The following is a 55,575-nucleotide window of genomic DNA, read 5'->3' on the forward strand; positions in this document are numbered from 1 at the left end:
AACCACCGTGGCGCCGCTTTCCAGCCCGCCCGAGGAAATCGTCGCCGTCGCGCCGGTGCTGAGGATCGTCGCCAACCCCGTGCCGCCGGAGCTGACGGTATAGATCCCGCCCGCGCTCACAATGGTGCCGATATCGACGCCACCGTTGAGGACAAGGTCCGTGCCCCCGGCAATGGTGAGGCCAAAATTCGTACCGGCGGAAGCGGATACCGTGAGGCCCGCGCCGACCCGCGCCGTAGACCCTGCTAGGGCGCTGGTGTTGACGAAATGTCCTTGAGCAAAATCAACAGAAGCTGCGCTGCTAACCACAGTATTGTTATAGTTAATCGGATTGAGCCCGGTGCCATCGCTGGTTTGAGTGCCACCCGATTCGAAGGTAACACCAATCGCCGTGCCGCCTTCGGCGCCGAAATGTCCAAAATTGCTAACGGCCCATATGGTTCCCCCAACGTCCAAAAAGGAGGATTTGGTGTTCACCGCACCGGAGACGGTTCCGCCGCTCAGGACTCCAAGATAGTCGACTGCGATTCCGTTGCCAACCGTAACGTTGAATACAGTCCCACCACTGGAGACCTGGACGCCATCACCAGGATAGTTGGTAAAGGAAACAAAAGCCCCTATTCCCGAATCTATCACGCCGCTGGCGAAGCCTAAGATATTGGCCCGACCGCTCGACGTGACCAGCATATTGAGCGCCGTCGCGCCGCTGCCGATGTTGTATGTCGCCCCGCCCTGCACGGTGCTTCCGCTCTGCAAGGCCCCCGACGACAGATAGACCGAGCCACCCGCGGATAAGTTCAGCCCCAGCGCCGTGCCGCCCGCCTGCACCGTCTCGGTGCCAGTCGCACTCACCGTGACCGACAGCGCCGTGCCGCCCGAGGCCACCAGCACCTGCCCACCGCTGCTCAGGACATCGCCGCTCTCGACCGCGCCGCTGCTCACCACCACCGTGCCACGGTCGATCACGCCAAAATCCGATCCACCGTGCAACACCACCAGCGACCCGCCGGATGCCACGGTCACGCCGCTCGCAACGACGCCCGAGGACACGATGAGGGTGGCGCCGGACATAACCGTGCCGCCGCTTTCCATCGCTCCAGCCGCCAGCAGCAGAGTCCCGCCCGACAACAGCACGGGAGCCAGCAAAGTGCCCGCGGAAGCGACCATCTCGGTACCGCCGGAGAGGATGGTGGCGCTCACATCGGTGCCCGTCGCCTGCACGAGATCGAGCACGCCAGCGGAGAGCGTTAATCCCTGATTGCTGCCGCTGACCGCGATGGCTGTGGCACCGCCCATCAAGGTGCTCGTGCCGCCACTGCTGATGATGGTGTCGATGGCAGTGCCGCCACTGTTGATTGTCAGCGTACCGCCGGACGTCTCGGTAAACTGCGGTGCCGCCTGAAGATACTAGAAGCTGCGCGCCACCGCTCAAGCTATCGCCGCTCTCGACCGCGCCGCTGCTCACCACCACGGTGCCGTGGTCAATCACCCCGAGATCGGACCCGCCGCTCAAAATCACCAGCGAGCCGCCGGCCAGGATTGTCATGCCGCTCACGCTGACGCCCGAGGACACGAATAGCGTCGCACCCGAACCCACCGTGCCGCCGCTTTCCACCACACCCGCCTGAAGGGCCAGACGCCCACCCGACGACAAGAGGGGGTTGAGCGACGTGCCGCCTGACACCACCATCTCGGTTCCGCCGTTGAAGATCGTGGCACTCCTGTCCGTCCCGCCGAACGACACAATTTCCACACCGCCGCTGCTCACAAGCGTCGCTGATGCTGTGCCGCCGGCGAGAACGGTCTCTGTGGCGCCGCTGGTGAGAATTAGCCCGCTGCTGACGATGCCGCTGCCGACTGAAGAGTTTGGCATAAACATAAACCTTAAAAATGGTAACGCGATTTGGAATTCGGAGGGTAAATTAAGATCGACATAAGCAAGTCATCTTACGCATTCATTACGATATGATATTAATGCGAGTTGACACCCTTGGGGTGACAGGGCTTTGCTGATAAGCTTCACTAGCCGTAGCAAAATCCTCCCATCATGGTCTCAGCCATGAATATTCGGTCTTCAGGGCGAAGCTTTCGGGGAGATGAGCGATGGCAGCGAATTGCTGGCGGATCGGCTGACGTCACCTCTCGGCCAGCATCGCGAAGTCAACTGGGGCCAGTATTGTGCAGATCGACGGGCGAGGTTGACGAAATAACAACCGAGGCCGCCCGCTATCTCGGCACCCGTTCCTGACCGGGCGTGGCATCGTGGCGCCCTACGACAGCAACCGGCGTTGGCATCTGAAGTTCGGTACGGAGTTCGCCGGGCCGTCCGCGACCGTATCCGTGAGGATACCGTCGGCAAGGGTAGCCGATCCGCCGCGCAACATCGTCGTGCTGGTCGAGGACTTGTTGGAGTTTATGACGCTGGAAACAGCGTTGTCCTAGCCGAACATCTGGTGCGCTCGGCTGGGGTCGCGTGGCTCGGCCAGCAAGCGATTGCGGCCGGGACAATCACAATGCCGGTTACCTTGCTGCCCCGGCGTCGGAGCTCGCCCTGATCCCCATGCGGACCGGGGGCTGCGATTTTCGGGCGCTGAACCGGACCCTCGATATGTGCCACCTCGCTAGCAAGCGACCCTGCCTGCTGCTGAACGTCATGAGGTCGGGGGGCGAGTCGCGCCGAAAAGGACGCCCGCGAGGCTTTGGCTGACTAGGCGCGGGATATCGCCCCGATGGTTATGCACAACCGCGCTGCCTATGCGACCGCCAGCATCACTGCCCGCTCCGTCCAGGAAACCGAGCCGGATAGCGCCGCTACCGAGGAGATCGCCGTCCTCTACAAATGGGGTTCGGGACAACTTGTGTTGGTACAATGAAGCAACATCACAAAACGACAGCTCCACAACGCAAGAGAAAGACCGCCGCATGAGCCGCGCCTCCCTAAAAGACCTTGCCTACCGGTCTGCGCCCGCGCCCGTTGCTGCCGCAATCGAACCGGCCAAAGTAGCAGAGTCTGGCGCCCCGGCTTACCGCACCGCCCAGACGAGGACCGATACGCGCCAAGTGCCCGGGCGTTCCAAGGCGGATGTCGCCCAACCCTCAAGCTGATCGCGGTCGAGCAGGACCGGGATATTCAGGAGATCCTGGCCGAAGCCCTAAACATGGTGTTCGAGCGCTGCGGCAAGCCGGTCCGCACCAGTTTTCGGACTTTGACCATGACGTGGGCCGGGCTCAGGCGAGAGGCTTGGCCATGTAGACCCGCCGCAACCCTTTCTTCTCCGCCCTATGCGTTTCGGAGTAGCCTAAGCGGGAGTAGAACTCGATGTTCTCGATCATGGTCTCGTTCGTGTAGAGCCTGATCGAACGAAAGCCTGCAGTAATCGCGGTGCGTTCGGCGAACTCCAGCATCCTGCGACCCAGGCCCGAACCTTGCGCGCCAGGACAAACAGCGATGTTGTCCAGGAGCACCGCATCATCTTGCGGGATGAGCACGAGAATGCCGCGCACGACGCTATCACGCTCCACGACGTGGACGCGGCCCTCTTCGATGAGAATGCGATAGTCATCAAGCATCGGTCCTGGCTCCCGACCGATACGGGAGACGTAATGAGAGTATGCGGTTTGGACGATCTCCTCGACGGCCAGGAGATCGCCGCAGGTGGCTAGCCGAGGTTCCTGCTTCATAGCGCCATGCTGCCGCAATCGGAGCTTCGAGTGAATGCCCGCTCCAGGTCCGTATTGGCGGTAGCTGGGCGGCTGGTCGCGGCCAGCGCGCAGGATGACCTGGCCGTTTAGTCCCGGATCGTGGTGCTTAATCATACGACAAATTGCGGAGGGAGGAGCTATGGGCCAAGTGCTCCACGGCTGCGCCAAGACGACGCACGTTGTCTGAGGACGACCGCCAGCAACCGAAGCCGGCGGCCGCTGTTAAGGGCATCCGACATGAAGTCGAGCGACCATCGTTGGTTTGGCGCCTTCGGCAAGACCATCGGCGATCGCGTGCCCAGCGCCCGCTTCCGGCCGCCGCGCTTGCGAACGACGAGCTTCTCCTGGCGGCGGAGCCGGAACAGCCGCTTGTGGTTCAGCGCGATGCCTTCCCGCGCCAACAGGATGCGCAGCCGCCGGTAGCCGATCCGCCGCCGCTCTGCCGCCAACGCCCGCAGCCGCTGCCGCTGCCGCTGCCGGACCTGCGTGTCGTCCGGTCGTCGGCTCGCATAGCGGAACGTCTTGGGTTCAATGCCAACAAGCGCGCACGCCCGCCGCCGCGAGTAGCCCCAAGCGCTGGATCAACCAGCGCCTCCTCTCCCGACGCTAGTCATGCCGAGACGCCCCCTGTTAACGTCTCTAACGACGCTGACGCACCCACCCCACATAGCGACGCCCTTCTCGCTGATTATCCAGCTCGCGCCGACTCGTTCATCAGCATGTCGAGGGCGATGAGAACCTTTATCTGAAGGCCATCGATCGTCTGGGGGCGAAGGGCCATAAACGCGCCGGCGCCCGTCCAGTAGCGAGCACTGATGTCCAGCCAGACGGGCCGGTTCCATCGATCCTGCAGCGCGGCCATTGCGGCGCATAGACGCAATAGACCGCTGTCAGGACCGGCCTCCCACCCGAAGCGATATCGGAAACCGGGGACGCCTATCCATGGGTGAATAAACCCTGACCGACAGCTGCCAGTCGTCTAGAACTCCCGCGACCGGAAGTTTGTCGATTGTTGCCCCAGATATTGGCCCGAGATTTCTCTAAGCATCGAGGAGCGTCGATGACGTGCTCTATTCCGTTGATAACCCTGGCTCCCGGAGTAGGACTCGAACCTACGACCGAGCGATTAACAGTCGCTTGCTCTACCAACTGAGCTATCCGGGACCATCGGGCGCGCGGTCTATAGCGGAGCAACTTCGGGCGCGCAACGCCGTCTAGACGCAGGCGCACCACAGACGGCAAAGACGCTTTCTCCCGAGGCCGGGCGCGTGCTAGAGCCGGCGCGGCGCGAGAGTGGCGGAACGGTAGACGCAGTCGGCTCAAAATCGACCGGCGCAAGCCATGGGGGTTCGAGTCCCCCCTCTCGCACCAATACCCTTCGCCGTGACCGCCGACGATGCCGCCCGCCCGTTCCAACCACGGCGGCTAAACGCCCCAATCCCGCCGCGCCAGCGCGATGATGCGATGCGCCTCGTGCCAGAGGGCGTAGGGTTCCAGGGCATCGAGCCTCGCCCAAACCACCGCCGCCGCGTCCGACAGGGCAACCGGCTCGCCGCCCGTCCAGAGCGTCGCGAAGTCGAGGATGGTGTAGTGGTAGCGGACCCGCCCCGCCTCATCGCGATGGATGCTGTCCACCGCGCCGGCGAGCCGCATCTCGCCCACGGTCAGGCCCGTCTCCTCAAGCAGCTCCCGCCTTGCCGCCTCCTCCGCCGTCTCGCCGAGTTCCTGGCCGCCGCCGGGAAGGCCCCAGGCGCCCATCATCGGGGCGCGGCCTCGGCGGATGAGGAGCACCTCGTCCGGCGGCTTCAGAACGACGATGCCGATGCCGACCAGCGGGCGGGCCGGGTATTCGCGGCCGCTCATCCGGCGTGCAGCCGTGCCAGGCCGTCCTCCTTGCCGAAGATCGCGAGCAGGCGGCCGGCGGCGAGGCCGCGCGCGCTGACCAGCCGGGAGTCGCGCTCCAGCAGCACGGCGGCATCCTTGTTGGCGATCTCGCGCAGATCATCCGCGCCCGGCACATCGGCCAGACGATAGCCGGGAAGGCCGGACTGCCGCGTGCCGGTCGCCTCGCCGGAGCCGCGCAGCCGGAAGTCGGCATCGGCGATGAGGAAGCCGTCCTGCGTGTCGCGCAGCAAGGTCAGGCGCTCACGGGCGATGGGGTTGAGCTCGTCCTCATGCAGCAGAAGACAGAAACTATCGGCGGTGCCGCGACCGACGCGGCCGCGCAGCTGATGGAGCTGGGCGAGGCCGAAGCGCTCGGCATGTTCGATGACCATGACGGTGGCCTCGGGCACATCCACGCCGACCTCGACCACGGTCGTCGCCACCAGCAGACGGATGCGTCCCGCCGCGAAATCGGCGAGCACCGCCTCGCGCACCCGCGTCTCCTGCCGGCCATGGGCGAGGCCGACCACATCGCCGAAACGGGAGCGCAGCAGGGCGAAGCGCTCCTCGGCGGCGGCGACATCGAGCACCTCGCTTTCGGAGACCAGCGGGCAGACCCAGTAGATGCGGGCGGTGCCGTCCAGCGCGCGGGCGAGGGCGCGGATCACCTCGGGCATGGCGGCGGTCGGGTGTATGGTGGTTCGGAGCGGACCACGGCCGCGCGGCTTCTCGGTGAGGCGGCTGACTTCCATCTCGGCCCATTGGGTCAGCAGCAAGGTGCGGGGTATGGGGGTCGCGGTCATCACCAGGACATCGGTGCCGTCGCCTTTGTCGCCGAGGCTGATGCGCTGCTTGACACCGAAACGGTGCTGCTCGTCGATCACCGCGAGGCCGAGATCCTGGAAGGTGACCGATGCCTGAAACAGCGCGTGGGTGCCGATGACGATGGGCAGGCTGCCATCCGCCAGCCCCGCCAGCACCTCTCGCCGCGCCGAGGGAGAGACGGAGCCGGTGAGCAAGCCGACCGGGACGGGGGATAGCGCCGAGAGGGTGCGGTAGTGTTGCTGTGCCAGAAGCTCGGTCGGGGCCATCATGGCGGATTGGGTTCCGGCCTCGGCGGCGCGCAGCATGGCGAGCAGGGCTACCAGCGTCTTGCCGGAGCCGACATCACCTTGGAGCAGGCGCAGCATCGGGCGGCGCTCCCCCATGTCGCGGTCGATTTCGGCGAGGGCCTGGTGCTGGGAGGGCGTGGGCTCGAAGCCGAAGCGGCGCAGCGCCTCCGCTCGCCAGTGACCGTCGCCGGTCAGCGAGCGGCCGGGCCGCGCCCGCATTGCCTGTCTGCCAAGGGCGAGCGAGAGCTGTTCGGCGAAAAGCTCGTCATAGGCGAGGCGGCGGCGGCCACTTTCCCGCTCGGGCGCCTTGTCCTCGGCGGACGGGCATTGCACCAGCCGGAGGGCGGTCGCGAAACCGGGCCAGCGCTCGCGGGCAACGAGGGGCGGGTCGATCCATTCGGGGAGTTGCGGGAGACGCCGCATGGCATCGTTCATGGCGCGGCCGATCACCCGGTTGGTGACGCCGGCGGTGAGCGGCCAGACCGGCTCGATCGCCGGCATTTCCCCCGCGCGCTCCTCGGGCAGCACATAATCGGGATGCGGCAGGGTCAGCTTGTTGCCGAAGGCTTCCAGCTTGCCGGAGACCACCAGCTTGGCGCCCACCGGCATCTGTGACAGACGCGCCTGGTGAAACAACACAATATCCGCGAAGGCGGTACCGTCGGTCACGATGACCCGCCAAGGCTGGTTGCGGCCCTGCGGCGCGTCGTGCCGCATGACCTGCACAGCCAGGGTCACCACCCTGCCCGGCCTCGCGGCCTTCAGGCTTGGCCGTTCGCGGCGGTCGATGTAGCTGTCGGGCATGTGGAGGAGCAGATCCAGCACCTCAGCGCCGCCCAGCAAACGCTTCAGCGGATCGGCCAGTCGCGGGCCTATGCCGGCGAGGCTGGTCAGCGGCGCGCGAATTTGTGCCAGCGTCTGGGCGGCAGGCGGCTGACACCGGCCGGGTCGGTCAGTATAGGACGCCTTATCCATGACCGAGCCTCAACCTGACCTCGAGACGCGCCGCCGGCGGCTCCTGTTTCGCGCCACTCATCGTGGAACCCATGAGAACGATCTGTTGATCGGCGGTTTCGTGGCGCCCCGGCTCGCCGGCTTCTCGGAGGCCGAGGTGAGCGCGCTGGAGACTCTACTCGACCTGCCCGATCCCGATCTGGCCGAGTGGCTGACGCGGCGTCAACCCATCCCCGTGGCGCATGATCATCCCATGCTCCGCGCCATGGTGGAAGCCGCCGGGAAATGAGCCTCCTCACCGTCTATGGCGCGCCCGAGGGATGGGATGCCGCCCTGCTCATCCGCCGGCTGCTGGAAAGCGACGCGCCGCTGATCCATGTCGCGCGCGATGACGCCCGACTGGCGCGGATGGCAGACGCCCTCGCCTTCTTCGCGCCCGAGCGCCCGGTGCTGCGTTTTCCGGCCTGGGACTGCCTGCCCTACGACCGGGTTTCGCCCAATCCCGCCATCGTCTCCGAGCGTATCGCGACGCTGGCGCGGCTGGCGGCGGGCGGGCTGGGTCAGAGCGTGGTGCTCACCACGGTCAATGCGCTGGTGCAGCGGGTGCCGCCGCGCGGGATGTTTCGCGGCTCCAGCCTTTCGCTGAAGCCGGGGGGCGTCGTGCAGCCCGAGGTGCTCGCGACCTATCTCGAAGCGCATGGTTATGCGCGGGCGGCGACGGTGATGGAGCCGGGCGAGTTCGCCATGCGCGGGGGCATCGTCGACCTGTTCCCCGCCGGCGAGCCCGAGCCGATCCGGCTCGACCTGTTCGGCGACAGCATCGAGAGCATGCGGCGCTTCGACCCCAATACGCAGCGCAGCGGCGAGGCGGTGAAGGGCCTCGAACTGCATCCCGTGTCCGAGGTGCCGCTGGATCCCGAGAGCGTCGCGCGGTTCCGCACGGCCTGGCGCGAGATCTTCGGCCAGGCGGCGGCGGACGACCCGCTCTACCACTCGATCTCCGACCGGCGGCGGCATCCGGGCATGGAGCATTGGGTGCCGTTGTTCCATGACGCCATGGAAACGCTGCTCGACTACCTGCCCGGCGCCACCATCTCGCTCGACCATCAGGCGGAGGAGGTGCTGGAGTCCCGGCTGGAGATGATCGCCGACCACTTCCAGGCGCGGCAGGTGCCGCCACGGGATGGCGAGACGCCGTATCGTCCCCTGCCCTCCGAGCGGCTTTACCTCGACCGTGCCGAATGGGACGGGATGCTGGCGCAGACCACCGCCTTCGCCTTCAGCCCGTTCGCCAAACCGGACGGCAGCGCCGCCGGCGTCGATGGCGGCGGCCGTCCCGCTCCGATCTTCGCGCCGGGTGGCGAGTTGCAGCCCGATCTCTTCGACAAGCTGCGTGAGAGCCAGGAGAAATGGGCGAAGGACAAGAAGCGGCTGGTCGTCGCGGCCTGGACGGACGGCTCGCGCGAGCGCCTCGGCGCGCTGCTGCGCGAGCATGGCTTCGATCGCGTGGGCGTCGCCGCCGATGCCGATGCGGTGCGTGCCTTGCCGCAGGGCACGGTGGCGCTTGTCACGCTTGGGCTCGAGCGTGGTTTCATCGGCGACCGCATCGCGGTGGTGGGCGAACAGGATTTGCTCGGCCGGCGCATCAGCCGTCCGCCGCGCAAGCGCAAGCGCGCTGACCAGTTCATCGCGGAAGCCACCGACATCGCCGAGGGCGATCTGGTGGTGCATGAGGATCACGGCATCGGACGCTATGACGGGCTCGTCACCATCAAGGTGAACGAGGCGCCGCATGACTGTCTGCGGCTGCTGTACGATGGCGGCGACAAGCTGTTCCTGCCGGTCGAGAATATCGAGATCCTGTCGCGCTTCGGCGCCGAGACCGGCGGCGTGGCGCTCGACAAGCTCGGCGGCGTGTCCTGGCAGAATCGCAAGGCCAAGGCCAAGAGCCGGATCCGCGACATGGCGGCCGGTCTCATCCGCATTGCCGCCGAACGGCGGTTGCACGAGGCCGCCAGCCTCGCCCCGGCCGAGGGCATGTGGGACGAATTCTGCGCCCGCTTTCCCTTCATGGAGACCGAGGACCAGAGCCGCGCCATTGCCGATGTGCTGGAGGATATGGCCGCCGGCCGGCCGATGGATCGCCTGATCTGCGGCGATGTCGGCTTCGGCAAGACGGAAGTGGCGCTGCGGGCCGCTTTCGTCGCGGCCCTGTCGGGCAGTCAGGTCGCGGTCGTGGTGCCGACGACTTTGCTCGCGCGCCAGCATTTCCGCGTGTTCTCGGCGCGCTTCGCCGGGCTGCCGGTGAAGGTCGCGCAGATCTCGCGGATGGTGACGGCCAAGGAAGCGGCGGTGGTGCGGGCCGGTGTGGCCGATGGCTCGATCGATATCGTGGTGGGCACCCACGCGCTGCTCGCCAAGTCGATCACCTTCAACGATCTCGGCCTGGTCATCGTCGATGAGGAACAGCATTTCGGCGTCGCGCATAAGGAACGGCTTAAGTCGCTGAAAGCCGACGTGCATGTGTTGACGCTGACCGCGACGCCTATTCCGCGCACGCTGCAGCTTGCCCTTACCGGGGTGCGCGAGATGAGCATCATCGCGACGCCGCCCGTGGATAGGCTGGCGGTGCGGACCTTCATCATGCCGTTCGACGGGCTGGTGATCCGCGAAGCGATCCAGCGCGAGCGGTTCCGTGGCGGCCAGATCTTCTGCGTGGTTCCGCGCGTCGAGGATCTCGACCGCATGGGTAAGCGCTTGTCGGAAATCGTGCCGGATGTCCGGGTCGCGATGGCGCATGGGCGGCTGGCGCCCACCGAACTCGAACGCGTCATGACCGAGTTCGGCGACGGCAAGTATGACGTGCTGCTCTCGACCAATATCGTCGAGAGCGGACTCGATATGCCGGCGGTCAATACGCTGATCATTCATCGCGCGGACATGTTCGGGCTCGGCCAGCTATATCAGCTACGCGGGCGCGTCGGGCGCGGGAAGCAGCGCGGCTACGCTTATCTGACCTGGCCAGCGAACCACCGGCTGTCGCCGGCGGCGGAGAAGCGGCTGGATGTGATGCAGACGCTGGATACGCTAGGCGCGGGCTTTACCCTCGCTTCCCACGACCTCGACATTCGCGGCGCCGGCAATCTGCTGGGCGACGAGCAGAGCGGACATATCCGCGAGGTCGGCATCGAGCTGTATCAGCAGATGCTGGAGGATGCGGTCGCCGACCTGCGGGCCGAGCGCGGCAAGCGGCGGGCGTCCGAGCGGGATTGGACGCCGACGATTGGGCTGGGGCTGCCGGTGCTCATCCCCGAGACCTTCGTGAAGGATCTGCCGGTCCGGCTTGGGCTGTATCGCCGCATCGGCGCGCTGTCCTCGCCCGAGGAAACCGAGGCGATGGCGGCGGAGCTAGTGGACCGCTTCGGGCCGCTGCCCGAGGAGGTCGAGAACCTGCTCCAGGTGATGACGCTCAAGCGGGTTTGCCGGGAGGCCGGGGTGGAGAAGCTGGAGGCTGGGCCGAAGGGGATGGTGCTGACCTTCCGGGGCAATTCCTTCCGCAATCCGGCGGGGCTCATTCCGTGGATGGGGTCACGCGGCAGCACGATGAAGCTGCGGCCGGATCACAAGCTGGTCGTGCCGGGCGAGATGGATGTCGGGCGGCGGATCAAGGTCGCGAAGGACGTGCTGGGCAATCTGGCGCGGCTCGCGGGAGAGGCGAAGGCGGCCTGAGGGCTGGTGCTGAAACTACCAGCGCCTGCGTGCACCGCCGCCGCCATAACCACCGCCGCCGCGATTGTAGCCGCCGCCAAACTGGCGCGCCTGATAGTCGCGGTTGAGCTGGCCGTATTCCTGGGTGCCCATGGTGGGGCGGCTCGCGGTGCTGGCGTAGTTCTGGCGCGTCGCCGGGGCCTGGGCGTGGTACTGGCGCGCCGAGGTGGATGTCTGGTTGTAGGTGGTGCTGCGCTGAGTCGTCTGGCTGCGCGTGGCCGTGGAGTTGGTCTTGGGCGTGTTGACCGACTGCCAGGACCCATTGTTGTAAGTCTGCCAGCCGCTGTTGGTCTTCTTGTAGGCATTGCCGTTTGCCCCGGCATAGACGTTGCCGCCCGAACCCTTCACGACGGCCGCGTTGTTGCCGTTGGCGCCATGGACCGCCGCGCCCTGAGCGCCATTGCTGGCGTTGAAGGCGCCGGCCGAGCCTCGGCTGTTGCTGGCGCTCGCCGTGTTCACCGTGCCGTTCGGGCCTGACACCGTGCTCGATCCCCAGCGCCCATAGGCGTTGGCGTTCTGCGTCGTGCTGCCCGCGACGCCGTAGCGCGGATTGGCGAAGGACGCATGCGCCGTGCCGCTGCTGCCATTCCAGGCGGCGCTGCCATGGGCATAGGTTCCGGTGCTGGGATTATAGGCGGACCAAGCCCCCGCGCCGCCATAGGGGCCATAGACCGCGCCGCCCCGCGCATAGGCTCCGGTCGCTGGATTGTAGGCGGTGCCGCCGGTGGCCGCTCTTCCATACGGGCCGTAGACAGTGCCGCCGCGCGCCCAGGTGCCGGTGGCGGAGCTGTAATAGACGTTGCCGCCGTAGGAATAGGGATATGGCAGATAGGCCGGAATACGGGCTGCGACGACGACCGGCGGGTAGTAATAGCCGGTGCCGTAAGCCAGGACGCCAGCGGTCACGAAGCCCATCAGATAGCCGGCCGTGTAGCCGTAGGTCACTGCCGCCGGCGTCGAGCTGTAAACCTTCACGTAAGTGACGTTGTACAGCGGGCTCGAGGGCGGGATCGTGTAGATCTCGTTCGGCACGCTGCTCGCCAGCACCCAGGGACCGGTCGGACTGGCCGAGGTAAACCAGGCGCCCTGGTAGCAGACGTAATAGCGGCCGCCGGTCTGGATGACCTGGAAGGTCGTGTTGACGGCATATTGCAGCGCCGTGCCGGGGATCGGCTTGAACTGCGGGGCGCCGACGTAGGTCACTGTCACTTTCGCCGTCTGACGCGACAGCGAGGCCTGCACCGGGATCTGCGCCTTCAGCACCGCCGCCTGGGCCGCCGCCGTGCCGGGAACCGAAGGCAGCAGATTGCCATAGGCGCTGTCCGGCGGCAGCAGCGAGAAATCGGTCGGCAGATTGGGTGTCGCGAAGGTCCAGGGACCGTAGAGCGAGGGGGCCGAAAACCAGCGGCCTGAGACGAGGTAGTAGAGATTCCCGTCGGCCGTGTCCTTGATCAGCGTGGCGCCGGTATTCGTCACCGCTTGCAGCGCCGTGCCGGGTATCGGTTTGAAAGCTGGCGCCCCGGCCGTGACGATGATCTCCGCCGGCTTGGTCGAGACGAAAATGGTCGGAATGCTGGTGCCCGTGAAGGGGCGGCCGGGAACGTTCTTGCGCAGGGTTGCGAAGTTTTCATCGGACGGGATTTGGGAAAAGGCGGCGGGGAGCGCACCGGCGGGCTCATAGGGTCCGGTCGCGGCGGGCGCGATGAGCCAGCTGCCGTTGTTCAGGAGATACCAGGTGCCGCCCGCGTCGGCGTCGTACACCACGTCCCAATTCGTATTGACGGCGAAGGAGAGGCCGGTCGAGCCGATTGGCGCCAAGGTCGGCGAGCCGTCAAAGACCACGAGGCTCGCGGGACGTGCGCTGTAGAAGATCTGCGGTGGCGTGTTGTCGACCGGCACATCCACCGGCTTCTCGTTGAGGCTGAGCAGGATGGTGTTCAGCGGCACTTCCTTCACCGGCATCGTGGAGACGAAAGCCTTGATGCGCGCTTCCAGCTGGACGGCCTGATCGGTGTCGAGCGAGGGGAATTTCGACGAGAGCACTGTCGGGGAGGAGAAGGTCACGAGCTGCGTGTCGAGATCGACCTGGGTCGCACCCTGGAATTCGATCGTGCCGATGATTGCCTGGGTGGCGCCTGGCGGCGTGATGGAAATCGCCGCACGCGCCCGCAGCATCGTCCGGTCGGGCCATTCGATGGCCTGCGGCTCGTAGATGGTGATGGTGGCGCCGTGCACAGTCATGGAATGCGGCCAGCTTGCGACCGGCGAGGGCGCTGTCCCGGCGGATTGTGCGAAGGCCGGTGAGAGCAGCGCGCTGGCTGCTCCGAGGACGGGGATGAGCAGCGCGGAGCGGCGACTAAGGACCACGATCGCTAGCCTCTTTTTTTGGATTTCAACGGTATCCGAAGGGGGCTTGGCCGACAAGCGACGGGCGAAGGGAAGATGCGCGGATGGTGGGATCGCCCTCTGTCTCGCGCTGCGATACGCTCGCGCATGCGTCGTGTTTTTGGATACCTTCCCGACGGCTTTACCCTCGCGATTGTCGCGAGCGTGGGGGTTGCCTCAGTGTTGCCCTGCCACGGGGTCGGCGCGCGGATCTTCAATGCGCTGACCACGCTGGCGATCGCCATCATGTTTTTCCTTCAGGGCGCGCGGCTGTCGCGCGAGGCGGTGATCGCGGGCATCGCGCAGTGGCGCGTGCATGTGCTGATCCTGGCTTCGACCTTTCTGCTGTTCCCGTTGCTCGGCTTTGGTTTCCAGGCGCTGTTTCCGCACGCGCTGAGCCCGACGATCCTGATCGGTTTGCTTTATGTCTGCCTGCTGCCGTCGACGGTGCAATCCTCGATCGCCTTCACCTCGATCGGGCATGGCAATGTCCCGGCGGCGATCTGTGCGGCGACCGCCTCGACCCTGCTTGGCGTGGTGGTGACGCCGCTACTGACCACGCTGCTGCTCAAGACGCACGGCACCGGAGGCAGCAGCGGGCTGGAGTCTGTCGGCAGCATTTTCCTGGAGCTGCTGTTGCCCTTCGTCCTGGGCCAGCTGTTGCGGCCATGGATCGGCGGCTGGGCGGCGCGGAACCGCGAAATCTTAAAGTTCACCGATCGCGGCTCAGTGATCCTGGTCGTCTATACAGCCTTCAGCGCGGCGGTGATGCGCGGCATCTGGCATGAGTTGCCGCTTTATCGGTTTGGCGAAATCGTTTTGGCGAATGCCGTGCTGCTTACCGTTGTGCTGCTGATCACGACCTATGGCAGCCGCGCTTTGGGCTTCAAACGGCCGGAGGAGGTCACCATCGTTTTCTGCGGTTCGAAGAAAAGCGCCGCGACGGGGGTGCCGATGGCGAATGTATTGTTCAGCCCGGCCACGGTGGGGCTTATTTTGTTGCCGCTCATCATCTTCCACCAGATGCAGCTGATGATCTGCGCCGTGCTCGCGAAACGCTACGCGCGGGAGGCGGAGGCAGCGGACGCTGCGCGAGCGGTGGCGGCCGAATGAGCGATGTCGAGCCCGAGTGGCTGTTATGGGCGCGGGAAATCCAGGCGACGGCGCAGTCCGGCCTCGCTTTCACAAAAGATCCTTATGACGTCGAGCGCTATCAGGCGCTGACTGTTTTGGCCGCGCGAATCATCGAGGCGCATAGCGAGGAGGACGCACCGCGTCTCGCTGCGCTGTTTGGCGCCGAGCGTGGCTATGCAACGCCGAAAGTCGATGTCCGCGCGGCGGTCTTCGATGCGGAAGGCCGCATCCTGATGGTGCGCGAAGCGGCGGATGACGGCCGCTGGACGCTGCCTGGCGGATGGGCGGATGTGAACCAGACACCGGCGCAGAGCGTGGTGCGAGAGGCGCGGGAAGAATCGGGCTTCGAGGTCTCCGTGGTGAAGCTCGCGGCCTGCTGGGATCGCGCAGCCCAGGGACATACGCCACCCGGGCTCTTTTCCATCGTCAAGCTGTTCTACCTCTGCGCGGTGACCGGCGGTTCGGCTCGCACGAGCTTGGAGACAAGTGAAGTGGGTTTCTTTGCGGAGGATGCGCTGCCCGCGGACCTATCACTCGGCCGCGTTCTGCCGCGCCAGCTCGCGCGGATGTTCGCGCATTACCGCCAACCGGACATGGAGACGGAATACGATTGAGGCTGGTCGCTGCGGGTGGCGTTTACTGAGGTGTTACCCTGCAGACGACGACCCTCGCCGCGCCGTAACGGCGGTCGTCCAAAGGCGCGACATTCAGAGTGAGCGGATCGTCGATGCCGACCTCCGCCACGATGAGCGCATTCGCCGCGATCCAGCCCTGGGTGATCAGGGCCCCGAGCGCCTTTGGCACGAGGTCCTTGCCGTAAGGCGGATCGAGAAACACGAGACCGCAGGGAGAGCCCGGTGGCGGTCGTGTCGCGTCGCCGGGCACCACCTGACACGCAGCTTCCACCCCGAAGGTCGCGATGTTGCGGCGGAGCGCGGCCAGGGCCTTGGCGTCTCGCTCGATGAAATGGGCCGTGCCCGCGCCGCGTGACAAGGCTTCCAGGCCGAGCGCCCCGGTGCCCGCGAAGGCGTCCAGGACCGTGGCGCCGATGATGTCCCCATCGGCCCAAGGGGCGTGCATCAGCATGTCGAAGAGCGCCTGCCGGGCGCGGTCGGAGGTGGGGCGCGTGGCCCAGCCCGATGGGGCGACAATCTGCCGGCGACGGAAGCGGCCCCCAACAATCCTCACCTCGCGGCGCTCACTGGGCCGTGGCGGCCTTTGGGAGCTGCTCGCGCAGGATCTTGGCCGGCACTTCCTCCACCGACCCACGGGGCAACAGGCCGAGCTGAAAGGGACCGTAGGCGATCCGGATGAGGCGCGAAGTTTGCAGGTTGAGATGGGCCATGACGCGGCGGACTTCTCGGTTGCGGCCTTCGCGCAGACCAATGGAGAGCCAGGCGTTGTCGCCCTTGCGGCTGTCGAGGCCCGCGTCGATCGGGCCATAGCGCTCGCCTTCCACCGTCACACCGTGGGAAAGCGCGGCCAAAGCCTTCTCGTCGACATAGCCGTTCACGCGGACGCGGTAGCGGCGCAGCCAGCCGGTTTCCGGCCGCTCCAGCAGCCGCGCGAGCGCGCCGTCATTGGTGAGGAGCAGCAATCCCTCGCTGTTGAGATCGAGGCGGCCGATGCTGATGAGGCGCGGCAGGCCGGGCGGCAGTTTCTCGAAGACGGTGGGGCGTCCCTCGGGATCCTTATGCGTCGTCATCAGCCCTTCCGGCTTGTGGTAGCGGAAGAGCCGGGTGCGGGCCGGGGCCTCGATGACCTTGCCGTTGACCTGCACCACATCGCCGGGCGTCACGAAGCTCGCCGGATGGTCGAGTAGCTTGCCGTTGAGCTTGATGCGGCCCTCCGACAGCATCTTTTCGACGTCGCGGCGGCTGGCGACACCGGCTCGCGCGAGCCATTTGGCGATGCGCTCGCCACGCTCGACAGCCGGGGCGGCGGCAGGGGCGCCGCTGTCTTCGTCGGTCATGCGCAGGCGGCGATCAGGGCCGCGAAGATGCGGCGGTCGGCGGGGTCGGTGTTGAATTCCGGGTGCCACTGGACGCCGAGGCAGAAGCGGTAGCGCGGGTCCTCGATGCCCTCGACCACGCCGTCGGGCGCCACGGCATTGACGGTGACGCCGGGCCCGGCATCGCGCACCGCTTGGTGGTGCGAGGTATTCACCATCATCCGGTCGCTTCCCGCGATGCGGGCGAGCAGGCTGCCGGCGGTAAGGGCGACGGGGTGGCCAGGCTCGTCGTGCCGCGTCTTCTGCTCATGCGGCAGGTGGCCTGGAATGCTGTCCGGGATGTGCTGGATGAGGCTGCCGCCAAGCGCCACGGCGAGAAGCTGCTCGCCGCCGCAGATGCCGAGCAGCGGCATGTCCCGGCCGAGAGCGCCACACAGGAGGGCGAGTTCGGCGGCCGTGCGGCCGGTCTTGAGCACGACGGTGTCGTGGCGATCGGCATTGCCATACATGGCGGGATCGACGTCGAAGGCGCCGCCCGTGACGATGAGGGCGTCGATGCGGTCGAGCCAATCATCGGCGAGTTCGGGGTCATGGGGCAGAGCGACGGGCAGGCCACCAGCCGACGCGACCGCGCTCATGTAGTTCTGGCGTAGCGCGTACCAGGGGTATTTGGAGTAGCCGCCCGGCTCCTCGCTATCCAGCGTGATGCCGATGAGAGGGCGCGGCCGGGCTTTCATGCACCGAGCATCCCAAGCACGTCGGCAAGCGTGGCCTGGGCTTCACGGATACCGGGCGCCTCGGGGGCTAGGGCTCCGGCACGCAGGTAAACCAGGCTGCCCGGCGCGGTGAGGTCCCGCGCCTTGGCGACAAAGGGGGCGAGGGCTGTGTTGTCCGGCAGGGTGCCTTGGGCACCGGCCTCATCGAGTGTCACGATGAGGTCGCTGAGGGGCTTCAGCCAGGCGAAGCGCTCGTCCCCGAGAGCGGCCGCCAGCATTTTGTAGGGTTCGTCGGCGATGCCGACCTTGCGTGCCTCGGCATGCAGCAGGGCGCGGTGCAGGTCCATGATGGCATGCGATAGCGGGCGCTGGGCGGTGCTCGGGGTGGGTCTCGGCGATCGGCTGCTCATGGCGCCTAAATGCCATGAGGCGCGGGGACGGTCCACCGGCCTGGACCGGATGACCGGCACCCGGCAAGAAGCCGTTATGGACTCGATGGAGATCGCCCTGGAGGAGGCTCGCGCGGCGGCGGACCGCGGCGAAGTGCCGGTCGGCGCGGTGGTGCTGGACGCCGCCGGCCGGGTGCTGGCTCGGGCGGGCAACCGGACTGAAGCGGATTGCGATGCGGGCGCGCATGCGGAGCTGCTGGCGCTGCGGGCGGCGGCCCGGCTGGTGAGGTCGCCCCGGCTGCCAGGCTGCAGTCTGGTTGTGACGCTGGAGCCCTGCCCGATGTGCGCCCAGGCGGCAAGCTTCTTCCGCGTCAGCCGGATCGTTTTCGGCGCCTATGACCCGAAGGGCGGCGGGGTGGAGCATGGGGCGCGGGTGCTGGACGCCACCTCCTGCCATCACCGGCCCGAAGTGGTGGGTGGGGTCCGCGAGGCGGAATGCAGGGAGGTATTGCGGGCGTTCTTCGCGGCTCGGCGATAAGGGCGGCGGTTCGGTGATCACACCCCTCAAGCCTTACGCAGCACCGCGCGTGCGCCGAGGTTGATCACCAATACCGTCAGCATCACCAGAAGCGCCGCCGCGAAGGCCAAGGCATGGGCCGAGGCGAAGGGCTGGTTGATGAAGCTCCAGATCACATAGGTGAGGTAGCCCACCGGCTCATGCGTGAAGCGGCCGTTCCAGACGTAGTTCGACCACCCGGCCGTGTAGATCAGGGGCGCCGTCTCGCCGACCGAGATCGCCAAAGCGAGGAGGATCGAGGTGACGATGCCCGGCCGCGCCACCGGCAGCAGGACGCGGATCACCACCATACTCTCCGTGGCACCAAGGGCATAGGCGGCTTCCCGCATCGGCACGGGGATCTGGCGCATCACCAGCTCCGTCAGCTTCGCCATGTAGGGCAGGATGATGATCGCGAGGGTGATCGCCGCGGCCAAGGCGGAGAACTGCCAGCCGAGCCAGATGACCATCGTGACATAGGAAAAATAGCCCAGCACGATCGAGGGCACGCCGGTCAGCACATCCGCAAGGAAGCGGACGAGCGACCCGAAGCGGCCATTGCCGAATTCGGCAAGGTAGATACCGCCGCCGACCCCCACCGGCACACCGATGATCAGCGCGCCGAGCGAAAGCAGCAAGGTGCCGGTTATCGCGTTGAGAAGCCCGCCGCTGACGCCTTGCGTGATCTGGGTGAAGAGCTGCGGCGTGAAGGCAGAAAAGCCGCGCACCACGACCAGCACGATGATATCAGCGAGCGGCACCGCCACCAGAAGGAAAGCGATGATGCAGAGGCACCAGCCGATGCTGCTGCGCGCGCGGCGCCATGATACCGAGCGTGGAACCGACTTGCCGATGGCGGCCTCGAGCATCGAGCCGCGTGTCGCGGAAAGGTCAGCCACGGGCGTTGCTCCCCGACCGGACCAGCAACCTGGCCACGGCATTGACGAGCACCGTGATCACGAAAAGCACGATGGCGATTTCGGCGAGCGACTGCACAGCCAGGCCGGAGGGATCCTGCTCGGCGCTGTCGAGCTGCGATAGGATGAAAGAGGCCATGGTACTGATCGGGCTCATGATCGAATGCGGCAGGTAGTTCAGCGCGCCGCCTGAGACCATCAGCACCGCCATGGTCTCCCCCAGGGCGCGGCCGAGACCGAGGATGACGGCGCCGATGATCGCCGGGCGGACCATCGGGAGCATGGTTCGGCTCACCATCTCGAACTTGGTGGTGCCCAGAGCATAGGCCGCTTCCTTCGCCTCGCGCGGAACGCGGGTAAGGGCGTCGTAGACGGTGATCGTGATGATCGGGATGACCATGAGCGCGAGCACGAGCGAGGCCGCGAGGAGGCCGAAGCCGCCGCCGCCAGAGGCGCCGAAGAAGGGGATGAAGCCGAGCACGGCGGCAATGGCCGGGGCGAAGACATGGGCGACGAGCGGTACCAGCACGGTGACACCCCAGAGGCCGTAAACCACACTCGGCACCACGGCGAGCATTTCGACCACGATGGCGAAGGGCGTGCGGAACTTCGCGCCGACACCCTCGGCTAGGAAGATCGAGATGCCGAGGCTGACCGGCACCGCGATAAGGAGCGCGATGCCCGAACTCAGCAGAGTGCCCGCGACAAAGACAAGGCTGCCGTATTGCGCCCCGATCGGCGCGAGTACGCCATGCTTCGGCACCGGATCGGCGTAAAGATTGCCGAGGTCCCAGGTCTTGGTGAAGAGGAAGCCGAGGCCGTTGAAGCGGATCGCGGGCCAGGCATAGATCAGCAGGAACAGCAGCACCGCGACGATCACGAGAGGGATGATCGCCGCCAGGCCCAAAAGCGCCAGGCGAAACGGACCGGGGCCGACGCCGCTGCGGATCCGTCGGGAGCCGACGCCTGGCCGGGCGACGCCTTCCGAGGTCACTCCGGCAGGCGTACCGATCATCCTCTCGCTCATCAGACTATGAAGCGATCTGCGCGATCTGGGCGCGGCTCATCGCGCGGATCTTCTCGGGCAGCGGGATGAAGTGCACGGCGTCCAGGTAGGACGCGGCGCTGCCGCCGGCGGGGTCGACGGCCCAATCGAGCAGGCCGCGGATCGCTTTCGCCATGGCTTCGCTGGACTGGCGGCTGCTTACGACGGCGTATTCATAGTTGATGATCGGATAGGCCTGGGGGCCGGGCGCGAAGATCAGGCTGATGCGCTGGTCCTTCGGGGTCTTGTCGATCTGACCCTCGGCGGCGGCGGTGACCGTCTCGGTGGTAGGCAGCAGGAAATTGCCGTCCTTGTTCTGCAGCATCGCGGTGCCGAGGCCGGCGGCTGTAATCTGCTTGGCGAAGCTCACGCCGATATAGGAGATCGAGTAGGGGTTCTGCTGCGTGGTCTGCACCATGCCGGGATTGCCGATGGCGCCGATGCCGCCTTGCAGCGCCGGCCAGCTGACGGTGGTGCCATAGGCGACGCTGTTCATCCAGTCGGGCGTCGAGAATGAAAGATACTGGGTGAAGATGAAGGTATCGCCGCTGCCGTCAGTGCGATGAAGCGGCACGATGCCGTGCTTGGGCAGAGCGACGCCGGGGTTCAGCTTGGCGATAGCCGGATCGTCCCAGGAGGTGATCTTGCCGCCATAGATGCCGGCGAGCACGGGGCCGCTGAGCTTGAGGTGGCCGCCATTGAGGCCGGGCAGATTATAGACGACGTTCTGCGCCGAGATGGCGAGCGGGATGTTCAGCAGGTTCGGGTTTTTGCGCATCATCGGCGTCGCGACGTAGGCGTCCGAAGCACCGATCTGCGCGATGCCGGCGACCGCCTGGGCGATTCCGGTGCCGCTGCCCGTGCTTTGAGTCGTCACGCGCAGGCCGGGCGAAGTCTTCTGGTAGCCGGCGACCCAAAGGTTGAAGAGCGGATAGAGGAGGCTCGACCCGGTTTCGAGGATTGTGACCGAATCGGCGGCATGAGCGCTCGGCAGGAGGTTCGGGGCAACGAGCAGCGCCGCGGCGACGCCGGTTGATCTCAGAAATTGCGCGCGGGTTAGCCGCGCGGCCCGAAGGCGGTCGGTCATGGGTAATCTCCAAAGCGGGGAGGCACGCGGCCAAGGCGGCTGCGGCCTCGCTTTAGGGTGGGATAGCTGGCGCGACGATGACAGTCGCGTTGCAGTTTTATGACATCGGCCCACGACCTCCCCGCGATGACGCGGCGACCGGCCAAGAAAATCGTGGCATGCCGAGGCGGATGGCGATAGTCGCTACCGCAGGCCCGCTTGCCAGAAGATAATTCTCCCCGAGGTCCGATGCATGGAACTTGAGTCGCTTGCCCCCGCGCATCCCGCGATCCGTCGCCACCCCGAACTTGGCCTGTTGATGGCCGGAATGGCGATCCGGACGGATGGACCGCTCGGTCTGCCGTTCACAGTCTCCGGACCCCGGCAAGTGACGTTCGGCGCCTCGGCCCTGCCGAGCGGGGCCGAGGCGCTGTTTCATCTACGCCATGGGCTGGAGCTAGGGTGGCTCAGCGGACTTTGCGCGGCGCCAGTCGCGGGGCTTGCCGCCGCCCGCTGCGCGGCGCTGGCGATCGGGCTGGAGACGGCGAGCGATGGCGGGGTTTCGTTGCCTGCCTGGATCGCGCCGCTGGCGGGGCGATCGGCCCCCGACCTCAGTCTGTGTCGCCTCATCTGGACCCGGCTTTCCGCGCACCAGCCGGCGGCGGCGGCCGAGGTGCTGGATCGGGCGGATCATGAGAGGCTGAGCGAGGCCTGGCCGCTGATCGGCCCGACGGAATGGCTGATGGAACAGGGCGGCGACATTCGCCTTGGGAACAACCCGATCACCGGGCTCAATGGCTATGGCTGCAGTCATCGGCCGCGCCCCTGGGCGATTACCTTCGCCTCCTCGACCGCTTCGTCCTGTTCGGAGCGCGGCTTTCGTGGTGCAGAAGAGGCACGGCGACGGATGATGGGTGGCGCGCTGCAAAGCCATCGGCGCGGGGCGGTGGCGGCGGAGACTGCGGCCATCCGCCGGGGGATCGCGGACTTTTATCGGCTGCCGCAGGGCGCGGGTGTCGTTCTCGCCGCCTCGGGCACGGATTGCGAACTGATCGCGCTTGCCTTGGCACAAGCGTCTGGACCTTTGCCCGTCACCAACATTCTGATCGCACCGGAGGAAACCGGGAGCGGCGTGCCGCTGGCGGCGGTGGGGCGGCACTTCGCGGTCGATGCCGCGGCGGGCGCCATGGTGCCAAAGGGTGAACCAATCGCCGGGTTTCGGCCGGGTACCAGCCTGGTCTCGATCCCGGTGCGCTCGGCCGATGGCGGGCCGCGCTCAGCGGCGGAGGTTGATGCGGATTGCGTGGCAGCGGTGAAGGCGGCGATCGCCACCGGACGGCGCCCATTGCTGCATGTTCTCGACGTTTCCAAGACCGGCCTGCGCGCGCCGAGCCTGGCCTGTGCCGAAGCACTCGGCGCGTGTTATGCCGGTGCCTTCGACATCGTGGTCGATGCCTGCCAGGCGCGACTAGAGGACGGCGCAGTACGCGGGTTCCTCGAGCGCGGCTGGATAGTGCTGGTCACCGGGTCGAAGTTCTTCACCGGGCCGCCCTTCGCTGGCGCGGTTGTGGCGCCGGGACGCGTCTTGGAGCGCCTGAACGGCGGAGAGCTGCCAAGCGGTCTCGTCGATTATAGCGACGCGCTGGAATGGCCGGAGGGCATTTTCGCCGCGACGGCCCTGGACAGCGCGGGTAATCATGGACTTTGCCTGCGCTGGCACGCGGCGCTAGCCGAGATGGAGGCCTATGCGGCGGTTCCTCCCGCAGCGCGCAAAGCGCTGCTGCATCGCTTCATTCGGCATGTCGAAGGGGCGATCGCGGAGCATTCCGAACTGCAAGCGGTCCGTCTGCAACCGGACGCCGTGTCTGTCAGCGAATGGACGGAGACCGATACGATTCGCTGCTTCGCGATGCGGCGCCCCGCGGTGTCTGGTTTCCTGGATCTGGCCGAGGCGCGGCGGGTGTATCATTGGCTCAACGCGGATCTCGGCGAAGCGCTGCCCGAGAGCCTGATACGCGGGCCGGCGGAACGCGCGGCGATACGGCGGCGGTGCCATATCGGTCAGCCGGTGGCGATCGGGATCGGCGGCGAGCCCGCTGCCGTGTTGCGAGTGTCGGCCGGTGCCCGGCTGGTCTCGGGCGAGCCTTCGATGGCGCCACTGCCACCCAGTGCCCGGATGGACAGGGAGACGGCGGATGTGACGGTGTTGTTCCTCAAGCTCGTCATGATCTTGCGGCATTACGACCGCCTCGCCGTGGCCAATCCGCAGCCGACCTTCTCCTGATCACCGGTTGAGGATTCGAGCCGATCCCTGCACCGCGTTGCGGCGAAACGGCCCGCGCATTGCTGCGACGGGCCGTGTCGAGGAACGATCGCCTTTTGGCGACGCGCCTTTAGTAAAGCGTGGTCGACGCTCGACCGATTAGGTTGACGGCGGGAAGAGCGTGTGGGTTATGCCGAAGAGATTGATCGTCGTGCCATCTGTGAGCTTGATCACGTCCGAGCCATTGACGACTCCTTCGGACTTGATCGCATTGCCCACATAATTGCCGAATATGATCTTGTCCCCTTCTGTCAGGTTATAGATCGTTTCTACGCCGCCAGCGTGACCGGCCAGGAACGAGTAGGTATCGTTTCCGGTGCCGCCACCAATGACCGTGGAGCTTCCTGTCCCGCCTACAACAGTATCGGCAGCCTTATTCAGCCCGATTAGAGCAGTTGTAGTGCCTACTGAATTGGTAGCGGTAATGCCCGCTGGATCCGGACTGGTGCTGAAAAGCTCGGGGCCCGTACCCGTGACGCCGACCATGAGGGAGGTTCCGGTGCCGCCGATGAGGGTGATGGGACCACTTCCGCGCGCGAACTCGACGTCGTTGAAACCACCGCCAATTGTCGACGAACCAGTGCCCGACCCACCCACGAGTGTGTTGTTGCCTGCCCCGCCCGCAAGGAAGGTCGACGCCGAGCCAGTGCCGCCGAACAAGGTAGAATGACCGCTGCCACCGATGACGGAGACAGCGCCAGCACCACCAACGAAGTAGAGATTGCCGCCACCCGAGCCATTCACGACCACCGGGCCGCTGCTACCACCGATGATGGTGTTGCTGCCCGAACTGGCCGTTATGGTGTCGGAACCGCCAGCATAGATTTTATCGTCGCCGGTGCCGGTGTTGAAGGATGTGCCGGACGACAGACCGCCTTGCAGGAATACATCGAGATCGCCGCTGCCGGTGACGGTGTCGCCGCCCGCCAGGTCATAGAAGGACTGGTAGTCAGATGGAACGGTCGTGTCTGTCACGCCCGTAAGCAAGGCCAGCGTCGCATTTGGCGACAGGGATGCATCAGGAACAGATCCCACACCGCTGTAGTCGGCGGTGTTGGCGCCGATTGCGTCGCCAGTTCCGAAGAAGCTGGCGAAATCGGCTTGCGCAAATCCGTTATAGGCTGAGCTTGGGCCTGTAAAATTAAATGGAGCTAGAGCCCCACCCACGGTCACGCCAGTCATTCAATGCCTCCTTAAAACGCACCCAAAGGGCAGCAATCCCGGGATGCACATACGTTACGATATAGTAATTTAATAGGTCGAACGGGTGCTGCATCGCAACTGAAATTCACGCCGTTGCGATGCTCGGATTGCTCAAAGATTAAGGTTTACGCGCGGGTTTAGCGATGAGGCCCGTCGCTAGCAGCGACCAACCTTCGAGCGAGGCGCAGCATCTCCTGGCGATCCGTTTCTCTTAACTGTCTATACAGTCTCAATAAGGCCCATTCATCGGCGGTCTCGGCATTGTCCGCCCAGGGCCCCGAATCGCCATTCAGCAGAAAGCCCAACGACACGCCGAGCACCGCCGCGACGCGTGTCAGATTGGCGCGCACCTGCCCCGTGCGCTCCGTCTCCCACTGTGCCACCGCACTTCGGGATACGCCGACATTGTGAGCCAAGGCTTCCTGCGTCAGACCGAGCGCTTGACGCGCCTCCCGTATCCGGGAACCGATCTGTGGCTGCCCCTGTGTGGGGCGGAAAATCCGATCCGCCGTCAAAACCGACATTGCACACCCACTTTCGTTGCGATTGCATTTCAATGTTAGTTGCACTAACATATCGTTTACGTACGCAGAGGGGAGGTCATCTTGTTATTTAACCAGAATGTTCCGCCTACGGATGGGAACCTAGTTCATCCCATACCGCTCGCTCAAGCGCTATTTGCCGACCAAGCATGGAACGACGTGGAGGAGGCCGCGCGCGCGCCGCTACCCCCCGGTCATCCGCGCAGCTGGGCGATCCTGGTCCGCGGCACACTGCTGGAGGACGAGGCCTATCGCCTTGGATCCCCGACCGATCGCTCGACAGAGTCACGGGCGGAGCCCCGGTCGTGACCGGACGTCGGACGTCACCGGAGATTGAGGCGCTGGTGGCGCTGCTTGAGGAAGCCGGCGCAACGCTGCTCTCCTTGCCGCCCTCCGGCTATTCGACCGCGCTTCGCAGCGGCGCGCTTCCCTTCGTCCGCGAAGCGGGCGATGCCTATGGCTGGGACAATGGACCACTTCGGCCGCCGGTGCCCTCCGCGGCACGCATCAGCCGGATGGACGCGACCTTCGCCAAGATCCTGCTGATCCCCGAGGATCGGCTGCTGCTACGCCGCGTCGTGGGATGCCGGGCGCTGGTGCATCCGCTTACCGGCCGCCATCTGTACGCCTGGCGGCGGCTAGCCGAGATGTTGGGATCCGATCATAAGGCCGTGCAGCGCTGGCACATGGCGGGAATCGACCTTATCCTGCTCGCTCTACGTGCCAGGGCCGTGACCCTCTCTGCCACAAACCAGCAAGGCAAGTTATACAGCCTCACCGCGGCGGGCTTGCCGCCCTAGCTAAGGACCAGGTTACAGCGTGACGATAGAGACGCGGATACTTTGCCTCGCGGACCGGCTTTCCGTGGCAACCGGCCTGGGCACCCGCGCCCTCGAAGCCGACAGTCTGATCGACGCGGCACTCTCCCGCACCCCTGACGTCTCATTCGGGGCGGACGCGGACAGCAACCGCGTCCGAGAGTCCCTGGGCAGGCTCTGTGATGCACTCGACCGGGAAGCCGGTCTCTCGCTGGTCGGGCGTATAGCGGCGCGCTGGGATGCCCTGCGATGTCTCGGCAACCTGCTCCGCTTGCGGGAGGAGGAGCGGCGAAGACCGGAGATCGCCGCAGTTGCGATCGACCAGCCGCTCATCATCACCGGCCTGCCACGCAGCGGCACGACCTTCCTCCACCGCCTGCTGGATTGCGACACCGCAAATCTCAGCCCAAGCTGTTGGCAGGTGATGGCGCCCTACCCGCCCCGCCGCGGCGCCGATCGCCGCGTCCGGGCGACCGAACGCCAGCTACAAAGCTTCGCGCGGATGGCGCCCGATTTCCGCAGCGTGCATCCGCTTTCGGCCAGCATGCCGCAGGAATGCACCGAGATCACCGCCCAGGTGTTCCAGTCGCTGCGCTACGACACCACCTTCCGCATTCCATCATATCTCGCCTGGCTCGATGCCGAGGGGCACCGCGACGCCTATCGTTTCCACAAGCGCTTCCTGCAGCATTTGCAGTTCCAGCGCGGCAAGGCGGCCGGTGAGACGCGCTGGGTGCTAAAATGCCCCGACCATGTTTTCGCGCTCGATGCCGTCCGCGCGGTCTATCCCGACGCGCGGATCGTTTTCGTCCATCGCGACCCCCCAAAGGTGCTGGCTTCGGTGGCGCGGTTGACCGAGATCCTGCGAGGCCCCTTTGCCCGCGTGATCAGCCGCGAGGAAATCGGCCATCAGGTCGCGGCACGCTGGGAACAGGGTGCGCGCGCCATGATCGCCGCGGCGCCAGCCGGCCGTAACGGCGGCGACGGCATCTTTCATGTGCAGTACAAGGATTTCGCGCGCGAACCTTTGGGGACCATCAAGGATCTATATAGCTATTTCGACATGCCTCTGGACGAGCACGCCTCGTCAAGGATGGCGGCTGAGGTCGCTGACCGCCCGCGAGGTGGCTACGGCGCGAACATCTACAATTTGCGCGACCATGGGTTGGAGCTGACACAAGAACGCGCCCGGTTCCTGGACTACACGGCCCATTTCGATATCGCGGCTGAGGCGCAGGCGTCCTAGTCTTTACGATTGGGTAACATTTTCCTTGACGGGCGCCCCATATTTCGGTATAGAAATAAGTATGATGGTGGTTTGCGCGGCACGGTGAGTTGAACCGGGCGCCGAGGCAGCGGCATCTAATCGCATTCTCTAATTCCATTCTCGCAGTGACGTGCGGCGCAGATTCTTTGCCGCACGCCGCTGCGTATTTATTCCCAACCATCCAGTCTTACAGGGTGGCAGCTTCGCGGCGCCCGGTAGCCAACGCCGGGAGGTCAGCACGCTGCATGGCGGTGGTTCCCAGTCTGCTCGAATGGGCAGAGATCGCGCTTGAGGCCTATGGGCAAAAGCCCGCCGACCATCACCGACTTTTGCTGGCGAAGCTGGATGCCGCGAGTCGCGGTGAGATCGAGCGACTGATGGTGTTGATGCCGCCGGGATCGGCGAAATCGACCTACGCCTCGGTTTTGTTTCCGGCATGGTGGTTCGCCGCGCATCCGCGTTCCGCGATGATCGCCACTTCGCATACGGAAAGCCTCGCCAGCCATTTCGGGCGGCGGACGCGGCAGCTGATACAGGCGCACGCGGGCACACTGGGCTATAAACTGGAGCCCGACGAACGAGCGGCGCATCGCTGGCGCACCTCGCGCGGGGGCGAGTATTTCGCGACGGGTATGCGCGGACCGATCGCCGGACGCCGCGCCGACCTGGCAATCATCGACGATCCGGTGAAGTCCTTTGCGGAGGCGGATTCGCCGACCGCGCGGGAGCATGCATGGCAATGGTATCGCGCCGATCTGGTGCCTCGCCTCAAGCCGCGCGGCCGCATCATTCTGGTGATGACGCGCTGGCATCAGGACGATCTGGGCGGCCGGATCCTCGACACCGAGAAGAACTGGACGGTGGTGCGGCTTCCCGCCTTGGCCGAAGCAGAGGACCCGCTGGGTCGCCAGCCGGGTGATGCGCTCTGGCCGGAATGGGAAGATGCAGCGGCGATCGAGCGCAAACGCCTGGTCGTCGGCGACCGCACCTTCTCCGCGCTCTACCAGCAGGACCCCAAGCCGCAGAGCGGCGGCCTGTTTCTGGTCGATCGCATCCCGACCCTCGAACACGCGGCGGAAGACTCTGTCGCGGCAGTGCGCGCCTGGGACCTTGCCGCGGCGATCCCTGGGCCGGGACGCGATCCGGATTGGACCGTTGGACTGCGGCTGGAGCGTGATGCGGAGGGCAACCTTCTCGTGACCGACGTGCAGCGCCTGCGCGGTTCGCCGGGGGAGGTAGAGGCGGTGATCTTGGCGAGTGCGCGCGAGGATGGCGCGGAGGTGCTGATTTCCCTGCCGCAAGATCCAGGCCAGGCGGGGCGTGCGCAGGTCGCTTATCTGACGCGGCGCCTAGCTGGTTTTCGTGTGACGGCGACGCCGGAAACAGGCTCGAAGATCACCCGTGCGTCGCCCGTTGCCGCCCAGGTTGAGGCCGGCAATCTGCGTCTGCTGCGCGGGCGCTGGAACCTGCCGTTCCTCGATGAGCTACGGGACTTCCCGCATGGCAACAAGGACGACCAGGTCGATGCGCTGTCTCGCGCCTTCATGACGCTGCTGCCGCCGGATGCGCCGACGCGACGCCTGCATATTCCCCATCTCGGGCGCTAACCACTCTTCCCATCCGCGAGGCCGCTCATGTTCGATACGATTCGCGCGCTCATTCCGCGCGACCCGGACTATCCGCCGCGCGTCGCCACGCTCGACCTCCTGCGGCGGACCTTGAACGGCACGCTGTACGACGTGCTGCCCTATCAGTTTCATGAGGAGCGCTCGGCGAGCGGCGAGTATATCCCGCTGCGCGACCGCCGCCCTTCCGTGCGTTATGCCCTGCCGCGCATCGTGGTGGAGGATAGTGTCGCCCTGCTGTTCAGCGAGGGGCACTTCCCGGCGATCGATTCGCCCGATGCCGATATTCGCGGCTTCTTCGCGGATCTGGTGCAGGAGACTGGGCTTAACGAGATCATGATCGATGCGGCGATCCGTGGCTCGATCGGATCGGTGGCGTTGCTGCTGCGCATATTGAAGGGCCGCGTCTTCGTCTCCGTGCTCGACAGCATTTTCCTCACGCCAGTCTGGCAAACGGAAGCCCCCGATACTCTTGCTTCCGTCACCGAGCGCTACAAGGTGCAGGGCGCCGTGCTGGCGGCACAGGGCTATGCGATCGAGGATCCTGGCGCCGACTATTGGTTCATGCGCCGCTGGGATGCGGAGGCCGAGACGTGGTTCCAGCCCTGGCCCGTCAGTTGGCCGGCGGAACTCGCACCTGAGATCGATGCGGCGCGCACGTTGAGCCATGATCTCGGCTTCGTTCCGCTCGTCTGGATACGCAACCTGCCCGGCGGGACGGGCTTAGGTGGCGGCGAGATCGATGGGGCCGCGACGTTCCGCGCCGCCATCGAGACCGGCATCGAAATCGACTACCAGCTATCGCAAGCAGGTCGCGGGCTGAAATACAGCTCCGACCCGACACTGCTCATCAAGGAGCCGGCGACACCCGATCGCGAGATCATCAAAGGTGCCGGCAATGCCTTGGTCGTCAGCAAGGATGGCGACGCACGGCTGCTGGAGATCGGCGGCACGGCGGCGAATGCGGTCATCGATTATGTTCGCGCGCTGCGGGAATTTGCGCTGGAAAGCGTACACGGCAATCGCGCGAGCGCAGACCGTATTGCCGCCGCACAGTCAGGCCGCGCGCTCGAACTCATGAACCAAGGGCTTATCTGGCTCGCCGACAATCTCCGCATCTCCTATGGCGAGAGCGGGCTTCTGCCTCTGGCACGGATGATCGCGCGGGCGACGGAACGCTACACCATCACGGTGATGGGGCGTGCCGCGCCGCCAATCAGCGAAGGTAGCCGGCTCTCGCTGCGGTGGCGGCCCTGGTATCCGTCCTCGCCCGCCGACCGTTTGGCCGAAGCGCAGACCCTGCAGACGCTCTGCGCGGCCGGGCTGATCAGCCGGGAGACGGCGACCCGTTCGCTGGCCGACACCTACGGCATCGCGGATGTCGCCGCCGAACTTTCCAGCATCGCAAAGGACACACAGACCTCATGACGACGGCTGACGGCACATTTCCGGCCACCGAGACGCCGGCCGGCGAGACCATGGAGGCGTTGCGGATGCGCGCGGCGCAGCTTGAGCAACAGGTACGCTCGCTCGGCGAACAGTCGCGGGCCAATCTCATTCGCGCCGAGCTGAAGGCCGAGGCGCTGCGCGCCGGCATGGTCGATCTCGATGGGCTCAAGCTCATCGATCCGGCAGAGCTTTCCTGGACGGAGGGCGGCGAGGTCGAAGGGGCCGCGGCGCTCATTCAACGTTTCCGGCGGGCGAAGCCTTGGCTGTTTGCTTCCGGTTCCAGCGCCATCGCCGCCGCGCCACCGCCTTCCCAGCCGCCGCGTCAGAAGGCGGCCTTAGAGATGAGCCACGACGAATATCGCATCGCCCGCGCTGCCCTGCTGCGACGCCTCTAAGCGCGACGCGCCTTCTCACACCAGCCACGCACGAGGATCCTCATGGGCATCCAGAACTTCCCAACCGCTTTGCAACCGATCATCCAGCAAGGGTTCCTGGAGCGCGAGTTCCAGCAAGCCCTGCGATCCCGCCTCGGTTACCGAGCCGTGGCCGATCGAGAGGAAATCGCTGTCGGCATCGGTGAGACGCTGACCAAGACGCGCGCCGGGCTTAAGCCAAGCGTGACGACGCCGCTGGCGCCCGCACTCAACACCAATCTCGACAATGGGCTGACGCCGACCGGCTGGGGCGTTGAGCAATATACGCTGACGCTCAACTTCTACGCCGCGACCGCTGATCTCAACATGGTGACGAGCCGCGTTGGTATCGCGAGCCAGTTCCTGCAGAACGCCTATACCAATGGCGAGCAGGCGGCACGCAGCCTGGATGAGCTGGCGCGCAACGCCCTGTTCCAGGCGTATTTCGGCGGCAATACCCGGGTGGCGACAGCACTGGGCAGCGCCGGTCCGACGATCGCGGTGGATGATGTCCGCGGTTTCCAGAGCGTCTTCGTCAACGGCATCCAGGTGCCGGTTTCCTCCGCTAATCCGCTCACTGTCGCGGTGGGCGCGGGTATCTACACACTCAACGGCGTGGCGCTGGACTCGCCGAGTGTTTCGACCGCGCCCAATGGTCTTTCGGGATCACTGACATTCAGCAGCAATGTCTCGCTCGGCGACGGCGCGCTCGGCAGTACCGTGCAGGCCGCTACTGCGAGCGCCATTCTGCGGCCAGCCGGGCGGGGCAATACCTCGCTGCTGCAAGCGAATGACAGTCTCAGCATGGCCAATCTGCTCGATGCGGTGGCGACTTTGCGAAAGAATGCGGTGCCGGAGATCGATGGGGTTTACAATTGCTACCTCGATCCCGTCTCCGCGCGGCAGCTTTTCGCCGATCCGGACTTCAAGACATTGTTCACCGGCGCGACCTCCGCCAATACCGTGTTCCAAGAAGGCGCTGTGCGAGACTTCCTCGGCCTGCGCTTCATTCCAACGACCGAGACTTTCGTGCAGCCGCATCCGCTGGTGGCGGGTCTCACCGTGCGGCGCCCAATCGTCTGCGGCCAGGGCGCGCTGATCGAGGGCGACTTCGCGGGCATCGATGCCGATGACGTGGCGCCGAGGGATTCGATTGTCACCATCGTCGATGGCGTCGCCATGGTGACGCGGGAACCGATTGACCGGCTGCAGCAGATCATCGCACAAAGCTGGTACTGGATTGGCGGTTTCTGCGCGCCTTCGGACACCACAACCACGCCGCTGACCGTGCCGACCGCGACGAATGCGAGCTTCAAGCGCGCCGTCATGGTCGAGCATGTGGGGTAGCGCGCCATGGCGAGCGGCAGCGTCTCCCCGTTCAACCCTGAGGCCACGGTCTCCATCGCGGCAACCACGACCAGCGCCACGGCGGCGATCCCCGGCACCGGCCCGACGCTTCTCGTCTACAACGCGAGCGCCGCGATCGGCTTTCTGCGCTTAGGCACCGGCACGCTCACGGCGCTGGCGACGGATCTGCCGGTGCCCTCGGGCGCGCAAATGTTGTTGAGCGTGAGCCCCACGGTAACGGCGGCGGCGGTGATCCTGAGTTCCGGCAGCGGCACAATCTATGTGTCGCGCGGTACCGGCTCCGCGCTTTGACCTAAGCCAAAGTTAGGAAACCGATGAGCTTCACCGACGCGCAGCGCACGGATATCCGGCGTTTCTGCGGCTATCCGGCCTATGGCGCCGGGGCCAGCGGTTTCCAGGGCTGGCGGTTCTTCCAGGCCTATGGGCTCCTCGAATATCGGCTTAGCAATCTGGCACCGGCGGAGGAGTCGGTCGTGCTGCAGTATCTCGCGACGCTCACGGGGCTCGAGCAGGCTGTACCGGGAGCGGGACAGAACCTCGACACTGACCAGGCGGCGGTCTGGACACATAATCGCAGTGAGGTCGCCGACCGCACCTCACTATTCGATCTTTGGCGCCGCCGCCTGGCCGCTTTCCTCGGTGTGCCGCCAGGACCCGCCTTCGCCGATCCCGGCATCGTGCTGGTGGTGTGATGGAGAGCTATCGGCTGCAGGACGCCGTCTCGCGCGGGCTGGGTCGCGCCGCGCTGCGGCTAGGCGAGAGCTATGATGCGTATCGGCCAGCGGATCCCTTCGCGCCGATCACGCCACGCAGCTTTTTCCTTCGGCTGGACGTGGCATTTCATGGCGAGGACCAAACCTGGAACCGCAGTGCGCGTTATGGCGTGCCGGTATGGTTCGGCGTCTATGACAGCGCCTATACGCAGGTGGGCGATTATCTCGTGGGGCCGCTCGGCACTTTCTTCATTGCCGCTCAGCCGCCGCTCCTCCCGCCGGTTTGCGTGCAGACCAATCGGGTATTGAGCGTGGTCCGGCCGAGTGGCGCGCCGAGCGCCGGCTTGAATCCTTATGGCGGCGTGACGGCGGGAAGCGAGACCGTGTTGCTGCGCGACTGGCCGGCAAGCGTGTTGGCCGGCGGCGCGGGACGCGGGGTAGGTGAATTGCCGGGAGAAACGGCCGCGGGGCGCTGGGTCGTGCTGCTGCCCGCCCTCCGTGGTGACCGGAATGTTGTTTTGCGCCCACACGACATCCTGACAGACGAGACCGGCGCGATCTCCACCATTACCGAAGCTGAATATACCGCGCTGGGCTGGCGTCTTAACGTGACGCAGGCGCAAGTGTGATGGCGGACCAGTCGGATGTCGAGACGGCGCTGGCGGCGGCGGTAACCGCCGCGCTTTATCCGAATGGCGCGAACCAGGCTTCGGGCGTCGCTGGGGCGGAAACCTCCCGCATTTATCGCGGCTGGCCGGCTTCCGCCGCGCTCGACGCCGATCTTGCGGCCGGGATCGTCAATGTCACGATTTACCCGTCCCCGGCCCCGCCGCGCGAAACCACGCGCTATCCACCGACCTGGCAAGTGCCGACATTGATCACTCCAACGCTTACGGTGGCAATCAGCGGCGTATCTGTGACTTTTGGGGGCCAGCCGGCGAGCGGCCAGGTAGCGGGGGTCGCGGTGGATGGAGCGACATACAGCTACGCGGTGCAGGCGACGGATACCACGGCCTCCGTCGCCGCATCGCTCGCGGCGCCGGCCCGTGCGGCGGGGCGCATCGTGCAACTCAGCGGTGCGACGCTCGGCCTGCCTGGTGCTGGGCACATTCTTGCCCGCGTCGTGCAAAGCCAGAGTGCGATCCGGGAGACCCGGCGGCAGCGCCAGGAGTTCAAGGTCATCTGCTGGTGCCCGACGCCTATGCTGCGCGACCAGGTCGCCGGGGCGATCGATTCCGCACTGTCGGGACTTTACTTCCTGACACTTGCTGATGGCACCGGCGGCAGATTGACGCTCGGGGGTGGTGCTACCAGCGACCAGGCCGAGACCGCGCGGATGTATCGCCGGGATCTCGTCTACCTCGTGGACTATCCGACAACCGAAGCAAGCATATTGCCCAGCATGCTGTTCGGCACTGGAACGCTCGGTTCCACCGCTGGGGCCATCGCGCCGCTGCTCGGCTGACAGATCAGGAGATCGCATTATGAAGCTTGTGGTGGTGAAGCCTTTCGCGGGCCTCGCCCGAGGAGACGTGATCACGGATAAGGACCGGATCGACGCCATCCTCAAGGGTGAGAACGCCCTGCATGTCGTCCGGGTCACGACACAAGGCGGCGCGGCCGGCGGGGGGAAATAGACCATGCCCATTGTCCAGCAGGGCACGATCAACACCACCGCGCTGGTGGTGCCCGATCTCTATGTGCAGATCGTCGCGCCGCAGACGCTTCTGCTCAATGGCGTGCCGACCGATGTGCTCGGCGTCATCGGCACGGCGAGCTGGGGACCTGTCGGGTTGCCGGCGATCGTCGGCACCATGGCGCAATATGCGGCGGCCTTCGGTCCCGTGATGCCGCGCCTGTTCGACATGGGCACGCAGGTGGCGACGGCGGTGCAGCAGGGCGCGCAGAATTTTCGCTGCGTGCGGGTAACGGACGGCACCGATACCGCCGCGACCCTGACCATCCAGAGCGCATTGACGCTGACCGCGCTCTATACCGGCAGCCTTGGCAACAGCATCGTGACCGTGCTGTCCACCGGATCCCAGGCGGGAAGCTGGCGGCTGACGATCACGCTGCCTGGCGTGACACCGGAAGTCTACGACAACATCACCGGGACCGGCGCGGCGCTTTGGCAGGCGCTGGTCAATGCCGTGAACACGGGCACCGGTCCGCTGCGCGGCGCGTCCCAACTTGTGGCGGCCGCCTATGCGAGCGGCACCGCGGCGCCAATTGCTGGATTGTATCCCTTCACGGCCGGCACCGCCGGCAGCGACGGCGCGACGGGAGCGACCGCGGCGACGCTGATCGGCGTCGATACGCTGCCGCGCCTCGGCATGTATGCGCTGCGCGGACAGGGCTGTTCGGTGGCACTGCTCGCCGATGCGACCGACGCGACGCAATACACGACGCAAGCGGAGTTCGGACTCTCCGAGGGCATCTACATGATCCTCGCGGGCCCAGCGGGCGACACCATCGCCAACGCGGTCTCGACCAAGGCCGAGGCGGGGCTCGACAGCTATGCGACCAAGCTGATGTTTGGCGACTGGATCTACTGGAACGACCAGGTCAACCAACAGCTTCGATTGGTATCGCCGCAGGGCTTCGCGGCCGGGCGGCTCGCCAATCTTTCGCCCGAGCAGTCCAGCCTGAACAAGCAGCTCTATAGCATCGTCGGCAGCCAGAAGAGCGGCGCCGCGATCACTGGCCAAACCACGACCTATGCCACCGCCGATCTGCAAACACTATTTCAGGCCGGCATCGACGTGATCTGCAATCCGCAACCCGGCGGTAGTTACTGGGGCGTGCGCTGCGGGCATAATTCCTCGTCGAACCCAGCGATCAATGGCGACAACTATACGCGGCTGACCAATTACATCGCGGCCACGCTCAGCGCCGGCATGGGGATCTATGTCGGCGCGCTGATAAACGCGACGCTTTTTCAGAATATCCGTGCGACGCTGCTGGCTTTCCTGCAGGCTATGCTGACGCAAGGTCAGCTCGGCAGCACGGATGGGAGCCTGCCCTTCTCCGTCATCTGCGACACCACCAATAATCCCGATACGCGCACGGCACTCGGCTATGTCCAGGCCGACGTGCAGATCCAGTATCAAGGGATTAACGAGAAGTTCATCGTCAACGTCGAGGGCGGGCAGACGGTGCAGATCAGCCGCCAGACGCTGCCTGGCAGCCAGAGCTGAAGGAAAGCCACTCATGCCCCTCAACACCTTCACGATTGGCAGCAATTGCCAGGTCGTGGTTCTCGGGCCGTTCGGCCGCGTCGATCTCGAACACGTCACCGGCTTCGAGAGCCGGCAGCTTACCGCTTCGGTGCGCGTCGATCGGATGGACGGCACGATGCTGGGCGCCGAATTGCCGAAAGGCTGGGATGGAAGCTTCGATATTGAGCGCGGGTCATCGGCGGCGGACGACCTGCTGGCGCAGATCGAAAGCACTTTCCTATCGGGCGGCACTGTCGCATCCGGCACGCTTTACCAATATGTCGATGAAACCGATGGTTCGACCTCGACCTATCAGTTCAACGGCGTGGTGTTTAAGTTGACCTCCGCCGGCGCTTACAAGGGCGATGCCAGCGTCAAGCAGAAGCTGGAGTTTTACGCCACCAGCCGCACGCGCGTTTCATGACCAGCCCCTCGCAAGCCATCCTGCGCGCGGCCTCCACCGAGATCGAGGTCGTGGACGCGGCCGGGCGGCAGATCTTGGTGAGAAACCTCAACGCGCTCGACAAGCTGCGGATGTTCAAGGCGGTGGGCGCGGAATTGGCGCAGAACACGCCGTATCTCGGCATGGCGATGCTCGCCTGGTCAGTCACGGCGATCGACAGCGTGCCGGTGCCGTCGCCTACCAGCGAAGCGCAGATTGAAGCGCTGGTCTCGCGGCTTGGTGATGACGGGCTGGATGCCGTAGCGCGCATCTTCGAGACGCCGCCCTCACCCGATGAGCTGAGGCAAGACGCGGGAAACTGAGCCGGCATCCCGATCTGGTGGATTGCCTGTTCCTGCTGCGGAACGGGGTGCCCTTCGACGTCGCTTTCCTACTGCCCCCCACCGAGCGCCTGGCCTTCATCGTGGCACTGGGCGAACTCGATGGCCGTGTCTTCGACTGGCGCGACCTTACCTGGACGGAGTGACAATTGTCCCGCGACGATAAGGCGATGAGCGAGACCGAGGAGACCGGCGTTACGCTCGTGTTGGACCACGGGCTATCCGTGGCGATCAAGCGGGCGGAACGTGAGATTTCACGTCTCGCGCGAGGCGCGGAAAGCGGTGCGGGGCGGATGGCGGCGCTGGCCCGCGCGCATGGCATCGCGGCGCCGGCGCGGGTAACAACGCCTCAGCATGCCGAGCGGCCGAAACATCCGGCGATCGCTTCCGCGTCAGGCGAGCGCAAGCCGCAGTCACGCTCGCGGATACGGGAGGCCGGGGCCGAGCGTCGGTCAGCGACGACAGCGACTTCACCGAGACCGATGCCGCGCATTCAGGTATCGCGTGCGACAGTTGCGCGGGTTGCGAGGCGGGCATCGCCACGCGATGCGGCGCGAGAAGCTTCGATCGTCGCACCACGCGCCGTGACGTCCGAGCCCTCATCCGCGCGGGCAACCGGCCCGGCTGTGGTCACCGGTGACTCTCCACCGCCACGACGTCCGGTGCGGATCACTGTCGATGCGATGGCGTCGCGGCCTAGGGCGGCCAAGCAAGAGGCCGCCACGGCCGCACCAAGCCGCGCGACACCGGCGGCGCCCCCTTCCCCGCCAGCCGCCGCCACTAAGGGGGCGTCTGCTCCGTCGCAGGCATCGCCGCCGCGCGGCGTGCCGTCACGGCCTGTCGTAACCGCTGTGTCGCGGCAATCGTCATCTGTGGTCCCGACACCCTCAGCAAGCGCGCCAAAGCCACGGGTACGGACACCGGCGGCAAGCGCCCACGTCGTCGCATCCGCCGCACCGGCGGCGCCCCGCGAAGCGCTACGGCGGCCCGGATCACCACCAAGTCCCGCTGCCCCAGGCGCGGCGGCGCGCCCCATCCTGGCCCCGCCGCAAGCCGCGATGGCTCCCCCTGCGCGGACCGACCAGCAAGGCGGTCAGGGGTCTATGCAGGGTGACGTCTATCTCGACGGCACGCGGGTCGGCCGTTGGATGTCCGGCCTCATGGCGCGAGAGGCGGCGCGGCCACCCATCGGGGGACGCAGCTTTAACCCTCGCGACAGCCCGGCTCGGCCCGGCATGGGGCTTTGAGAAAACGTTGTTCCCGTCTGCGCCGGCCCTCACCTCCACCCGGCCACCCATCAGCATGCCACCCATCAGCATACTGTCGTGGGTGGCCGGGTGGGGGTGAGGGCCGGTGCAGGCGTGAGAGATCGATAGGAGTGAGCCTGTGACAACGACACGCATCACGCTCGGCGGCATCGTCTTCGAGGCTTTTGAGGTGCCTGAGCAGATCGAGTTCGGCGGCAGGCAGCGGATGGCGATCCATGATCTGCCGGGCGGCGGCAGGGTAATCGACGTTCTGGGCCCGATAGACTCCGACCTCGTCTTCTCCGGCATCTTTTCCGGTTCCGGGGCTGGCACACGGGCGCGGTCACTCGACGCCATGCGAGCGGCCGGGCAACCGCAGCCTCTGAGCTGGGAAGGCAACAGCTACGTCGTGATCCTCGCTGATGCCGTCTTCAGCTATGCGAAGCCCTGGTGGATTCCGTACCAGCTGCGTTGCGTCGTCCAGACCAACTTCCGCACCGCTGCGGCAGGTACGAGCGTCATCGGCGACCTCGCGACCGCGGCAGCGGTGATCGGCGGCACCGTGCTGCTCGCGGGCGCGGAGCAAGCTGTCTCCAGCCCCACCGCGCTTACCTTTGGCACAGCGGGCTATAGCACGGCGCTTGCCGCGTTATCGGCGGCTGGCGATGGCGTCAGCGGGGCGATGACGACAGCCGGCGCCACGCTTGAGGGCGTCGATCTCACTTTGGGCAGTGACGGCACGGGCGCCACGGTAACGGCTTCACAGGCGACGGCGGGTTCGCTCGCGGCACTTGCCTGGGGAGGCGCCTATCTCGGCCGAAGCTTCAACTCACTCACCAACCTGGGAAGCTGACCAATGCCGCAAATTACTGTCGCGGGCGGCGATCTCTTCCACATCGCCGCCGCAGTGCTGCAGGACGCGACGCAGTGGATCCGCATCGCGCAACTCAATGGACTATCCGATCCGGTTTTGCAGGGTGTGACTGTGCTGCAACTCCCCGCCCTTGATCCGGCAGCGGGAGGCGGCATTGCCGCTCAGTGATGCGCGCGATGTGCTCCTGCGGGTGCTGCTCGACGGGGTTCCGGTCTATGGGGCCCTTGAGGCCGAGGTTAGCACCACCGGGCGGCGCGCCGCGGGCTGGTTTCACGTACGGCTGGCGCTGGGTGCGGATGCTGGCCTCACCGCCGCCGTGCTCAGCGGGATCGGCGACGCGACTGTCGAGGTGCAAATCGGTCTCGGACCCGCCGGCAGCGGCGGCGCCTGGACCAGTCTCATTACCGGACCGCTTGACCAAATCACGCTCGATCCGATTCAGGGAACCGCGCAACTCACAGGGCGGGATTTCAGCGCACTCTTCATCGACAGCCTCACCGCCGAAACCTTCGCTAACCGGACATCGAGCGAAATCGTCGCGACTCTGGCGGTGCGACGCGGTCTGCAAGCGCAGGTGACGCCAACACAGACGCCCGTCGGACGCTACTACCAGCTCGGCCACGACACATCCTCGCTCCACCAATCGAGCGCGGTGGTCACGGAGTGGGACCTGTTGCAGCGCCTGGCGCTGGCGGAGGGGTTCGAACTGATGGTGACCGGCACCACGCTGGTGTTTAGCCCTCCTGTCGCGTCGCTTGTTCCGATTGTGTGGCAGGCATCGCCGGGAAACTCGGACCTCCTGGATTTACAACTCGAACGCAGTCTCTCTCTGGCACGCGACATTGCGGTGACGGTGCAAAGCTGGAACGCGAAACAGGCGCGCATGATTACGCAGACGGTTCGTGCCTCCGCGAGTGGCGCGACATCGAGCAGCGCCACGCCGGGGTTGCACACGACCAATTATGTTCTCGTGCGTCCGAATATGACACCGGATCAGGCGCAGGCTTTGGCGGTGCAAACTCTCGCGGATCTCAGCCGGCACGAGCGCGTGGCACTGGCGACTATGCCGGGCGAACTCGTGCTCGCGCCCGGTAGCAGCGTGCTGCTCACCGGAACGGGGACCGCCTTCGACCAGCTCTATGTCGTGGACGAGATTCAGCGCCGCGTCTCCGCGCGTGACGGCTTCACGCAGACGGTGCGGGCGGTCAATGCGCCGGCCATGACGATCGGGAGTGCGGCGGCATGATGGAGGGGCTGTTCAATGCCATCCGCGCGCAAGGCGCATTGCAGGACGGCCGCATCGGCCAGGCGCGCTGTGGCCTCGTCCAGAGTGTCGATCCGACGACTTATTGCGCAAAGGTCTCGCTGCAGCCCGAAGGTGTGCTGACGGGGTGGCTGCCTGTCGCTTCGGCCTGGACCGGTTCCGGCTGGGGGCTTGTGGCGCCGCCCGTTCCCGGTCAGCAGGTGCTTGTTCTCGCGCAGGAGGGTCAGGCCGAGCATGGCGTGATTGTCGGCGGGCTCTTCTCCACCGCCGCCACGCCGCCGCAGGCGCCGTCTGGCGAATTCTGGCTGGTACATCAGGCGGGTGCCTTCCTCAAGCTCCACAATGACGGCACGGTGGAAGGCAATGCGACGCGCTGGAACATCACCGGTGCCGTGGATATCACGGGAGCCGTGACGATCACCGGCGCCGTCTCCATTATCGGCGATGTGCAGGTGACCGGCGATATCGTGGCAAGCGGCGAGATCTCGGACGAAGGGCAGGCGCATGGTTCGCTTGGCCAGCTCCGCATTATCTACGACGCGCATATCCATCCCAATGTGCAGGCCGGTCCGGACCATACCGGTCCCGCTACGCCGCAGGCTTGAGCGATGTCCGGTTCGAATCAGGATCTCGATCACGATTTCGGCGGCGATCTGGCGCTCGGTCCCACGGGCGACCTCGCGACGGTCACTGGCACAGTGCTTGGCCAGCAACGCGTGCTCCGCCGGCTGCTCACGAATGCCGGCGACTATATCTGGCATCTTGCTTATGGGGCCGGTCTTCCGGCGGTCATCGGCACTCCTGTCGATGCCGTGACGATCGAGGGCATGGTGCGCGGTCAGATCTTCCTTGAGGCGGCCGTGGCACGCAGCCCTGCACCGACGGTCAGTGTGCAATCGGCCGGCAGCCTCGTCTCGCTCAGCATCACCTATGCGGATGCGGCCGAGGGGTCCACCCAGACGCTCGGCGTTTCGCTCGATCAATGAGGGCCGCATGCAACTTTCGCTGAAGGGTTTTTCGAGCCTGGTCGAAACCATGTCCGCCGCTGTTCAGGGGGCCGCGGCACAGTTACTCGACCTTTCCATTGGCTCCGTGCTGCGGGCGGTGCTTGAGGCCAATGCGGCAATCGCACTCTGGATGCAGTGGCTCATTCTGCAGGCGCTTCAGGCGACGCGGCTCGCCACCAGCACCGGCGCGGATGTCGATAGCTTCGGCGCCGATTTCGGCATGACGCGGCTTGCCGCGACCACCGCAGGGGGGAACGCCATTTTCGCGCGTTTCACGCCCACGATTCCGGCCATCGTTCCGGTCGGCACGACGATCGCGACTTCCGACGGTACTGCCCGTTTTATCGTGACGGCGGATGCGACCAACGCGGCCTGGTCAGCGGCGCAAAACGGTTATGTTCTTGGCGCCGGCGTTAGCAGCGTGACGGTGCCGATCGCAGCGCTCGTGGCGGGCAGTGCGGGGAATGTCTTGGCCGGCACGATCAGCCTGATCGCGACAGCACTTCCCGGCATCGACAGCGTGACGAATTCGCTGGCGCTATCGGGCGGTCTCGATGCCGAGGGCGACATCGCGTTCCGTGCTCGCTTCCAGTTGTTCATCGATAGCCGCAGCCGGGCGACCGTGCAGGCGGTGAGTTACGCGGCGACCAGCGTGCAGCAGAACATAACCTGCGCGGTGATCGAAAACAGCGACGCGGCCGGTGACTTCGAGCCGGGCCATTTCGTGGTCTATGTGGACGACGGCACTGGCGCGCCCCCGGCCAGTCTCCTCACCGCCGTGCAGCAGGCGGTGGATGCGGTGCGGCCGGTGGGCTCGGTCTTCGCGGTCTTCGGACCCACGGTGCTCGACGCCGATCTCGGCATGACGCTGGTGCTCGCCACTGGGGCCGATAGCGCGACAATAATCGGGCGAGTATCCGGTGTGCTGACGGGGTTCATCAATACGCTGCCGGTGGGCGCTGGTCTTGCTTACACGCGGCTCGCGCAGCTGGTCTATGACGCGAACCCGGCGATTGCCAACGTCACCAGCCTGCTGGTGAACGGCGCCACCGCCGATCTTCCAGCGGCGCCCTCGACAGTCATCAAGCTCGGCACTTTGGCGATCGATTAGCGCGCTGCGTTCTGGCGGCGCCACCACCGTCATGCTCGGCGAAGGCCGAGCATCCACGCCTTCTTCACGCCGCGAGTAGGCATGGACCCTCGGCCTTCGCCGAGGACGACGGGTCGCTTCAGTCTCCGCAAATCACCGCACGCACTTAACAGGGACACGACATGGCACAGGGCGACAGCGCCGACATGCAGGCGCGGATTCGCGCTGCCTTGCCGGCCGGATGGTTCGCGGATGAAGCGCCCGTACTCGGCGGCCTGCTCAGCGGCCTGGCCTCAGCCTGGGCCTGGCTCTTTTCGCTGCTCGCCTTCGTGCGACAGCAGGACCGGCTGGCCACGGCGAGCTTCGGCTGGCTCGATCTTTTCGCCCGCGATTATGGCGGCGGCGCCTGGGCGCGGCAGATCGGCGAGACAGATGACGGCTTCCGCGCGCGGATTGGCCGCAATTTGCAGCGCCTGCGCGCCACCCGCGCGGCACTCGCGGCTGCCGTCACCGATCTCACCGGCCGCGTGCCCGTCATCTTCGAGCCGGCGCGGCCCACCGATACTGGCGTGCTGAACGGCCCCGGCCTCGCCTGGAATACGGCGGGTGGTTGGGGAACCCTGACGCTGCCGTTCCAATGCTTCGTGACGGCGTTCCGTCCGGCGGGTGGCGGCATCGCCAATTCCGCCGGCTATGGCGGCGACGGTATCGCCGACGCGCTCGGCGGCTGGGGTGTCGGCGCGCTGCAATGGGGCAGCACGGCTCTCATCGCCGGCGCCGTAACGGACGCCGATATCCTGGCCGCCGTCGCCGATGCGATGCCGGTCGCAACGATCGCCTGGACCCGCATTTCCAACTGAGGACCATTCATGGACCGGCAAATCGTCTATCCAGGCGCCATCCCGCTCGACACCGATTTCCTCCTCACCAATCGGAACACGCTGGTGGCGATTGGCGCGCTGACCCGCGCGACGCTCGGCACGAATACTGTCGCCGACGGCCTTGCCTGCACGCCGACCTCACCGGCCTCGCTTTCCGTGGTGGTGGCACCCGGATCAATCACCGCGCTCGGGCCGCTTGATACGACCGACTACGGCTCGCTGCTGGCCGATACCGTGAGCCAGATCGTGAAGACGGGCATCACCCTCGCATCGACGACCTTCGCGCTGACGCCGCCGGCGACGCCGGGCCAGAGCATCGACTACGTTATCGAGGCCGCCTTCTTGGAATCCGACGCCACGCCGGTGGTGCTGCCCTATCTCAATGCGGCCAATCCGGCGCAGGCCTATTCGGGTCCTGGCAATTCCGGCGTCGCGCAAAACACGCAGCGCATCGATCGCGTGCAGTTGCAGCTCAAGGCAGGTGCCGCAGCAGGCACCGGCACGCAAATCCCGCCCGCCGTGGATACCGGCTGGGTTGGACTCTACATCGTCACCGTTGATAACGGGCAGACGAGCGTGGTGGCCGGCGACATTGTGCCGCATCCCGCCTGTCCACTGCTGATCTTCAAATTGCCGCAGCTCACGCCTGGCTTCTCGCGGCGCGTCGTCTTCAACAGCAGCGGCAGCTTCACGGTACCGGTAGGTGTCCAGACGGTGCGCGCCACCGTGGTCGGCGCGGGCGGCGGGGGCGGCGGCACTGATGGCACATACGCGGCGGCCGGCGGCGGCGCGGGCGGCTTCGCCTCCGGCACATTCGCCGCGACGCCCAGCACAGCCATCGCGATCACCGTCGGCGCGGGAGGCATCGGCGGTGCCGCCGGCGTCAACGCAGGTGCAGGCGGAACATCGAGCTTCGGCAGCCTTTGCAGCGCCACCGGCGGCGCTGGCGGCGTGTTTCAGAGTGCTGCATCCACACCGGGCGGAAGCGGCGGTAACGGTAGTGGCGGTGAACTCGTCGGCCGTGGCGGGTTCGGGACGGATGGCCAGAACAACAGCTTCTCCATCGGGGGCCACGGCGGCACCAGCCTGATGGGCGGCGGCGGCCGAGCTTCCACCGCCGGCAGCACAGCCCTCAACGGGCAGGCTCCAGGCTCCGGCGCGGGGGGCACCTACAATTCCAGCGGCGCTGGCGGCCAGGGCGCGGACGGCCTCGTCATCGTCGAATATTGAAGGAAGCCGTCATGTCCTCATCGGTCACCCATAGCTGGACGCCGAGTGCGGCGCGGATCCTCGCCATCACCGGCTTCTGGCCGAGACCGCGCGGCGCCCCGCTTGGCGCGATGGCGCTTCCGGCTGGCGCCACTCCTGCGCTTCCCGCCTGGCCACCCAAGGATCCCGCCGATGTGCTCGACTATGTCTACGACATCGCCCCGGCGCTGTTCGGCGACGAAGGCGACAGCATCTTCCAGCTCAGCGTGACGATCGCGCCGACTGGAACCGGCGCGCTCACGCTCGCCACGAGTTCCGCCAATGGTCAGCGCGCGATCCTGTGGCTCGGCGCTGGGCAGAGCGGCACGACTTACAGCGTGACGCTCGCCATCGCGACCGTCGGCGGCCGCAGTTTCCAGCGCACCGTGCTGCTGCCGGTGATTTCGCTCTCAAGCGAAGCCGCTCCGGGCAGCGTGTTGCTGACCGATGACGGCCTGCCGATTTTGGATGACAACGGCGATCCCATCGTCGTGGAGGGCTGACCGCAGATGCCCACAATCGACCAACTTCAGGCGGCGACCGCTTCCGCGGATACCGACGAGTTGCTGACATCGCAGGGCGGCGTCTCGGTCAAGGTGACCCGGTCGCAGTTGCTCGCCGGGCTACAGCCTTCGATAGCCGTGCCTCCCGGCGCGCTGCTCGGCAATAGCGGCTCCACGGTCGACGGTCCGCAGTCGATCATGGTTGGGAGTAATCTCACACTCACGAATGGCACATTGTCCGGCACTGCTTTCTCGATCGCCGCCTTGCCGTCAGGGCGGAGCCCGGTCGCCGCCGATCTAGTCTCGCTGTCCCAGGGCGGCACGGCGGCCGCCATCTCTTACGGGACCTTCCTCAACGGCATCGCGAGCCTCCCCAACCTTGCCGTGGAACCGACCGCCGCCAGCGTGACGCGCACACTTCCTGCGATCTTCGGTGACAGCCTCACGATCGAGGATTTCGGCGCGGCCGGTGACGGCGTGACGGATGACACGGCGGCATTCCTGGCCGCCGCCGCCGCCGGGGCGCCAATCAGGCTCGGCCCCAAGACCTATGCCATTCGCGGCCCCACCACACTCGCCGGCAGCGCCGTGACGCTTATCGGCGTCGCGGGCAAGACCACGCTGCACCGGCTTTCCCAAAGCAGCGGCAGCGTCTGGATCACCGTCGCCGCCACGCTCTTTGCCAGCGAGGGAGTGACCTTCGACGCCAATAGCGCGATCACCAGCTCGACGATCGGCGTGAACGTAAGCGCGAGCTGCCTGCGCGCGGTGTTTCAGGGCTGCGGCTTCACCAACACGGTCTCCGGCACGGGGTTGCAGTTCAGCACCTCCGACCCCGCTTTGACGCGGCATAGCGTTACGGCATGCGAGGCTTTCGGCAACGTTCGAGGTATCAGCTGCACGGCCGCCGATGGGGTGATCGTGAGCGGCTGCCATCTGCATGACAATTCCAGCGGCGGCATCACGGTCGATAACATCGACAGCACGCATACGATCAAGACTCGGACGACGCAGATCCTCGGCAATCAATGCTGGAACAACCTCGTCGGTATTCAGGTCGGCGATTATAGTCTCTCAAACGTTGTGCCAACCACCGCGACGAATACAAACCCTGATGTCGTGCAATGCCTGATCGCCAGCAATACCTGCCACGACAACAGCGAGTATGGCATCGCCGCACAGGGCTATAACATCCTCGTCCAAGGCAATCTGCTCTACAACAATGGCGGAACGAACCTCGGCAATGGCGGCATTCTCGCCAATGTCTCGAACAGCGCTGTGCGGGACAATCTGATCAGCCAGCATCTCGGCTACGCGATCGATGCCGGGGCGTCGATCTTCACCGATATCGGCGACAACTTCGTGACGACAGCACGGATCGGGATCAATGCGGGCGGCAGCCAGGGCGTGCGGGTAGCCGGCAACTACATCGAGAATTGCTCGGGCACCGGGATCACGATCTTCCACACCGAGACGGATGCCAACGGCAATACGATCGGCGTCGCGACCACCAATGTGGTGATCGCTGAGAACCATATCGACATTCCAACCGGCGCCTCCGGCATCATCCTGCAGGACGGGCCGCAACTTGTCTCGGTGCTACGCAATACAGTCGTGACGGTGGCTGGCGCCGATGTCAGCCTCTGCCTCTTGCCCTTTACCGACAGCGTGACGATCGCGGGCAATCTGCTGAATGGCAGCCCTACGCTGCATCTTTTCGACCCATTCGCTCCGAGTTCTGGGCCTTTCAGCGGCTTCACCACGCTCGCCTATCCCGATGTCCTGGACTCCGTTTCGATCGCCGCGACCTCCGCCGCCGTGCAGTCGATCTGCGCGCTCTCAGCGCTGAACTATGCCCAATTCGTTACCTTCACCAAGGTTACGAACGGCGGCTCCGGCTATACCAGCGCGCCGGCGGTTACCTTTACGGGCGGCGGAGGCACAGGCGCCACCGCCGCCGCCGTGGTCAGCGGCGGTGCGCTGATCGGCTTCCGCATGGGTTCCCTCGGCTCAGACTACACCAGCGCGCCGACCGTATTGCTCTCCGGTGGCGGCGGGTCAGGAGGCACGGCCACCGCCTTCATCGGCGTGCCGGTGCCGCCTAGCCGCAACCTGCGGGTGTACTGCGGCGTCGCCGTGAGCTGGGCGGTTTCTGGCAGCAAGCCGAGCCAGACCACGGCCTCCGGCATCGCGATTACGACTGCGGCGAATAGCGACATCGACTGGGTCGGCCGCAGCGGCGGCTGGTATGCGGCGCGCCATCAGCAGACGGATTACGTCGCCCCTTCCGCCAATGGCAGCGTAACCTTCGCCTCGATCTCCGGCGATCTGCGGCTGCAGCCGGGCGGGCCTGGTGCGGTTCGCTGGGTGAACGCCGCGCAGGCGACCGGGTGCACGACAACGGTCGGCGCGGGCACGCCCAATGGCGCGGTGAGCGCGCCGCCGGGATCGGACTATCGCAATCTGACAGGCGCTGCCGGCAGCGTGTTCTGGATCAAACAAAGTGGCACCGGCAGCAGCGGCTGGCTCGCGGTCGCCTGACGCAAGCACGGAGAAACCCGATGCCGACCCTTTCCTCGCTGCCGCTCGCCACCGCGACGGCACCAACCGACCTGCTGCTGGTCGAACAATCCGGCGGCACCAATGCGGTGACCGTCGATACCCTGCTGACCGGAACGCAGCCCGCCATCATGGCGCCGAGCGGAACCTTGCTTGGGCGGATATCGCTCGGCGCCGGCGGACCGGAAACGATCAGCGTCGGCACCGGCCTGCAACTCGCCGCCGGAACGCTTTCGGCCACCGGTGCGACCGGCACTTTGGCCGCACCGAGTTCGGCGAATACCGTCACCACGCTGGCGGATACGGATTACGTCGCTGCTTCCCAGGTCGGCGCCGAGGTCTGGATCACTCGCGCGAATATGCTCGACGGCGAGACTGTGGCAACTCTCGCCGCCGCCGCTGCCGCGTCCGACACCGATGCCTTGGCGGTGGATCAAGGCGGCCCGGCGCTGGTTCGTCAGAGCTTTTCTGCAGTCTGGTCCTACGTCTCTGCCAAACTGCCCAGCGTGATTCGGCGCGTGGTCGAGCTGACGGCGACGACGGTGCTGGATGCCAGCACGCATAATGATGCGATCCTTGTCTGCAGCCAGCCGCTCACGCTCTTCGCGAATTTCGTCAACATGGGCTCGGGCTTCACCTGCGACGTGCTCAACCTCTCGTCCGGCAACGTGACGATGGGCAGCGGCATCACCGTCGGCAACGGCAACACCGCGCTGCCGCCGCAGGCTTCGGCGCAGCTTCAGGCCGTCGCGTATTCCGGCGGCGACATTGTTTTCTGGCCTGGGCCCGCGACATCCGGCGGCGGCACAACCCCGGTTACGGCGGCGGTGACGATCGCCGCGCCGGGCAGCGCGACCGTCGGCACCGCGCTCAGCCTGACCGGCACCGTGGCGCCTTCGGGCGATGCCGTCGGCGTCGCACTTTCGACCTCAGGCACCACCGCGCCGACCAGCCTCACCGGCGCCACGGTCTCTGGCGGCGGCTGGAGTGCGAGCGTCACCCCGAGCGCCGCCGGCACCTACTTCGCCTGGGCAATGGACGCGGCGGCCGGGACGCATGCGGTGAGCGGCGCCATCGCTGTCGCGGCGGCGGGTCCGACAGTGACCGTGAGTTTTGTGACCGCGCCCTCCGGCAGTTACACCGAGGGCCAGGGCAGCGTCGGGGTGAATGCGACGCTGGATCCGGGCACGGCGGCGAGCGGCGTGAACTTCGGCATTTCGTCGAGCGCCACGGCGGCGCCGACAAGCTGGGGCGCCGCGACGCTTATCAATACGCAAAGCAACGGCGACACCTTCTGGGGCGCTTTCCTCACGATGCCCGGCGCCGCAGGCACGTATTTCGCCTGGGCGGAGACCGCCGACGGGGCGGCGCATACCGTATCGGCGGCCTTCACCGTCTCCTGACTCTTCTCAGCCGGCGCCCCGCGCGGCGCCTCCCGGACGGAACCTCATGATCAGCCAACAAGGCGCCCTCAACACGACCGCCCTGGTCGTGCCGGACCTCTATGTCCAAATCGTTTCGCCCGCCGTGCTGCTCAACGGCGTGCCGAGCAATGTGCTTGGCGTCGTCGGTTCCGCGGCCTGGGGGCCGGTGAACCAGGCGGTGACGCTGGGCACCATGGCGGATTATGCGACCGCCTTTGGGGCGGTGATGAACCGGACGTTTGACATGGGAACGCATGTCGCCATTGCCGTGCAGCAGGGTGCCGCCGCCTTTCGCTGCGTGCGCGTCACGGATGGCAGCGAAACCGCCGCCACCGTCTCCAACAGCTCGATCGCATTCACGGCGCTGTATCCGGGTAGTCTGGGGAGCTTGATCACGGTCACGCTCACGGCTGGCGCAAAAGCCGGAAGCTGGGCCGCGAATGTCGCGCTTCCGGGAGTGGGCCTCGAACGCTTCGACAATGTCGTCGGGACAGGCGCGGCTTTCTGGGCCGCTTTGGCCCTCGCTATCAATACCGGCAACGGCCAGTTACGCGGCGCCTCGCTGCTCGTCGTCGCGACGCCGATAGGCGGCACGGCGGCGCCGGGTGCCACGCAGTATGCGCTGAGCGGCGGCAGCGACGGGGCGGCGGCGCTGACCGCCGGCGATCTGCTCGGACAAGACACGGCGGCCCGCAGCGGTATGTACGCACTCCGCAATCAAGGCTGCGCGCTGCTCGACCTCTGCGACTGCGACGATCCCACGCAATGGACGACGGTGGACGGCTTCGCGGCGGCCGAGGGCATGTACGCCATCCTAACGGGTCCGCCGGGCGACACGATCGGCGGCGCGGTGGCAACCAAGCAAGCCGCTGGCCTCGACAGCACCGCGACGAAGCTTCTGTTTGGCGACTGGCTGTATTGGTGGGATGCGGTCAATGGCACGGAGCGCCTCGTTTCCCCGCAGGCTTTCGCGGCCGGGCGCCTCGCCAATCTTTCGCCTGAGCAGTCGGGGCTCAACAAGCCGCTCTATGCGATCGGCGGCAGCCAGAAAGTCGGGCCGCCGCAGAGCGGTTTGAGCAACTGCTACAGCGCCGCCGAACTGCAGGCGATTTTCGCCGCGGGCATCGACCTCATCACCAATCCCGGCGCCGGCGGCCAGGCGATCTGGACCTTGCGGCTAGGGCACAACAGCTCGTCGAACGCCGCGGTCAACGGCGACAACTACACGCGGCTGACCAACTACATCGCCGCGACGCTGGAGGCCGGTATGGGCCTCTATGTCGGTCTCGTCATCAATGCCGCGCTACTGCGCAATATCCGCAGCACGCTGATGGCGTTTCTCTCGGCGCTGCAAAGCCAGGGGATGATCGGCACCACGGATGGTTCCACGGCCTTCGCGGTGATCTGCGACACCATCAACAATCCGCCGACCCGGCTGGCGCTCGGCTACGTCCAGGCCGATGCGCAGATCCGCTACCAGGGGATCAACGAGAAGTTCCTCGTCAATCTCGACGGCGGTGTGGGCGTTTTGGTGACGAGCACCAATACGGCGTCGTCCAGCGGCGGTGGCAGCGGTAGCGGCCCGGGCGGCGGCGGTACCGGCGGCACCGCGTCGGTGACCGTGAGCGCGCCGGGATCCGCAACGGCTGGCACCGCGCTTGCGCTTTCGGGCACCGTCTCGCCCAGCGGTTCCTCCGTGAGCGTCGCGCTGTCGGGTTCCGGCACTGTCCTGCCGAGCAGCGGCTTCGTCGCGGCGACCGTTTCCTCGGGAACCTGGTCCGCGCACGTCACCCCTGCCGCCGCCGGCACGGTCTTTGCCTGGGCGAAGACCTCGACCACCGGCATCACCGGCGTTTCCGCCGCCATCACGGTCGCGGCAGCCTCGGGCGGCGGCACCGCATCCGTCACCGTGACCGCGCCAGGTTCCGGCACGGCAGGCACCGCCCTCGCGCTTTCGGGCACCGTTGCCCCGAGCGGTTCCTCCGTCAGCGTCGCGCTGTCGGGTTCCGGCACCGTCCCGCCGACCAGCGGCTTCGTGGCGGCAACCGTTTCCGGAGGAACCTGGTCGGCGAGCGTCACGCCCTCCGCCGCGGGCACGCTCTTTGCCTGGGCGGATACCTCGACCACCGGCGTCACCGGCGTTTCGGCCGCCATCACCGTCTCGGCAGCCCCCAGTAGTGCGACGCTCACCTGGAACCTCGTGCCGGCCGGCCCCTATACGGCTGGTCAAGGCGGCATCGGCGCCAATGCCCTGCTGCATCCCGGCACGGCGGCGACCGGCGTGCAGTTCGGCTGGTCGAGCAGCGCCTCCGTCGCGCCCACGGTCTGGGCGACCGGCACGCTGGCCGCCACCGAGGGCAATGGCGACACGCTCTGGGCCGCCTTCATCAACGCGCCCGCGACGGCTGGCACCTATTTCGCCTGGGTCGAAAGCGTGGACGGCGCGGAGAAAGCCGTGACGGCCGCCGTAACCGTCACCTGAGCGGCCACATTTTCACTTCCTCCTAGATCAAAGCACGAACGTCTCGCAGCTAAGCGGCGGTGAACCGCCTCGCGCGGTGCATTGCGTCCTACGAAAAGGTCCATTGAGATGCTGTTTGCGGCAAACGGCCGACCGCTCTTCGCGGCCACGGGGCGACCGCTGCTGGTAACCGCCGCGACCACGGGCAGTTCGAGTAGCTCCTCGGGGAGCGGCGCGTTCTCCGGCCCTTTTCCCAGCGACATCCTTGGCCTGTCCGGCTGGTGGGACGCCGGAGCCTTGGACGGCATGGCCGACGCGCAGGGAGACGCGCTCACCGCCTGGGGCAGCACCGCCGGCAGCCTGCCCGACAAGTCGGGCGGTGCGGCGATGCTGCCTTATCACTGGTTCACCGGCAGCGGCTCGCCGGCCGCCCTAATCGCCACGCCGCGCCTCAACGGTTTGCTGGGAGGCGTCGGCGCCCCAGTCTCCCCGGCGAGCTACGCACCGACGCTCGACCCCGACACCGGCCTCCAGCTCACCAACCTCGCCACCGGACCGAATCTCGCCTGGACCCGGATGATCGTCTGGAGCCGCCCGAACCGGCGGCAGGGCACGCTGCAGGTCAATGCCAACCCCGTGGCTTTGCTCCGCAGCAATGGCGTGACGCTCGTGTCGCTATCCTCGACAGGCGCGACGCTCACTTTGTTTCCGGCCAGCGTGGCTCTGACACTGAGCACGGCGATGACCCGGCGGCACAGCCACGCGCTCGTCCTGCGCAACACGCCGGGCGTCGGCGTCGATGTTTGGCTCGATGGCACGCGCGTCGCGACGGCGATCGCCAATCCGCTGCCCAATGGCGCGGCGGGGCAATTCGTCTTCGGCCATGAGATGAACCTGCAAGGCGGCGCGCAGCTGTGGTTCCACGAAATGGCGGGCTGGGAGCGCGCGCTCTCCAGCGCCGACATCACCACGCTGATCGCCTGCGGCGGCCGCTGGACGCTCGGAACACGGCGCGGTTCCAGCCTGCTCGTCATGGGGCAAAGCAATGCGGGCTATTTCTGGCTATCGGGCGCCGCGCAAATCATGGCGAATGGCCTGAGCTGGTATCTCGGGACGCTCGCCGGAAACATCATCGTCGCGGCCTCGGGCAGCTTCATCAATCCGCCGCGCTACACTCAGATTTCCGGCCATCCGATCAGCAACTCCACGCAGCCGCTGTTTCCGCCGGGCGCTGGCAACGGCACCTTCCTCGTCAACCCCGGCGATGGCAGCGACCCCTCGACGTGGGCGCTGGGGCCGGACGGGCTGGCGGTGCAGGCGTATCTCTCCGGCGCCGCGATGGTGCCGACAGCCGAGGACATCGCCGACATCGCCGCCATCGTCTGGCCGTGGACGGAGCAGGATTCCACCGCGCCCTATACGCAGAAGGCGCTGTATACCGGCTCGGTCAAACAGCTCGCGGCGCTCACACGCGGCATGCTTGGGCGCAGCGCAGCACAACTCCCTCTGCTGATGTGGAACGCGATCCCCTATGAGACGGACACCGGCGTACAGATGGTGCGCGAGAGCGTGGCCGACATTGCAGCCGACAGCACGCAGAACCTCAGCGTCTTCGCCGCGCAAACGGCGGACAGCATCCCGCTCAACGCCACCTACGATGCCGTCAATGGCACATGGTCCGGCGGCGATCCGGAACATCGTGACGAGACCGATGAGATCGCCTTCGGCCATCGCGGCGCCCATGTCGCGGCACGCGCGGCGCTCGCCGCCAGCCTGGGCGATACTCTGACCGCAATCGCCTCCGGCATGCCGCTCGCCGGGCCGGGCATCGCCCATGCCTATCGCCAAAGCTCGACCGAAATCGTCGTGACGGTGGTGCATGACCAGGGCAGCGACATCAGGTTGCCGTTGCAGGCCGCGAATGGCGCGGGCTGGGCGGCAATGGATGGCGGCACAGTCGCCGCGCCGGGCACAATCATTGCCGCTATCGCAGCGGCACGCATCGATGCGACCCATCTTCTCGTCACGCTTGCCAGTACGATCACCAGCCCGAGCCCGGACGTGCAGCTTTTCTACCCTTGGGGCTCGACGCAGATCGGCCGCGGCGATGCCGTGACCGACAATTTCTCCAGCATCGGCTGGCCCGCCGGCTGGGACATGGGCGGCGATCTCGGCGCCGCCTGGACCACCGACTTTCCGCTGCAGGCCACGAGCTACGGCATTCCGCTGAGCGACAGCACGGGATGACGCCCCTCTTTCCCTCTATCGCGAAAGACACAGCCGTTCATGCGCGCCGATCTCCTGCACGTCATCGCCACCATCGCAAATCCCATTCGCTGGAAAAGCCGTGACCGGCTCTACGACAGCTTCGAGCAACATATGCTCGATAGCGGCGTTCGCCTCACCGTCGTCGAATGCGCCTATGGCGAGCGGCCCTTCCGCCTCGCGGGGCGGACGGGCGTCACGCATATCGGCGTGCGTGCGCGGACGCCGCTGTGGTGCAAGGAGCGTCTGATCAACCTGGCGCTCGCGCGGCTGCCGGACGATTGGAAATACGTCGCCTGGATCGACGCCGATATCCGCTTCCGCAAAGCCGAGTGGGCGGTCGAGACGGTCCATGCGTTGCAGCAATATGATGTCGTGCAGCCCTGGTCCGACTGCTACGATCTCGGGCCGAACGACGATCATCTGCAAGCCCATCGCAGCTTCTGCCGTCTTTGGCACGAAGGCCGGCCGATCATCCCGAGCGGCAGTGCCGGCTATCAGTTCGCCCATCCCGGCTATGCCTGGGCGGCGACCCGCCAGGCGCTCGACTGGACCGGCGGCCTGATCGACACCGCCATCCTCGGCGCCGGCGATCACCACATGGCGCTGGCGCTGATCAACCGCGTCACGGAGAGCGTGCCGAGCGGCATCTCCGCGAGCTATTTGCGCATGCTGCTGGCCTGGCAAACCCGCGCCCGCCACATCGCGGGCAATATCTCCTACGTGCCAGGCACCATCGACCATCTCTGGCACGGGCCAAAGGACAAGCGCGCCTATGTCGATCGTTGGGGCATCCTGACCACGAATGCCTACGATCCCGACCACGACATCAAGCGCAATGTCTGGGGCGTATGGGAACTCGCCGGCAACAAGCCCGCCCTGACGCGCGCGATCGACCGCTACCTGCGGAGCCGCGATGAGGACAGCAATAGCATGGGATGAGAACCGCCATGACGGCCAATGAATGGGTCGAGGTCGTTACCATCACCGTCACCGTCTTCGCTCTCTACTCATCCGCTCTTGCCTGGCTGGTCGGGCAGAACGGCAAGCTTCGCTCGGAAACGAAGAAGGATTTCGAGCGGCTGGAGGGCAAGGAGAGCATCGACATCGGCGCATTGCGCATCGAGATGGGCACCCGCATCGACGGTGTCGAGCACAATGCGGACCGGATCCTCGACAAGGCGCAGGCGGTTGAATCGAAAGCGCGGCATGATCTCGCCAATACGATGCAGACCGGGCTCTTTGCGCTGCAACAGCAGGTTAATCAGTTGCGCGACGGCAGCGCGACCAAACCGGAGCTGGCGGCGGTCGAGCAGCGCCTCTCTGCCGCACTGAACGAATTCAAGGTCGAGGCGCGTGCCGAGTTCGGCAAGATCGAACAGAAGGTTGATCGCCTGCCTGCGATGGAGGCCCAACTCGGCGGCCTTACCCGCGTGTTGGACACTATCAGC

55 protein-coding genes, 2 tRNA genes and 5 pseudogenes (1 of these 62 only partly in view) are annotated in these 55,575 nt (G+C 66.2%); 42 read left to right on the plus strand and 20 right to left on the minus strand.

From position 1 onward, the window contains the following. A pseudogene (locus GSQ92_RS13170) lies at positions 1-1,296 on the minus strand (hypothetical protein); the annotation flags it as partial. 3 nt (positions 1,297-1,299) lie between these two features. Next, positions 1,300-1,362, minus strand: a pseudogene (locus GSQ92_RS31710) (hypothetical protein); the annotation flags it as partial. 29 nt (positions 1,363-1,391) lie between these two features. Here GSQ92_RS31710 and GSQ92_RS29815 point away from each other — a divergent pair. After that, the gene (locus GSQ92_RS29815) at positions 1,392-1,628 is read left to right on the plus strand and encodes a hypothetical protein (RefSeq protein WP_174247811.1); all 237 of its coding nucleotides are present in this window, start codon (positions 1,392-1,394) and stop codon (positions 1,626-1,628) included. Between the two features lie 98 nt (positions 1,629-1,726). Here GSQ92_RS29815 and GSQ92_RS31715 read toward each other — a convergent pair. Next, a pseudogene (locus tag GSQ92_RS31715) lies at positions 1,727-1,879 on the minus strand (hypothetical protein); the annotation flags it as partial. A gap of 383 nt (positions 1,880-2,262) precedes the next feature. Between GSQ92_RS31715 and GSQ92_RS13180 the strand changes: the two are divergent. The 3 genes and pseudogenes from GSQ92_RS13180 to GSQ92_RS31720 form a co-directional block, all read left to right on the plus strand. Next, the gene (locus GSQ92_RS13180; protein ID WP_159013581.1) at positions 2,263-2,442 is read left to right on the plus strand and encodes a hypothetical protein; all 180 of its coding nucleotides are present in this window, start codon (positions 2,263-2,265) and stop codon (positions 2,440-2,442) included. A gap of 287 nt (positions 2,443-2,729) precedes the next feature. Then, positions 2,730-2,873: a hypothetical protein gene (locus GSQ92_RS13185; protein ID WP_158800812.1), complete on the plus strand. Its 144-nt coding sequence runs from the start codon at positions 2,730-2,732 to the stop codon at positions 2,871-2,873. A 6-nt stretch (positions 2,874-2,879) separates the two neighbouring features. Continuing rightward, positions 2,880-3,173: pseudogene (locus tag GSQ92_RS31720) on the plus strand (ribbon-helix-helix domain-containing protein); the annotation flags it as partial. Positions 3,174-3,228: 55 nt separating this feature from the next. Here GSQ92_RS31720 and GSQ92_RS13190 read toward each other — a convergent pair. From GSQ92_RS13190 to GSQ92_RS13205, 4 genes and pseudogenes are all read right to left on the minus strand, one after another. After that, positions 3,229-3,816, minus strand: a complete 588-nt coding sequence (locus tag GSQ92_RS13190; RefSeq protein ID WP_216849852.1) for a GNAT family N-acetyltransferase — start codon at positions 3,814-3,816, stop codon at positions 3,229-3,231. Positions 3,817-3,890: 74 nt separating this feature from the next. Continuing rightward, positions 3,891-4,271 (minus strand): annotated as a pseudogene (locus GSQ92_RS13195) (IS3 family transposase); the annotation flags it as partial. A 119-nt stretch (positions 4,272-4,390) separates the two neighbouring features. Continuing rightward, positions 4,391-4,564: a hypothetical protein gene (locus GSQ92_RS13200; protein ID WP_158800813.1), complete on the minus strand. Its 174-nt coding sequence runs from the start codon at positions 4,562-4,564 to the stop codon at positions 4,391-4,393. Between the two features lie 226 nt (positions 4,565-4,790). After that, positions 4,791-4,866: transfer RNA gene (locus tag GSQ92_RS13205), tRNA-Asn, on the minus strand. Positions 4,867-4,989: 123 nt separating this feature from the next. On the opposite strand from GSQ92_RS13205, the gene GSQ92_RS13210 reads away from it, so the two are divergent. After that, positions 4,990-5,073 (plus strand) — tRNA-Leu (locus tag GSQ92_RS13210). A 54-nt stretch (positions 5,074-5,127) separates the two neighbouring features. On the opposite strand, the gene GSQ92_RS13215 is transcribed toward GSQ92_RS13210, so the two are convergent. After that, complete coding sequence (locus GSQ92_RS13215; RefSeq protein ID WP_158800814.1) at positions 5,128-5,565, minus strand: NUDIX hydrolase; 438 nt, start codon at positions 5,563-5,565, stop codon at positions 5,128-5,130. After that, positions 5,562-7,673, minus strand: a complete 2,112-nt coding sequence (gene recG / locus GSQ92_RS13220; protein ID WP_158800815.1) for an ATP-dependent DNA helicase RecG — start codon at positions 7,671-7,673, stop codon at positions 5,562-5,564. Before recG ends, GSQ92_RS13215 begins: the two co-directional genes overlap by 4 nt. Here recG and GSQ92_RS13225 point away from each other — a divergent pair. Both GSQ92_RS13225 and mfd read left to right on the plus strand, forming a co-directional pair. Then, the gene (locus tag GSQ92_RS13225) at positions 7,672-7,941 is read left to right on the plus strand and encodes a succinate dehydrogenase assembly factor 2 (protein ID WP_158800816.1); all 270 of its coding nucleotides are present in this window, start codon (positions 7,672-7,674) and stop codon (positions 7,939-7,941) included. The genes recG and GSQ92_RS13225 overlap by 2 nt on opposite strands. Next, positions 7,938-11,381 (plus strand): transcription-repair coupling factor, encoded by a 3,444-nt coding sequence (mfd, locus tag GSQ92_RS13230; RefSeq protein WP_159013582.1) that lies wholly within the window; start codon positions 7,938-7,940, stop codon positions 11,379-11,381. Before GSQ92_RS13225 ends, mfd begins: the two co-directional genes overlap by 4 nt. A gap of 15 nt (positions 11,382-11,396) precedes the next feature. Here the strand turns inward: mfd and GSQ92_RS13235 are convergent, their stop codons facing one another. Beyond that, positions 11,397-13,787 carry a hypothetical protein gene (locus GSQ92_RS13235; protein ID WP_158800818.1) on the minus strand — a complete coding sequence of 797 codons (2,391 nt, stop codon included), beginning with the start codon at positions 13,785-13,787 and terminating at the stop codon, positions 11,397-11,399. A gap of 126 nt (positions 13,788-13,913) precedes the next feature. On the opposite strand from GSQ92_RS13235, the gene GSQ92_RS13240 reads away from it, so the two are divergent. Then, entirely contained in the window at positions 13,914-14,918 is a 1,005-nt protein-coding gene (locus tag GSQ92_RS13240) for a bile acid:sodium symporter family protein (RefSeq protein WP_158800819.1), read from the plus strand. After that, a complete protein-coding gene (locus tag GSQ92_RS13245; RefSeq protein WP_158800820.1) occupies positions 14,915-15,553 on the plus strand; it encodes an NUDIX hydrolase in 639 nt (212 codons plus the stop codon). Before GSQ92_RS13240 ends, GSQ92_RS13245 begins: the two co-directional genes overlap by 4 nt. A 22-nt stretch (positions 15,554-15,575) precedes the next feature. Here the strand turns inward: GSQ92_RS13245 and rsmD are convergent, their stop codons facing one another. The 4 genes from rsmD to GSQ92_RS13265 are packed head-to-tail and all read right to left on the minus strand — an operon-like array spanning position 15,576 to position 18,016. After that, on the minus strand, positions 15,576-16,127 hold the full coding sequence (gene rsmD / locus GSQ92_RS13250; RefSeq protein ID WP_158800821.1) for a 16S rRNA (guanine(966)-N(2))-methyltransferase RsmD: 552 nt from the start codon (positions 16,125-16,127) through the stop codon (positions 15,576-15,578). Positions 16,128-16,137: 10 nt separating this feature from the next. Beyond that, positions 16,138-16,911 (minus strand): pseudouridine synthase, encoded by a 774-nt coding sequence (locus GSQ92_RS30955; protein ID WP_158800822.1) that lies wholly within the window; start codon positions 16,909-16,911, stop codon positions 16,138-16,140. Continuing rightward, positions 16,908-17,627 carry a gamma-glutamyl-gamma-aminobutyrate hydrolase family protein gene (locus GSQ92_RS13260; RefSeq protein ID WP_158800823.1) on the minus strand — a complete coding sequence of 240 codons (720 nt, stop codon included), beginning with the start codon at positions 17,625-17,627 and terminating at the stop codon, positions 16,908-16,910. Before GSQ92_RS13260 ends, GSQ92_RS30955 begins: the two co-directional genes overlap by 4 nt. Next, positions 17,624-18,016 (minus strand): hypothetical protein, encoded by a 393-nt coding sequence (locus tag GSQ92_RS13265; protein ID WP_158800824.1) that lies wholly within the window; start codon positions 18,014-18,016, stop codon positions 17,624-17,626. Before GSQ92_RS13265 ends, GSQ92_RS13260 begins: the two co-directional genes overlap by 4 nt. Before the next feature lie 76 nt (positions 18,017-18,092). On the opposite strand from GSQ92_RS13265, the gene GSQ92_RS13270 reads away from it, so the two are divergent. Further along, positions 18,093-18,533: a nucleoside deaminase gene (locus GSQ92_RS13270; RefSeq protein WP_158800858.1), complete on the plus strand. Its 441-nt coding sequence runs from the start codon at positions 18,093-18,095 to the stop codon at positions 18,531-18,533. 26 nt (positions 18,534-18,559) lie between these two features. Here the strand turns inward: GSQ92_RS13270 and pstA are convergent, their stop codons facing one another. The 3 genes from pstA to pstS are packed head-to-tail and all read right to left on the minus strand — an operon-like array spanning position 18,560 to position 21,600. Continuing rightward, on the minus strand, positions 18,560-19,450 hold the full coding sequence (gene pstA, locus GSQ92_RS13275; protein ID WP_254065429.1) for a phosphate ABC transporter permease PstA: 891 nt from the start codon (positions 19,448-19,450) through the stop codon (positions 18,560-18,562). Beyond that, positions 19,443-20,483, minus strand: a complete 1,041-nt coding sequence (pstC, locus tag GSQ92_RS13280; protein WP_158800825.1) for a phosphate ABC transporter permease subunit PstC — start codon at positions 20,481-20,483, stop codon at positions 19,443-19,445. The genes pstA and pstC overlap by 8 nt, the downstream gene beginning before the upstream one ends. A 16-nt stretch (positions 20,484-20,499) precedes the next feature. After that, positions 20,500-21,600, minus strand: a complete 1,101-nt coding sequence (gene pstS / locus GSQ92_RS13285; RefSeq protein ID WP_158800826.1) for a phosphate ABC transporter substrate-binding protein PstS — start codon at positions 21,598-21,600, stop codon at positions 20,500-20,502. A 232-nt stretch (positions 21,601-21,832) separates the two neighbouring features. On the opposite strand from pstS, the gene GSQ92_RS13290 reads away from it, so the two are divergent. Further along, entirely contained in the window at positions 21,833-23,863 is a 2,031-nt protein-coding gene (locus GSQ92_RS13290; protein ID WP_158800827.1) for a hypothetical protein, read from the plus strand. A gap of 138 nt (positions 23,864-24,001) precedes the next feature. Here GSQ92_RS13290 and GSQ92_RS13295 read toward each other — a convergent pair whose 3' ends face one another. Both GSQ92_RS13295 and GSQ92_RS13300 read right to left on the minus strand, forming a co-directional pair. Then, positions 24,002-25,084, minus strand: coding sequence for a calcium-binding protein (locus GSQ92_RS13295; RefSeq protein WP_158800828.1), 1,083 nt, complete (start codon positions 25,082-25,084; stop codon positions 24,002-24,004). A 158-nt stretch (positions 25,085-25,242) separates the two neighbouring features. Next, the gene (locus GSQ92_RS13300) at positions 25,243-25,629 is read right to left on the minus strand and encodes a helix-turn-helix domain-containing protein (protein WP_158800829.1); all 387 of its coding nucleotides are present in this window, start codon (positions 25,627-25,629) and stop codon (positions 25,243-25,245) included. A 323-nt stretch (positions 25,630-25,952) separates the two neighbouring features. Between GSQ92_RS13300 and GSQ92_RS13305 the strand changes: the two genes are divergently transcribed. The 15 genes from GSQ92_RS13305 (at position 25,953) to GSQ92_RS13370 (ending at position 37,447) form a co-directional block, all read left to right on the plus strand. Next, a complete protein-coding gene (locus tag GSQ92_RS13305) occupies positions 25,953-26,447 on the plus strand; it encodes a DUF6362 family protein (protein WP_158800830.1) in 495 nt (164 codons plus the stop codon). Between the two features lie 19 nt (positions 26,448-26,466). Beyond that, the gene (locus GSQ92_RS13310; protein ID WP_159013583.1) at positions 26,467-27,711 is read left to right on the plus strand and encodes a sulfotransferase; all 1,245 of its coding nucleotides are present in this window, start codon (positions 26,467-26,469) and stop codon (positions 27,709-27,711) included. A 266-nt stretch (positions 27,712-27,977) separates the two neighbouring features. Next, positions 27,978-29,339 (plus strand): phage terminase large subunit, encoded by a 1,362-nt coding sequence (gene terL / locus GSQ92_RS13315; RefSeq protein WP_158800832.1) that lies wholly within the window; start codon positions 27,978-27,980, stop codon positions 29,337-29,339. A 27-nt stretch (positions 29,340-29,366) separates the two neighbouring features. Beyond that, the gene (locus GSQ92_RS13320; protein ID WP_159013584.1) at positions 29,367-30,785 is read left to right on the plus strand and encodes a phage portal protein; all 1,419 of its coding nucleotides are present in this window, start codon (positions 29,367-29,369) and stop codon (positions 30,783-30,785) included. Then, entirely contained in the window at positions 30,782-31,201 is a 420-nt protein-coding gene (locus GSQ92_RS13325) for a hypothetical protein (RefSeq protein ID WP_158800833.1), read from the plus strand. The genes GSQ92_RS13320 and GSQ92_RS13325 overlap by 4 nt, the downstream gene beginning before the upstream one ends. A 42-nt stretch (positions 31,202-31,243) precedes the next feature. Next, a complete protein-coding gene (locus tag GSQ92_RS13330) occupies positions 31,244-32,566 on the plus strand; it encodes a DUF4043 domain-containing protein (RefSeq protein ID WP_159013585.1) in 1,323 nt (440 codons plus the stop codon). Between the two features lie 6 nt (positions 32,567-32,572). Beyond that, a complete protein-coding gene (locus GSQ92_RS13335) occupies positions 32,573-32,878 on the plus strand; it encodes a hypothetical protein (RefSeq protein ID WP_159013586.1) in 306 nt (101 codons plus the stop codon). 23 nt (positions 32,879-32,901) lie between these two features. Next, positions 32,902-33,279 carry a hypothetical protein gene (locus tag GSQ92_RS13340; protein WP_159013587.1) on the plus strand — a complete coding sequence of 126 codons (378 nt, stop codon included), beginning with the start codon at positions 32,902-32,904 and terminating at the stop codon, positions 33,277-33,279. Further along, positions 33,279-33,929 (plus strand): hypothetical protein, encoded by a 651-nt coding sequence (locus GSQ92_RS13345; protein WP_159013588.1) that lies wholly within the window; start codon positions 33,279-33,281, stop codon positions 33,927-33,929. Before GSQ92_RS13340 ends, GSQ92_RS13345 begins: the two co-directional genes overlap by 1 nt. After that, positions 33,929-34,765, plus strand: a complete 837-nt coding sequence (locus tag GSQ92_RS13350; RefSeq protein WP_159013589.1) for a hypothetical protein — start codon at positions 33,929-33,931, stop codon at positions 34,763-34,765. Before GSQ92_RS13345 ends, GSQ92_RS13350 begins: the two co-directional genes overlap by 1 nt. Before the next feature lie 19 nt (positions 34,766-34,784). Continuing rightward, complete coding sequence (locus GSQ92_RS29825) at positions 34,785-34,937, plus strand: hypothetical protein (protein ID WP_174247813.1); 153 nt, start codon at positions 34,785-34,787, stop codon at positions 34,935-34,937. Positions 34,938-34,940: 3 nt separating this feature from the next. Continuing rightward, positions 34,941-36,497 (plus strand): phage tail protein, encoded by a 1,557-nt coding sequence (locus GSQ92_RS13355; protein ID WP_159013590.1) that lies wholly within the window; start codon positions 34,941-34,943, stop codon positions 36,495-36,497. Between the two features lie 13 nt (positions 36,498-36,510). After that, on the plus strand, positions 36,511-36,942 hold the full coding sequence (locus GSQ92_RS13360) for a hypothetical protein (RefSeq protein WP_159013591.1): 432 nt from the start codon (positions 36,511-36,513) through the stop codon (positions 36,940-36,942). Next, positions 36,939-37,283, plus strand: a complete 345-nt coding sequence (locus tag GSQ92_RS13365; RefSeq protein WP_159013592.1) for a hypothetical protein — start codon at positions 36,939-36,941, stop codon at positions 37,281-37,283. Before GSQ92_RS13360 ends, GSQ92_RS13365 begins: the two co-directional genes overlap by 4 nt. 17 nt (positions 37,284-37,300) lie before the next feature. Next, positions 37,301-37,447, plus strand: a complete 147-nt coding sequence (locus GSQ92_RS13370) for a hypothetical protein (RefSeq protein WP_159013593.1) — start codon at positions 37,301-37,303, stop codon at positions 37,445-37,447. 347 nt (positions 37,448-37,794) lie between these two features. Here GSQ92_RS13370 and GSQ92_RS13375 read toward each other — a convergent pair whose 3' ends face one another. Next, positions 37,795-38,337 carry a hypothetical protein gene (locus GSQ92_RS13375; protein WP_159013594.1) on the minus strand — a complete coding sequence of 181 codons (543 nt, stop codon included), beginning with the start codon at positions 38,335-38,337 and terminating at the stop codon, positions 37,795-37,797. A 67-nt stretch (positions 38,338-38,404) separates the two neighbouring features. On the opposite strand from GSQ92_RS13375, the gene GSQ92_RS13380 reads away from it, so the two are divergent. The 16 genes from GSQ92_RS13380 to GSQ92_RS13455 all read left to right on the plus strand — a co-directional run. After that, positions 38,405-38,548 carry a hypothetical protein gene (locus GSQ92_RS13380; RefSeq protein WP_159013595.1) on the plus strand — a complete coding sequence of 48 codons (144 nt, stop codon included), beginning with the start codon at positions 38,405-38,407 and terminating at the stop codon, positions 38,546-38,548. A 139-nt stretch (positions 38,549-38,687) separates the two neighbouring features. Beyond that, positions 38,688-39,401, plus strand: coding sequence for a hypothetical protein (locus GSQ92_RS13385; RefSeq protein WP_159013596.1), 714 nt, complete (start codon positions 38,688-38,690; stop codon positions 39,399-39,401). A gap of 3 nt (positions 39,402-39,404) precedes the next feature. Next, on the plus strand, positions 39,405-39,590 hold the full coding sequence (locus GSQ92_RS13390; protein ID WP_159013597.1) for a hypothetical protein: 186 nt from the start codon (positions 39,405-39,407) through the stop codon (positions 39,588-39,590). Continuing rightward, a complete protein-coding gene (locus tag GSQ92_RS13395) occupies positions 39,577-40,668 on the plus strand; it encodes a hypothetical protein (RefSeq protein ID WP_159013598.1) in 1,092 nt (363 codons plus the stop codon). Before GSQ92_RS13390 ends, GSQ92_RS13395 begins: the two co-directional genes overlap by 14 nt. Continuing rightward, a complete protein-coding gene (locus tag GSQ92_RS13400) occupies positions 40,665-41,291 on the plus strand; it encodes a phage baseplate assembly protein V (RefSeq protein ID WP_159013599.1) in 627 nt (208 codons plus the stop codon). The genes GSQ92_RS13395 and GSQ92_RS13400 overlap by 4 nt, the downstream gene beginning before the upstream one ends. Positions 41,292-41,294: 3 nt before the next feature. After that, the gene (locus tag GSQ92_RS13405; RefSeq protein ID WP_159013600.1) at positions 41,295-41,672 is read left to right on the plus strand and encodes a phage tail protein; all 378 of its coding nucleotides are present in this window, start codon (positions 41,295-41,297) and stop codon (positions 41,670-41,672) included. Between the two features lie 7 nt (positions 41,673-41,679). Continuing rightward, positions 41,680-42,804 carry a baseplate J/gp47 family protein gene (locus tag GSQ92_RS13410; RefSeq protein ID WP_159013601.1) on the plus strand — a complete coding sequence of 375 codons (1,125 nt, stop codon included), beginning with the start codon at positions 41,680-41,682 and terminating at the stop codon, positions 42,802-42,804. Positions 42,805-42,965: 161 nt separating this feature from the next. Then, the gene (locus GSQ92_RS13415; RefSeq protein WP_159013602.1) at positions 42,966-43,643 is read left to right on the plus strand and encodes a hypothetical protein; all 678 of its coding nucleotides are present in this window, start codon (positions 42,966-42,968) and stop codon (positions 43,641-43,643) included. Between the two features lie 9 nt (positions 43,644-43,652). Further along, positions 43,653-44,894, plus strand: coding sequence for a glycine-rich domain-containing protein (locus GSQ92_RS30210; RefSeq protein ID WP_159013603.1), 1,242 nt, complete (start codon positions 43,653-43,655; stop codon positions 44,892-44,894). A gap of 11 nt (positions 44,895-44,905) precedes the next feature. Beyond that, a complete protein-coding gene (locus GSQ92_RS13425; protein WP_159013604.1) occupies positions 44,906-45,415 on the plus strand; it encodes a hypothetical protein in 510 nt (169 codons plus the stop codon). Positions 45,416-45,421: 6 nt separating this feature from the next. Continuing rightward, a complete protein-coding gene (locus tag GSQ92_RS13430) occupies positions 45,422-47,956 on the plus strand; it encodes a right-handed parallel beta-helix repeat-containing protein (RefSeq protein ID WP_159013605.1) in 2,535 nt (844 codons plus the stop codon). 20 nt (positions 47,957-47,976) lie between these two features. Beyond that, positions 47,977-49,377 (plus strand): hypothetical protein, encoded by a 1,401-nt coding sequence (locus GSQ92_RS13435; RefSeq protein ID WP_159013606.1) that lies wholly within the window; start codon positions 47,977-47,979, stop codon positions 49,375-49,377. 46 nt (positions 49,378-49,423) lie between these two features. Next, positions 49,424-51,880 carry a hypothetical protein gene (locus GSQ92_RS30960; RefSeq protein ID WP_254066620.1) on the plus strand — a complete coding sequence of 819 codons (2,457 nt, stop codon included), beginning with the start codon at positions 49,424-49,426 and terminating at the stop codon, positions 51,878-51,880. Positions 51,881-51,988: 108 nt separating this feature from the next. Next, the gene (locus tag GSQ92_RS13445) at positions 51,989-54,106 is read left to right on the plus strand and encodes a hypothetical protein (protein ID WP_254066622.1); all 2,118 of its coding nucleotides are present in this window, start codon (positions 51,989-51,991) and stop codon (positions 54,104-54,106) included. A gap of 39 nt (positions 54,107-54,145) precedes the next feature. Then, complete coding sequence (locus GSQ92_RS13450; protein ID WP_159013607.1) at positions 54,146-55,066, plus strand: hypothetical protein; 921 nt, start codon at positions 54,146-54,148, stop codon at positions 55,064-55,066. A gap of 8 nt (positions 55,067-55,074) precedes the next feature. Beyond that, on the plus strand, positions 55,075-55,575 hold the 5' portion of the coding sequence (locus tag GSQ92_RS13455) for a hypothetical protein (protein WP_158800835.1). The gene runs 33 nt beyond the window's last position; only the first 501 of its 534 coding nucleotides appear in the window; the start codon lies at positions 55,075-55,077; the stop codon falls past the right edge of the window.

It is taken from the genome of Acidisoma sp. S159 (assembly GCF_009766125.1).
Lineage (GTDB): Bacteria > Pseudomonadota > Alphaproteobacteria > Acetobacterales > Acetobacteraceae > Acidisoma.

Excerpts from the sequence above, each read along its gene's own strand:
- GSQ92_RS13185 (WP_158800812.1), top strand. The coding sequence starts at position 2,730 with ATGGTTATGCACAACCGCGCTGCCTATGCGACCGCCAGCATCACTGCC.
- GSQ92_RS13190 (WP_216849852.1), bottom strand. The coding sequence starts at position 3,816 with ATGATTAAGCACCACGATCCGGGACTAAACGGCCAGGTCATCCTGCGC.
- GSQ92_RS13200 (WP_158800813.1), bottom strand. The coding sequence starts at position 4,564 with ATGGCCGCGCTGCAGGATCGATGGAACCGGCCCGTCTGGCTGGACATC.
- GSQ92_RS13215 (WP_158800814.1), bottom strand. The coding sequence starts at position 5,565 with ATGAGCGGCCGCGAATACCCGGCCCGCCCGCTGGTCGGCATCGGCATC.
- GSQ92_RS13225 (WP_158800816.1), top strand. The coding sequence starts at position 7,672 with ATGACCGAGCCTCAACCTGACCTCGAGACGCGCCGCCGGCGGCTCCTG.
- recG (WP_158800815.1), bottom strand. The coding sequence starts at position 7,673 with ATGGATAAGGCGTCCTATACTGACCGACCCGGCCGGTGTCAGCCGCCT.
- mfd (WP_159013582.1), top strand. The coding sequence starts at position 7,938 with ATGAGCCTCCTCACCGTCTATGGCGCGCCCGAGGGATGGGATGCCGCC.
- GSQ92_RS13240 (WP_158800819.1), top strand. The coding sequence starts at position 13,914 with ATGCGTCGTGTTTTTGGATACCTTCCCGACGGCTTTACCCTCGCGATT.
- GSQ92_RS13245 (WP_158800820.1), top strand. The coding sequence starts at position 14,915 with ATGAGCGATGTCGAGCCCGAGTGGCTGTTATGGGCGCGGGAAATCCAG.
- GSQ92_RS30955 (WP_158800822.1), bottom strand. The coding sequence starts at position 16,911 with ATGACCGACGAAGACAGCGGCGCCCCTGCCGCCGCCCCGGCTGTCGAG.
- GSQ92_RS13260 (WP_158800823.1), bottom strand. The coding sequence starts at position 17,627 with ATGAAAGCCCGGCCGCGCCCTCTCATCGGCATCACGCTGGATAGCGAG.
- GSQ92_RS13265 (WP_158800824.1), bottom strand. The coding sequence starts at position 18,016 with ATGAGCAGCCGATCGCCGAGACCCACCCCGAGCACCGCCCAGCGCCCG.
- GSQ92_RS13270 (WP_158800858.1), top strand. The coding sequence starts at position 18,093 with ATGGACTCGATGGAGATCGCCCTGGAGGAGGCTCGCGCGGCGGCGGAC.
- pstC (WP_158800825.1), bottom strand. The coding sequence starts at position 20,483 with ATGATCGGTACGCCTGCCGGAGTGACCTCGGAAGGCGTCGCCCGGCCA.
- pstS (WP_158800826.1), bottom strand. The coding sequence starts at position 21,600 with ATGACCGACCGCCTTCGGGCCGCGCGGCTAACCCGCGCGCAATTTCTG.
- GSQ92_RS13290 (WP_158800827.1), top strand. The coding sequence starts at position 21,833 with ATGGAACTTGAGTCGCTTGCCCCCGCGCATCCCGCGATCCGTCGCCAC.
- GSQ92_RS13295 (WP_158800828.1), bottom strand. The coding sequence starts at position 25,084 with ATGACTGGCGTGACCGTGGGTGGGGCTCTAGCTCCATTTAATTTTACA.
- GSQ92_RS13300 (WP_158800829.1), bottom strand. The coding sequence starts at position 25,629 with ATGTCGGTTTTGACGGCGGATCGGATTTTCCGCCCCACACAGGGGCAG.
- terL (WP_158800832.1), top strand. The coding sequence starts at position 27,978 with ATGGCGGTGGTTCCCAGTCTGCTCGAATGGGCAGAGATCGCGCTTGAG.
- GSQ92_RS13320 (WP_159013584.1), top strand. The coding sequence starts at position 29,367 with ATGTTCGATACGATTCGCGCGCTCATTCCGCGCGACCCGGACTATCCG.
- GSQ92_RS13325 (WP_158800833.1), top strand. The coding sequence starts at position 30,782 with ATGACGACGGCTGACGGCACATTTCCGGCCACCGAGACGCCGGCCGGC.
- GSQ92_RS13330 (WP_159013585.1), top strand. The coding sequence starts at position 31,244 with ATGGGCATCCAGAACTTCCCAACCGCTTTGCAACCGATCATCCAGCAA.
- GSQ92_RS13335 (WP_159013586.1), top strand. The coding sequence starts at position 32,573 with ATGGCGAGCGGCAGCGTCTCCCCGTTCAACCCTGAGGCCACGGTCTCC.
- GSQ92_RS13340 (WP_159013587.1), top strand. The coding sequence starts at position 32,902 with ATGAGCTTCACCGACGCGCAGCGCACGGATATCCGGCGTTTCTGCGGC.
- GSQ92_RS13345 (WP_159013588.1), top strand. The coding sequence starts at position 33,279 with ATGGAGAGCTATCGGCTGCAGGACGCCGTCTCGCGCGGGCTGGGTCGC.
- GSQ92_RS13350 (WP_159013589.1), top strand. The coding sequence starts at position 33,929 with ATGGCGGACCAGTCGGATGTCGAGACGGCGCTGGCGGCGGCGGTAACC.
- GSQ92_RS29825 (WP_174247813.1), top strand. The coding sequence starts at position 34,785 with ATGAAGCTTGTGGTGGTGAAGCCTTTCGCGGGCCTCGCCCGAGGAGAC.
- GSQ92_RS13355 (WP_159013590.1), top strand. The coding sequence starts at position 34,941 with ATGCCCATTGTCCAGCAGGGCACGATCAACACCACCGCGCTGGTGGTG.
- GSQ92_RS13360 (WP_159013591.1), top strand. The coding sequence starts at position 36,511 with ATGCCCCTCAACACCTTCACGATTGGCAGCAATTGCCAGGTCGTGGTT.
- GSQ92_RS13365 (WP_159013592.1), top strand. The coding sequence starts at position 36,939 with ATGACCAGCCCCTCGCAAGCCATCCTGCGCGCGGCCTCCACCGAGATC.
- GSQ92_RS13375 (WP_159013594.1), bottom strand. The coding sequence starts at position 38,337 with ATGGGGCGCGCCGCCGCGCCTGGGGCAGCGGGACTTGGTGGTGATCCG.
- GSQ92_RS13380 (WP_159013595.1), top strand. The coding sequence starts at position 38,405 with ATGCAGGGTGACGTCTATCTCGACGGCACGCGGGTCGGCCGTTGGATG.
- GSQ92_RS13390 (WP_159013597.1), top strand. The coding sequence starts at position 39,405 with ATGCCGCAAATTACTGTCGCGGGCGGCGATCTCTTCCACATCGCCGCC.
- GSQ92_RS13400 (WP_159013599.1), top strand. The coding sequence starts at position 40,665 with ATGATGGAGGGGCTGTTCAATGCCATCCGCGCGCAAGGCGCATTGCAG.
- GSQ92_RS13405 (WP_159013600.1), top strand. The coding sequence starts at position 41,295 with ATGTCCGGTTCGAATCAGGATCTCGATCACGATTTCGGCGGCGATCTG.
- GSQ92_RS13410 (WP_159013601.1), top strand. The coding sequence starts at position 41,680 with ATGCAACTTTCGCTGAAGGGTTTTTCGAGCCTGGTCGAAACCATGTCC.
- GSQ92_RS13415 (WP_159013602.1), top strand. The coding sequence starts at position 42,966 with ATGGCACAGGGCGACAGCGCCGACATGCAGGCGCGGATTCGCGCTGCC.
- GSQ92_RS30210 (WP_159013603.1), top strand. The coding sequence starts at position 43,653 with ATGGACCGGCAAATCGTCTATCCAGGCGCCATCCCGCTCGACACCGAT.
- GSQ92_RS13425 (WP_159013604.1), top strand. The coding sequence starts at position 44,906 with ATGTCCTCATCGGTCACCCATAGCTGGACGCCGAGTGCGGCGCGGATC.
- GSQ92_RS13430 (WP_159013605.1), top strand. The coding sequence starts at position 45,422 with ATGCCCACAATCGACCAACTTCAGGCGGCGACCGCTTCCGCGGATACC.
- GSQ92_RS13435 (WP_159013606.1), top strand. The coding sequence starts at position 47,977 with ATGCCGACCCTTTCCTCGCTGCCGCTCGCCACCGCGACGGCACCAACC.
- GSQ92_RS30960 (WP_254066620.1), top strand. The coding sequence starts at position 49,424 with ATGATCAGCCAACAAGGCGCCCTCAACACGACCGCCCTGGTCGTGCCG.
- GSQ92_RS13445 (WP_254066622.1), top strand. The coding sequence starts at position 51,989 with ATGCTGTTTGCGGCAAACGGCCGACCGCTCTTCGCGGCCACGGGGCGA.
- GSQ92_RS13450 (WP_159013607.1), top strand. The coding sequence starts at position 54,146 with ATGCGCGCCGATCTCCTGCACGTCATCGCCACCATCGCAAATCCCATT.